At 68.0% G+C, this 57471-nt stretch carries 48 protein-coding genes, 1 tRNA gene and 1 pseudogene (2 of these 50 only partly in view); 17 read left to right on the top strand and 33 right to left on the bottom strand.

From position 1 onward, the window contains the following. Positions 1-651, bottom strand: the 5' portion of a protein-coding gene (locus IFR14_RS01320; RefSeq protein ID WP_191939979.1) for an IclR family transcriptional regulator domain-containing protein. It extends 132 nt beyond the left edge of the window; only the first 651 of its 783 coding nucleotides appear in the window; the start codon lies at positions 649-651; its stop codon lies beyond the left edge, outside the window. Positions 652-704: 53 nt separating this feature from the next. After that, complete coding sequence (locus IFR14_RS01315) at positions 705-3053, bottom strand: FAD-dependent oxidoreductase (protein WP_191939978.1); 2349 nt, start codon at positions 3051-3053, stop codon at positions 705-707. A gap of 162 nt (positions 3054-3215) precedes the next feature. Between IFR14_RS01315 and IFR14_RS21540 the strand changes: the two are divergent. Continuing rightward, positions 3216-4543: pseudogene (locus IFR14_RS21540) on the top strand (MFS transporter); the annotation flags it as partial. Between the two features lie 13 nt (positions 4544-4556). Here IFR14_RS21540 and IFR14_RS20680 read toward each other — a convergent pair. From IFR14_RS20680 to IFR14_RS01290, 4 genes are all read right to left on the bottom strand, one after another. Continuing rightward, the gene (locus IFR14_RS20680; RefSeq protein ID WP_241160979.1) at positions 4557-4931 is read right to left on the bottom strand and encodes a hypothetical protein; all 375 of its coding nucleotides are present in this window, start codon (positions 4929-4931) and stop codon (positions 4557-4559) included. Between the two features lie 86 nt (positions 4932-5017). Continuing rightward, positions 5018-5437 carry a DoxX family protein gene (locus IFR14_RS01300; RefSeq protein ID WP_191939976.1) on the bottom strand — a complete coding sequence of 140 codons (420 nt, stop codon included), beginning with the start codon at positions 5435-5437 and terminating at the stop codon, positions 5018-5020. Between the two features lies 1 nt (position 5438). Further along, positions 5439-5957, bottom strand: a complete 519-nt coding sequence (locus IFR14_RS01295; RefSeq protein ID WP_191939975.1) for a GNAT family N-acetyltransferase — start codon at positions 5955-5957, stop codon at positions 5439-5441. Between the two features lie 12 nt (positions 5958-5969). After that, complete coding sequence (locus tag IFR14_RS01290; protein ID WP_191939974.1) at positions 5970-6968, bottom strand: acetylxylan esterase; 999 nt, start codon at positions 6966-6968, stop codon at positions 5970-5972. A 95-nt stretch (positions 6969-7063) separates the two neighbouring features. Between IFR14_RS01290 and IFR14_RS01285 the strand changes: the two genes are divergently transcribed. After that, on the top strand, positions 7064-7885 hold the full coding sequence (locus IFR14_RS01285; protein WP_191939973.1) for a DeoR/GlpR family DNA-binding transcription regulator: 822 nt from the start codon (positions 7064-7066) through the stop codon (positions 7883-7885). 61 nt (positions 7886-7946) lie between these two features. On the opposite strand, the gene IFR14_RS01280 is transcribed toward IFR14_RS01285, so the two are convergent. The 5 genes from IFR14_RS01280 to IFR14_RS01260 all read right to left on the bottom strand — a co-directional run bounded on the left by IFR14_RS01280 (position 7947) and on the right by IFR14_RS01260 (position 14077). Then, positions 7947-8840, bottom strand: a complete 894-nt coding sequence (locus tag IFR14_RS01280) for a LacI family DNA-binding transcriptional regulator (protein WP_191939972.1) — start codon at positions 8838-8840, stop codon at positions 7947-7949. Positions 8841-8913: 73 nt separating this feature from the next. Further along, positions 8914-10818, bottom strand: a complete 1905-nt coding sequence (locus IFR14_RS01275; protein WP_191939971.1) for a BNR-4 repeat-containing protein — start codon at positions 10816-10818, stop codon at positions 8914-8916. Between the two features lie 46 nt (positions 10819-10864). Next, entirely contained in the window at positions 10865-12199 is a 1335-nt protein-coding gene (locus IFR14_RS01270; RefSeq protein ID WP_191939970.1) for an ABC transporter substrate-binding protein, read from the bottom strand. 94 nt (positions 12200-12293) lie between these two features. Next, positions 12294-13232 (bottom strand): carbohydrate ABC transporter permease, encoded by a 939-nt coding sequence (locus IFR14_RS01265; RefSeq protein ID WP_228501415.1) that lies wholly within the window; start codon positions 13230-13232, stop codon positions 12294-12296. Then, complete coding sequence (locus IFR14_RS01260) at positions 13229-14077, bottom strand: carbohydrate ABC transporter permease (protein ID WP_137242904.1); 849 nt, start codon at positions 14075-14077, stop codon at positions 13229-13231. Before IFR14_RS01260 ends, IFR14_RS01265 begins: the two co-directional genes overlap by 4 nt. A 272-nt stretch (positions 14078-14349) precedes the next feature. Here IFR14_RS01260 and IFR14_RS01255 point away from each other — a divergent pair, with 272 nt between their 5' ends. The 3 genes from IFR14_RS01255 to IFR14_RS01245 all read left to right on the top strand — a co-directional run bounded on the left by IFR14_RS01255 (position 14350) and on the right by IFR14_RS01245 (position 15928). After that, positions 14350-14889, top strand: coding sequence for a hypothetical protein (locus tag IFR14_RS01255; RefSeq protein WP_191939969.1), 540 nt, complete (start codon positions 14350-14352; stop codon positions 14887-14889). A 96-nt stretch (positions 14890-14985) separates the two neighbouring features. After that, entirely contained in the window at positions 14986-15426 is a 441-nt protein-coding gene (locus IFR14_RS01250; RefSeq protein WP_191939968.1) for a hypothetical protein, read from the top strand. A gap of 88 nt (positions 15427-15514) precedes the next feature. Then, a complete protein-coding gene (locus tag IFR14_RS01245) occupies positions 15515-15928 on the top strand; it encodes a peptidoglycan-binding domain-containing protein (protein ID WP_191939967.1) in 414 nt (137 codons plus the stop codon). A gap of 84 nt (positions 15929-16012) precedes the next feature. On the opposite strand, the gene IFR14_RS01240 is transcribed toward IFR14_RS01245, so the two are convergent. The 5 genes from IFR14_RS01240 to IFR14_RS01220 all read right to left on the bottom strand — a co-directional run bounded on the left by IFR14_RS01240 (position 16013) and on the right by IFR14_RS01220 (position 23339). Next, a complete protein-coding gene (locus IFR14_RS01240; protein WP_342365617.1) occupies positions 16013-18115 on the bottom strand; it encodes an alpha-galactosidase in 2103 nt (700 codons plus the stop codon). A gap of 7 nt (positions 18116-18122) precedes the next feature. After that, on the bottom strand, positions 18123-19445 hold the full coding sequence (locus IFR14_RS01235; protein ID WP_138945772.1) for an ABC transporter substrate-binding protein: 1323 nt from the start codon (positions 19443-19445) through the stop codon (positions 18123-18125). A gap of 77 nt (positions 19446-19522) precedes the next feature. After that, a complete protein-coding gene (locus IFR14_RS01230; RefSeq protein WP_079704354.1) occupies positions 19523-20392 on the bottom strand; it encodes a carbohydrate ABC transporter permease in 870 nt (289 codons plus the stop codon). Beyond that, positions 20389-21333: a carbohydrate ABC transporter permease gene (locus IFR14_RS01225; RefSeq protein ID WP_079704353.1), complete on the bottom strand. Its 945-nt coding sequence runs from the start codon at positions 21331-21333 to the stop codon at positions 20389-20391. The genes IFR14_RS01230 and IFR14_RS01225 overlap by 4 nt, the downstream gene beginning before the upstream one ends. Continuing rightward, positions 21330-23339 carry a beta-galactosidase gene (locus IFR14_RS01220; RefSeq protein ID WP_124767863.1) on the bottom strand — a complete coding sequence of 670 codons (2010 nt, stop codon included), beginning with the start codon at positions 23337-23339 and terminating at the stop codon, positions 21330-21332. Before IFR14_RS01220 ends, IFR14_RS01225 begins: the two co-directional genes overlap by 4 nt. 151 nt (positions 23340-23490) lie before the next feature. Here IFR14_RS01220 and IFR14_RS01215 point away from each other — a divergent pair, with 151 nt between their 5' ends. Continuing rightward, positions 23491-24513, top strand: coding sequence for a substrate-binding domain-containing protein (locus IFR14_RS01215; protein WP_191939965.1), 1023 nt, complete (start codon positions 23491-23493; stop codon positions 24511-24513). Between the two features lie 48 nt (positions 24514-24561). Here IFR14_RS01215 and IFR14_RS01210 read toward each other — a convergent pair whose 3' ends face one another. From IFR14_RS01210 to IFR14_RS01180, 7 genes are all read right to left on the bottom strand, one after another. Continuing rightward, the gene (locus tag IFR14_RS01210; protein WP_137242913.1) at positions 24562-24843 is read right to left on the bottom strand and encodes a hypothetical protein; all 282 of its coding nucleotides are present in this window, start codon (positions 24841-24843) and stop codon (positions 24562-24564) included. An 86-nt stretch (positions 24844-24929) separates the two neighbouring features. Beyond that, positions 24930-25835 carry an EamA family transporter RarD gene (gene rarD / locus IFR14_RS01205; RefSeq protein ID WP_137242914.1) on the bottom strand — a complete coding sequence of 302 codons (906 nt, stop codon included), beginning with the start codon at positions 25833-25835 and terminating at the stop codon, positions 24930-24932. Positions 25836-25970: 135 nt separating this feature from the next. Beyond that, entirely contained in the window at positions 25971-27059 is a 1089-nt protein-coding gene (locus IFR14_RS01200) for a hypothetical protein (protein ID WP_137242915.1), read from the bottom strand. 163 nt (positions 27060-27222) lie between these two features. Then, complete coding sequence (gene manD, locus IFR14_RS01195; protein ID WP_079704346.1) at positions 27223-28464, bottom strand: D-mannonate dehydratase ManD; 1242 nt, start codon at positions 28462-28464, stop codon at positions 27223-27225. Positions 28465-28494: 30 nt separating this feature from the next. Then, positions 28495-29883, bottom strand: a complete 1389-nt coding sequence (locus IFR14_RS01190; RefSeq protein WP_137242916.1) for an MFS transporter — start codon at positions 29881-29883, stop codon at positions 28495-28497. Between the two features lie 63 nt (positions 29884-29946). After that, a complete protein-coding gene (locus IFR14_RS01185) occupies positions 29947-30951 on the bottom strand; it encodes an L-idonate 5-dehydrogenase (RefSeq protein WP_137242917.1) in 1005 nt (334 codons plus the stop codon). After that, positions 30948-32465 carry a mannitol dehydrogenase family protein gene (locus IFR14_RS01180; protein WP_191939964.1) on the bottom strand — a complete coding sequence of 506 codons (1518 nt, stop codon included), beginning with the start codon at positions 32463-32465 and terminating at the stop codon, positions 30948-30950. The genes IFR14_RS01185 and IFR14_RS01180 overlap by 4 nt, the downstream gene beginning before the upstream one ends. Before the next feature lie 154 nt (positions 32466-32619). Here IFR14_RS01180 and IFR14_RS01175 point away from each other — a divergent pair, with 154 nt between their 5' ends. Continuing rightward, complete coding sequence (locus tag IFR14_RS01175; protein WP_191939963.1) at positions 32620-33585, top strand: substrate-binding domain-containing protein; 966 nt, start codon at positions 32620-32622, stop codon at positions 33583-33585. Positions 33586-33609: 24 nt separating this feature from the next. Here the strand turns inward: IFR14_RS01175 and IFR14_RS01170 are convergent, their stop codons facing one another. From IFR14_RS01170 to IFR14_RS01150, 5 genes are read right to left on the bottom strand one after another with little or no spacing between them, the layout of a single operon-like run. Beyond that, on the bottom strand, positions 33610-34383 hold the full coding sequence (locus tag IFR14_RS01170) for an ABC transporter permease (protein ID WP_191939962.1): 774 nt from the start codon (positions 34381-34383) through the stop codon (positions 33610-33612). Continuing rightward, positions 34380-35339, bottom strand: a complete 960-nt coding sequence (locus tag IFR14_RS01165; protein WP_191939961.1) for an ABC transporter ATP-binding protein — start codon at positions 35337-35339, stop codon at positions 34380-34382. The genes IFR14_RS01170 and IFR14_RS01165 overlap by 4 nt, the downstream gene beginning before the upstream one ends. After that, the gene (locus tag IFR14_RS01160) at positions 35336-35560 is read right to left on the bottom strand and encodes a helix-turn-helix transcriptional regulator (protein ID WP_079704339.1); all 225 of its coding nucleotides are present in this window, start codon (positions 35558-35560) and stop codon (positions 35336-35338) included. The genes IFR14_RS01165 and IFR14_RS01160 overlap by 4 nt, the downstream gene beginning before the upstream one ends. Next, on the bottom strand, positions 35557-35979 hold the full coding sequence (locus IFR14_RS01155; RefSeq protein WP_137242920.1) for a hypothetical protein: 423 nt from the start codon (positions 35977-35979) through the stop codon (positions 35557-35559). The genes IFR14_RS01160 and IFR14_RS01155 overlap by 4 nt, the downstream gene beginning before the upstream one ends. Continuing rightward, positions 35976-37049, bottom strand: coding sequence for an ABC transporter permease (locus IFR14_RS01150; protein ID WP_137242921.1), 1074 nt, complete (start codon positions 37047-37049; stop codon positions 35976-35978). Before IFR14_RS01150 ends, IFR14_RS01155 begins: the two co-directional genes overlap by 4 nt. 122 nt (positions 37050-37171) lie before the next feature. Here IFR14_RS01150 and IFR14_RS01145 point away from each other — a divergent pair, with 122 nt between their 5' ends. Then, complete coding sequence (locus IFR14_RS01145; RefSeq protein ID WP_342365616.1) at positions 37172-38341, top strand: low temperature requirement protein A; 1170 nt, start codon at positions 37172-37174, stop codon at positions 38339-38341. A gap of 521 nt (positions 38342-38862) precedes the next feature. On the opposite strand, the gene IFR14_RS01140 is transcribed toward IFR14_RS01145, so the two are convergent. The 4 genes from IFR14_RS01140 to lanKC all read right to left on the bottom strand — a co-directional run bounded on the left by IFR14_RS01140 (position 38863) and on the right by lanKC (position 45989). Further along, positions 38863-40530, bottom strand: coding sequence for an ABC transporter transmembrane domain-containing protein (locus tag IFR14_RS01140; RefSeq protein WP_191939960.1), 1668 nt, complete (start codon positions 40528-40530; stop codon positions 38863-38865). A 59-nt stretch (positions 40531-40589) separates the two neighbouring features. Further along, entirely contained in the window at positions 40590-42518 is a 1929-nt protein-coding gene (locus IFR14_RS01135) for an ABC transporter permease (RefSeq protein WP_191939959.1), read from the bottom strand. After that, positions 42515-43192 carry an ABC transporter ATP-binding protein gene (locus IFR14_RS01130; RefSeq protein ID WP_213014378.1) on the bottom strand — a complete coding sequence of 226 codons (678 nt, stop codon included), beginning with the start codon at positions 43190-43192 and terminating at the stop codon, positions 42515-42517. Before IFR14_RS01130 ends, IFR14_RS01135 begins: the two co-directional genes overlap by 4 nt. A gap of 190 nt (positions 43193-43382) precedes the next feature. Next, positions 43383-45989 (bottom strand): class III lanthionine synthetase LanKC, encoded by a 2607-nt coding sequence (lanKC, locus tag IFR14_RS01125; RefSeq protein ID WP_191939958.1) that lies wholly within the window; start codon positions 45987-45989, stop codon positions 43383-43385. Positions 45990-46281: 292 nt separating this feature from the next. Here lanKC and IFR14_RS01120 point away from each other — a divergent pair, with 292 nt between their 5' ends. Further along, positions 46282-47568 (top strand): sensor histidine kinase, encoded by a 1287-nt coding sequence (locus IFR14_RS01120; RefSeq protein ID WP_124767845.1) that lies wholly within the window; start codon positions 46282-46284, stop codon positions 47566-47568. Next, entirely contained in the window at positions 47549-48205 is a 657-nt protein-coding gene (locus tag IFR14_RS01115; RefSeq protein ID WP_124767844.1) for a response regulator transcription factor, read from the top strand. Before IFR14_RS01120 ends, IFR14_RS01115 begins: the two co-directional genes overlap by 20 nt. A 433-nt stretch (positions 48206-48638) precedes the next feature. Here the strand turns inward: IFR14_RS01115 and IFR14_RS01110 are convergent. Further along, a tRNA-Leu gene (locus IFR14_RS01110) sits at positions 48639-48725 on the bottom strand. Positions 48726-48963: 238 nt separating this feature from the next. On the opposite strand from IFR14_RS01110, the gene IFR14_RS01105 reads away from it, so the two are divergent. The 7 genes from IFR14_RS01105 to pknB all read left to right on the top strand — a co-directional run. Next, entirely contained in the window at positions 48964-49710 is a 747-nt protein-coding gene (locus tag IFR14_RS01105; protein ID WP_191939957.1) for an FhaA domain-containing protein, read from the top strand. After that, complete coding sequence (locus IFR14_RS01100) at positions 49707-50243, top strand: FHA domain-containing protein FhaB/FipA (RefSeq protein ID WP_079706131.1); 537 nt, start codon at positions 49707-49709, stop codon at positions 50241-50243. The genes IFR14_RS01105 and IFR14_RS01100 overlap by 4 nt, the downstream gene beginning before the upstream one ends. 4 nt (positions 50244-50247) lie before the next feature. Then, the gene (locus IFR14_RS01095; RefSeq protein ID WP_191939956.1) at positions 50248-51492 is read left to right on the top strand and encodes a Stp1/IreP family PP2C-type Ser/Thr phosphatase; all 1245 of its coding nucleotides are present in this window, start codon (positions 50248-50250) and stop codon (positions 51490-51492) included. Then, positions 51482-52879, top strand: a complete 1398-nt coding sequence (locus IFR14_RS01090; protein ID WP_085511489.1) for an FtsW/RodA/SpoVE family cell cycle protein — start codon at positions 51482-51484, stop codon at positions 52877-52879. Before IFR14_RS01095 ends, IFR14_RS01090 begins: the two co-directional genes overlap by 11 nt. Continuing rightward, positions 52876-54351, top strand: coding sequence for a peptidoglycan D,D-transpeptidase FtsI family protein (locus IFR14_RS01085; protein WP_071261991.1), 1476 nt, complete (start codon positions 52876-52878; stop codon positions 54349-54351). The genes IFR14_RS01090 and IFR14_RS01085 overlap by 4 nt, the downstream gene beginning before the upstream one ends. Next, positions 54348-56096, top strand: coding sequence for a serine/threonine-protein kinase (locus tag IFR14_RS01080; RefSeq protein ID WP_191939955.1), 1749 nt, complete (start codon positions 54348-54350; stop codon positions 56094-56096). Before IFR14_RS01085 ends, IFR14_RS01080 begins: the two co-directional genes overlap by 4 nt. A 99-nt stretch (positions 56097-56195) precedes the next feature. Further along, positions 56196-57471, top strand: partial view of a Stk1 family PASTA domain-containing Ser/Thr kinase gene (gene pknB / locus IFR14_RS01075; RefSeq protein WP_191939954.1) — the 5' portion only. 416 nt of this gene lie beyond the right edge of the window; only the first 1276 of its 1692 coding nucleotides appear in the window; it begins with the start codon at positions 56196-56198; its stop codon lies off the right edge, out of view.

Raw genomic sequence — 57471 nt, 5'->3', positions numbered from 1 at the left:
CGCTACGACTCTGGCGTTCGCGTCGCGGATCGGCGCCGCGATCCCGAGACGACCCAGCGCCAGCTCCTGGTCCTCCATGCAGACGCCGCGTTCCCGTGCCACCGCGAGCTCGGCGGCGAGGGCCGCGTGCTCCGTGACGGTGTTGGCCGTGTAGCGCGGGAGCGGCTCATCACCGAGCAGCGCACGGAGACCGTCCGCGTCGAGGTCGAGGAGCAGACACTTGCCGAGCGCGGACGCGTGCAGCGGCTGGCGCAGCCCGATCATCGAGTGCGACTTCGGGGCGAGGGCTCCCTCGAAGTGGCAGAGGTAGATGAGGCTCGAGCCGTCGAGGACACCGACGTTGACGCTGAGTCCGATCCGCTGCGCGAGCTCCTGGGCGGGAGCACGCGACTCCCGGTGCACCGGGTTCTGGTTGAGCCCCTCGCTTGCGAGCGCCAGAATGGTCGCGCCGATGGCGTAGGACGGACTGTCGGCCGCCTTCGTCACATACCCGAGCTCCTCGAGCGTGCCGAGGAGGCGTGCGGTCGTCGACGTGCCGAGACCGGTCGCACGGGCGATGTCGGAGGCCCGCAACGGCCCGGTGGTCGATGCGCCGAGAACGGCGAGCACGGATGCTGCACGGCCGATGCCCTGCTGGATCTCACCTGCCACGGGTCCTCCACGGTGTCGGTGTCGGTTCGGATGTCCGGCCTCGGAGGCCGTGTTCAGCGTAGCGGTCGGGCTCGGCGTGGCCGGGTGGTGCGCCCGCTCGGCTGCTCGAAGACCTTCACACTCGCGACACTCACGTAGGGCGACCCGTTCGTGGCCGTGACGACGACACGGAGGGCGTCGACCCGCACGGGTTCGACGTCGTGGATCCGGTGGCGGTGGCGGTTCCCCTCGACCTCGGCCAACACCGTCCACGTCCCCTCCGGCGCACCCGCCGGTCGCGCTTCGAGGCGGTACGCGGCGACGAGCTCCGGCACCGCCTCGAAGTCCGTGCGGTGGTGGTGCAGGTTGATGAGGTCCACGTCGACGTCGTCGTTGAACACGATCCGGACGGACGCGACATCGACCGGCTCATCCCAGTGCAGTGTGAGGACCTCGGGCTCGGCGACCAGATCGCGGTTGTCATCGAGTCGCTCCGAGGACCACAGGTGCGGTCCGCCGTAGGGACGTTGGTAGCCGTCGACGATCCGCTCCGGGCGGTACGCCGTGGTGTCTCCACCGACGGTCAGCGCGACGCTCCGGCCGCGGAGCTTCCGGGCGTTCCAGTCGAGGATCGCCTGGTCCTGCTCTTCGGGGATGTGGTCGTCGAACACCTCGTCGGACGCGTGCTTCGCGGTCAGGACGAGGAGCCCGTAGGGGTGGCCCTCGGTGAGGAGCAGGCTGACGTCCGGGTTGGCACGGACGACGAGCACCGCGTTCTGCTCGACATCCGGCGTCCATCCGAAGCGGACAGTGGCGGGCACGCCCAGCCCGGCGGCGATCTCCACAGCTCCGTCGAGGAGGTGCTCGACCGGGACGGCGTTCTGGCGCTTGCCGGTGCTCCACAGTTCGACGCGGAGGGTCGCGTCGCGTGCGGCATCGACGAGCAGGGTGATCTGGTCGAGTGACGGAGCGACGGGTACGAGGATCGCGACGTCGCGGTCGAGGGTGAACCGCTCGCCGGAGCCGAGGTGCTCCAGCGTGGAGATCGCGCTGAGCGCGCTCGAGGCGGAGACCGTCGCCCGCCCGGCCAGATCGTCGGGGTCGTCCGTGGTGATGCCGATGACCGGGGCGTCCTCGCGCAGGAGCGTGCGCTGCAGGAGCGGGAGCGCCTGCCCGGCGAGCTCCCGCGGCGTCAGTCCATGGCGGGCGATGAGCGCCGCAGCCGTCCCCACCGCCTGACCCTGCGTCGCGCAGGTCGCCATGACGCGGGTGGACCCGAACGCGACGTGGGAGGCGGAGATGTTGCGTCCGGCGAACAGCAGGTTGTCGACGTCGTGCGAGTACAGGCTGCGGAAGGGGATCCCGTAGGTGCCGTTGCTGAACCGCTGCTGCGCGCCGGCGGTCTCGGCGTAGACGCCCTCAACCGGGTGCAGGTCGATCGACCAGCCACCGAAGGCGACCGTGTCCTCGAAGTCGACCTGGTCGAGCAGGTCGTTCTGCGTGAGGGTGTGGTCACCCAGCAGCCGCCGGTACTCGCGCTTCCCCGGGATCGATCCGACCCACTCGAGCGTCAGGGTGTCGGCGTCGAACTCGCCGGAGTTCTTGATGTAGTCCCAGATCCCGAAGACGACGCTCCACAGCTCGTCGCGGATCTGCTCGTTCTCGGCGACGGTGTCGAGCTCGCCGCCCCACTCGATCCACCAGTAGTTGCAGCCGTTGTCGCCGGTGCGGATGATCCGGTTGGTGAGGATCGGGGTGTCGCGGATGTCTCGCGCGATGTCGGGGGCGACGAACCGCTCGGGGCGTCCCGTGTCCTTCGTGTAGAAGAAGATCGAACTGCCGAGGAGCTCGTCGTCCGCGACCTCGGGCGCCCACGGCTCGCCGAGCTCAGCGCGGCCCTCGCGCCCGATGCGGGAGGTCGCGCCCGCGAGATGCCCCACCAGCCCGTCTCCGGTGCAGTCGATGAAGACGGGTGCGACGAACTCCGTCTCGATCTCGCTGCCCATCGTCCATCCGGTGACGGACGCGATCCTCGGTGTCGGCGACGCCACGCCCTCAGCGCCCTCCGCCATCGTGACGATGCGGACGTCGGTGTTGAGGTGCAGCTGCAGGTTCGGCTCGGCCCGCACGAGGTCGAGGACCGTCTGGTCCCAGTAGAACGGGTTGCCCTCCGGGTTGCGGTACTGGTTCTCGAGGAAGAGCTCCCCCATGATGCCGGTCTCCCGCGCGAACCGCTGGTGCCCGTGCGCGGTCGCTCCGACGACCCACACCCGCACCTCGCTCGACGAGTTGCCACCGAGCACCGGCCGGTTCGTGACGAGCGAGACCCGGGAGCCGAGACGGGCGGCTGCGACGGCGGCCGAGACCCCCGCGAGACCACCACCGATGACGACGACGTCGGCGGACTGGGTGCGGTGCTGCATGGGAGACACTCCTTCGTGATGCGTGATCCTGGAAGCCGTCGGACACGTGTCGACCACCGGACGGTTGCCACGCTACCATTCAGCGGTACGACTTTCCCATTCAGTGGGTAAGATTCTTCGGCAGGTGAACCTCGAAGCACCCCGACAACGATGTGAGGACCGATGGACGAGAGCAGGACCCAGGCCGCAGCCCTGGCCGAAGCCGCCGCGCACAGTGCGCAGACCCCCTACGACGACGCTGAGCGATCACGCCGGATGCGGAAGGTCATCTGGGCCGCGGGGGCCGGACACTTCGTCGAATGGTTCGACTTCGGTCTGTACGGCACGCTCGCGACGGTCATCAGCCTCAACTTCTTCCAGCAGGGCAACACGCAGGCGGCCCTCCTGTCCGCGTTCGCGGTGTTCGGCGCCGGCTTCGTGATGCGCCCCCTCGGTGGCCTCTTCTGGGGCTCGCTCGGCGACCGCATCGGGCGCAAGACGGTCCTCGCGACGGTGATCCTCGTGACCTCCGGGGCGACGGTCGTGATGGGTCTGCTACCGACGTTCGACCTCATCGGCCTCTGGGCGCCGATCCTGCTCGTGATCGTGCGGCTCGTGCAGGGCTTCGCCGCCGGCGGCGAGAGCTCCGGCGCCACGACGCTCCTCGCCGAGTACGCCCCGTCCAACCGACGCGGCTTCGTGACGAGCTTCATCGACGTGTTCGGCTTCGCGGCCTTCGTCGTCGGTGCGGGCCTCGTGCTCCTCTTCACCTCCACACTCGGCACGGACGCCCTCAACGAGTGGGGTTGGCGCGCCCTCTTCTTCCTCGCCCTTCCACTCGGCCTCGCCGGCCTCTACCTGCGGAACAAGCTCGAGGACACCCCGGAGTTCCAAGCGATCCAAGCGAAGGGGGCCGTCTCGAAGTCACCGCTGCGCACATCGTTGCGGACCTCGTGGAAGGCGCTGCTCTTCTGCGTCGGCTTCGTCGTGATCAAGGCGGTCGGCCACTGGATCCTGCAGACCTTCATGCCGTCCTACCTGCAGACCGACCTCGGCTACTCGCAGCCGCTCAGCTACGGGGTCACGGTGCTCGGGCTGCTCGCGATCGCGATCCTCGTACCCTTCATGGGCCTGCTGAGCGACCGCATCGGACGGAAGCCCGTAATGATCGCCGGTTGCGTCGGGTTCCTGGTGTTGACGTATCCGACGCTCATGCTCATGAGTGCCGGCAACTTCGCCGCCGCTGCAGTCGCGATGGTCATCCTCGGGGTGTTCATGGCCGCCTACGACGGTGCGTCGAGTGCCGCGATGGCGGAGCTGTTCCCGACCAGTATCCGTTACGGCTCGATGGCGATCGCGTACAACCTGTCGGTCGCCGTGTTCGGTGGGATCACACCCTACTTCGCGACGTTCCTGATCGCCTCGACGGGCAACCGGTTCGCGCCCGCGTTCTACGTGATGGCGGCGGCGCTCATCACGTTGATCGTCGTGCTGCGGGCTCGCGAGACGGCNTTCAGGGACAACTCAGCGGGTGAAGTCGCGCAGGTCGAGGTCAGGGTCTTCGAGCACGTCCGTGGTCTCGATGGAGTCGCGCGGCTCGTAGGCCGTCGTTGACGGGCGGATGTCGTCGAGGTAGCCCTGCAGGCGGTCTCGTCCCTCACTGAAGTCGGGGACCTCGTCGGTCCAGCTGTGGGGCACCGAGAGGACGTCGTTGCCGAGGCCGATGACGAGCTGCGCGGACGCCGGCCCGTCCTCATCGCCGTCGGACTCGACCACGATCGGGATGGTGACGGCCTCGGCACGGCCGCGCTTGGCCAGTTCCGCCGTCAGTTCGACCAGGAGCTGCGCGACCTCGTCGGTCGTCACGACGTTCTCGCCGGCATAGGTAATGCATCGCATGGATCAACCCTGCCGGACGGATGCTGCGAACCAGGGCCCCTTGACAGGCACCCGGGCGAGATGACTAGGCGTCCTAGGGATCGCGCTCAGCGCATCGTGTTCCGGCGGCGCCGCGACCGCCACGCGCGCCAGGCACCGGTGGACCACAGGGCCCAGAGGACGAGGACGGGCTGGAAGACCAGGCGGACGGCACGGGCGATGTCGCTGTCCAACCCGAAGGCGTCGGTTCCGCGGACGAACTGCTCGAGGTTGCCGGGGAAGACGGCGACGAAGAAGGCGGCGACGATCCAGCCGACGGCGACGCGGTACCGGGCGAGCAGGATCAGCGAGAGGCCGAGCAGGATCTCGACGACTCCCGACGCAACGACGACCACGTCGACCGGCAGGGGCAACCACTGCGGCACCTGGGCGACGAACGACTGCCGCGCGAAGGTGAGGTGGCCGACGCCGGCGAAGGTGAGGACGGCTCCGAGGAGCCAGCGGGCGAATGTGCGGACGAACTCCATGTCAGCTCACGGCCGTCACGGCGTACTTGAAGCCGCGGTGCGAGCCGACGAAGCCGAGGCGTTCGTAGAAGCGGTGGGCGTCGACCCGGGCCTCGTCGGAGGTCAACTGCACGATCGACGAACCGGTCGCCGGAGCGGCGACGTCCGTCACCCAGCGCATCATGGCTGTTCCAACACCGCCGGATCGCAGGCTCGAGGACACACGCACCGCTTCGACCAGCAGCCGTGTCGAGCCGCGACGGGCCATCCCGGGGATGCGGGTCAGCTGCATCGTCGCGATGACGGCGTCCGCGTCGACGACCAGCAGGATCTCGTTCGCCGGGTCGTCGATGAGGTCCGCGAGCGCACGCTCGTAGGCAGGGAGGTCGCTCTCCTGGGCCTGGTCACCACGGGACGCGCTGATCGGGTCGTCTGCGAGGAGCGCCATCAGCGCATCGAGGTCGGCGAGGGTGGCCCGGCGCAGCAGTAGCTCCTGTCCTGGCGTGGTGAGGGTGGCGGGGAGCGTGAGCGCAGCGATCATCCGTCCACCCTCTCACCTCTCGATCGTCGATCCGTCCACCGCCCGCGCGACCGACCGGAGTGCGTGCGCCCTCGTCGCCGCGTACGACTCCTCCAGCACGGCTTCGAGCCCCGGGTACTCGGTGTGCCCGGCGGGGAGGACACTCAGCTCGAGGTCCTCGAGCGCGTTGGCGACGGCGAACTGCCCGGGTGGTGGCACGTGTCCGTCCCAGAGCGCGGCCTCCACCCGCACCGGCACGTGGACGAACCCCGCGGCCGTCGAGGCGTCGAAGAACCGCAGGACCTCGCGCACCTCCGGGTGCTCGGCGACGTGGTGTCGCACACGCTCCCCGCTCCCCTCGCACGGCAGGCGCAGGCGCACGTCGTACTGACCGAAGCTCGGCACCACGAGCGTCGCTCCGACGAAGCGGTCGTCCCACGGCAGGGCGAGCGCGCCGATCCCACCGCCGAAGCTCTCACCGACGAAGTAGAGCGGGAGCGGTCCGACGACGTCGAACAGCGCCGACGCCGCGTGCCAGAGGTCGACGGCACAGCGGCCGAGCGCGTACCGCTCGACGCTGTCGATGCCGAACAGGACGTGTCCGTCCTCCGGCGTCGGTGCCCCGAGTCCGGTGTTGAAGACGCCCTGACCGCGGGCGATCGGGAAGATGACGGCGGCGTCATCGGGGACGCGGGACCAGTCCGGTGCGTCGCGTCCGCCGTAGCCGTGCCCGTGCACCATCCCGAAGCGCGCCTGCCCGTCCGCCGGCGTGGCGAGCCATCCGCGGAGACGAAGGCCATCGGCGACCGTGTGCTCGACGACGAAGACCTCGTGGGCACCCTGTCGGCCGATCGGGGTCAAGACCGGATCTGGAGACACCTCACGTGCCGCCGCGTACCACCCGCGCCACAGCTCCTCGAATCCGGCCGGCGGCACGACCGGTTCGATCGCCAGGAGCGCCTCGAGGTCGTAGCCGTAGGTGCCGTCGCGAACCTCGTCGCCGAACCAGTCCCGATGTCGTACCTCACACATGCGTTGTCCGCCTCCGTCTCGTCGTCGTGGATCGCCGGTGCCGAGGTTCGCCGTGCGCGCGTGCCAGACTGGCAACCGGGTCGAAGGAGGACGCTGTGCTCGGTGCGGAACGCAGATCGCAGATCATGTCGGAGGTGCGCCGCAACGGTGCGGCGAGCGTCGTCGACCTCGCGACCGCACTCGGCGTCAGCGAGATGACCGTGCGACGCGACATCGAGCAACTCGCGACGGAAGGCCTCGTCGACCGCGTCCGTGGTGGCGCCACCACGCCCCGCCTGCCCGACCGTGCCGAGCTGGGCTTTCCCAACCAGGCACGCCGACTGCTGGCCGAGAAGCGCGCCATCGCCCGTCGCGCGGCCATCCTCGTCGAGCCCGGCATGTCGGTCGGCCTGTCCGGCGGGACCACCACCTGGACCCTCGCCCAGGAGCTGCGAGCCATCCCGGAGCTCACCATCGTCACGAACTCCCTCCCGGTGGCCGACGTGTTCGCACGGCCCGACCGCGCCGACGAGCCGTACACCCAGACGGTCGTGCTGACCGGCGGCGTCCGCACCCCCTCGGACGCCCTGGTCGGTCCGGTCGCCGTGCGCGCGATCGAGTCCCTGCACTGCGACGTCGTCTTCCTCGGCGTCCGCGGGATCGACCTGCAAGCGGGACTGACGACCTCGAACCTCCTCGAGGCCGAGACCAACCGGGCGTTCGTCGGGGCCGGGCGCCGCTCCGTCGTCCTCGCCGACCACTCGAAGTGGGGCGCCGTGGGGCTGACGACGATCGTCGACCTCCGCGAGGTGGACCACCTCGTCATGGACGACGACGTGTCCGAGGACGTCGAGACCACGCTGCGCGCGCAGTTCGGCGAGGTCTGGCTCGCCCCGGTCGCCTCCGCTTCGGTGGACGACGACCGTATGGACGCCTGACCGCGACACGTCCAGCACCCCGGCACAGCGGAGCGCCGGCCTGCCCTGCCGCTCATGGACCTCAGCGTGCCGTGCTGTCGCGCACGACGATCCGCGCGTCGACGACCACGTGCCGGACCGGGGTGTCGGCACCGGGCGGGGCGGCGATCTGGCGTTCGAGCTCGGTGAAGGCCGCGCGCACGATCGCGTCGTAGTCGGGAGCGACCGTCGTGAGTGACGGGGTCGAGAACTGGGCGGCGTGGACGTCGTCGATGCCGATCACCGCGACCTCCTCGGGCACCCGTCGGCCGGCTTCGTGGAGGCCCGCGAGCACGCCGAAGGCGATCGAGTCGTTGGAGCAGACGACGCCGTCGAGCTCGACGCCCTCGGCGGTCATCCGACGCATCACGCGGCGTCCCTCTTCGGGGGTGAACGCGTCGACGTGCCCGATGAGCGAGGGCTCCTGCGCGAGGCCGAACCGCGCGACAACGTCCCGATACCCGGCGTACCGCTGATCCGCCGCGTCGGACGGACGTTCGTCCCTGGGCCCGATGAACGCGATGCGGGAGCAGCCGACCTCGGCGAGGTGGGTCGTCGCGGCGTCGGCGGCCGCCCGGTTGTCGATCGAGATGTGCGTGAACGGGCTCACCTGGATGTGCTCGCCGAGGAGCACCAGCGGCCCCGGGGAGGTCCGCCGCGTGAGGTCGCCGACCGTCAGCGAGCGGGGGATGTGGATGAGCCCGTCCGTGAGCGGCAGGCCCACCCCGTTGGCGATGTCGACCTCGCGGTCGTGGTCGCCCTCGGTGTGCTGGATGAGGATCGACAGTCCACGCTCGTCGGCACCACGGACGAGGAGCGTGGTGAGCTCCGCGAAGTACGGTTCGTCGAGGTTCGGGACGGCGAGCGCCACCATGCCCGTGCGCGAACGGCGAGGCACCGGTGCCGACCGCTGAGAGCCGAAGGCGGCGTCCGACATGGTGCTGCTCCTCACTGCTGACCGGGTGGATCCCGGCCGCTCGGGACCGTTGCGGTCCCGACTGAGCACAACGCTATCCCGGGACATCGTCGTTCCTCGCGGATTCGGTGGCCGGTGCCGCGATCGCCTCGATCTCGAAGACCCGCGCGACGTCGGTCGCCGAGGCGGACGGGTCGGTGATGAGCAGGCGCACCGCGTCGACGACCAGTCCGTCCACGGGCGCGGTGACGGTGCCTGCGGTGTTGTCGTCGAACCGTCCGACCTCGACCCAGGCACCGCCCGTCCGGACCTCGATCGTGAAGTCACGGAGCACCGAATCGGTCGAGACTCCCCCGGCGTAGCCGCTCTTGACCCTGACCTCGGCGAGCGCCGTCGGGACCTGCCAGGCGGCCGTGATCGTGGGTGCCGTATCGCCGACCGCGGAGATCCAGCGACTCGCGTCCGTGCACACGCCGTCGACGGCGAGCGCCCCGCCGGTGTCGGCTCGCAGCGCGGAGGAGGCCGTCACCGTGGCTCCGAGCGCGACGTTCGTCCCGCCGAGGTCGCCTCGGAGTCCGGACACGATGTCGGCGAGCGTCGTGCCGCCGGTCTCCGCGGCCGTACCGCGGTGGATCGAGGCCCAGCGCAGGGTCCCGCGCGTGGTCTCGCTGACCGGTGCCGTCAGATACAGGACGTCGGTCCCGCTCGTGGTCTCTGCTCGCAGGCGCTGTGGGCCGGACTCCGGATCGCCCACGACACGAGCCGACCAGGTCGAGCCGGCTCCCCCTCGCTCCAGCCGGACCACCTGGCTGCGGTTCTCGCCGCAGACCTGCACGGCGAGGACCGCGTAGACGCGGTCGACCCCGCCGGCGCTCGTCGTGTCGATCGCGGCGACGGTCGAGACGCCGGAACCGAGCGCGGAGGCGTCGATGAGCGACTCGTCATTCCAGGCACCGCCGTCCCACGAGGTGTATCGCACGTCGTACGCGGTCTGATCGGCTTCGACGAACCGGTAGACGATCCCCGCGAGCTCCGTGCCGTCGAGGGCGAGCTTCGCGGTCTGCAGCGCCGGCGTGTAGCTGCCGATGGCCTCACCGGCACCGAAGGGGCGCCAGACGACGGATCCCGGGGTGGTCGGGGTGATCGGTCCGGTGAGCGCGGTCCCCGCGACGTCGGCGAAGGAACCGTCGGACGGGTCGTACGTCGCGTACGAGCCGAGGTGCCGCGCCGGGTCCGCCGGGAATGGGCCCCATTCCCACAGCACGTGGACGCGGCCGTCGGCGTCCACCTCGAGGTCGTCGGGGTAGAAGGAGTAGCCGGTCGCCGCGGCGACCACCGCCTCACGTTCCCAGACACCGCTGTCGAGGTCGTACCGGTAGAGCCGCCCCTCCCGCCGCCCCTGCGTGTCCGCCCCGACGCGCACGAGCACCCAGGCGTCGCCGTCCGGGCCGCGCGCCGTCACCGGATAGGTGATCGCCGCGTCGAGGTCGGGCATGGACGACGTCGACTCCACGAGCGAGGTGACGTCGCCGGGTGCACTGGATCGGAACACGTTCCACTGCTCGTTGTGCATCGACACGAAGGCGTGGATGATGCCTTCGCCGTCGACCACGATCGACGGCTGGTTGTGGCCGTTGTCGTCGGTGAAGGTCACGCAGGCACCGCCGGCCGTCGAGCGCAGGCACCCTTCGGTCCACGTCCCGTCCGCGCCCCGCGAGGCCAGGTGGACCTCGTGCTTGGACGCGGTGGACGCCGGCGCGTTGAAGGCGAAGTAGGAGACACCGTCGACGACGTCGAGCGGTCGCCACCAGCCGGCCTGGTTCGACGTGTCGACGGTGACGGGCACGGTCTCGACCGTGTCGGTCACCGCACTCCCGCCCTCGTCGCTCCGCACCGGTCCTCCGGGGGCGGCGACCGCCGGCGCCGTCACCCCCAGCGCGAGGATGGTGAGCGCGGCCGCGGCGAGCGCGCGGACGGTGTTCGATGAGCTGCGTCGCATGGTTCCCCCGGTGCCGGTCACAGTCGTCCGATCGTCGATCCGCGGCTCAGCCGACGAGCTTCTGCGCGGCCGCCCCGGCGGCCTTCATGGCTTCGGCCGGTTGCTCCTGGCCGACGAGGACCGCCTGCACCTTCTCCGCGATCTTCGTCTCGATCTGCGAGTACTGGACGAACTTCCAGAACGGGTTGGTCGAGCTCGTCTTGGTGATGCGGTCGCTGAAGTTCGTGGCGAACGAGTCGTTCTTCACGGCGTCGGAGTTGAGCGCGTCCTCGGTCGCCGGCGGCAGACCACGGGCGGCGAAGTCCTCGAGCACGGTCTCCGGGTCGGACGTCACCCACTGGGCGAAGTCCGCTGCGGTGCCGGCGGCCGGACCGTCGACGACGGCGAGCGCCCCGCCCCACACGAGCGCACGCGGCGTGTCACCCTGCTTGAGGACCGGCCGGGAGACCGGCTGCAGCTTGCTCGCGAAGTCGGGGTCGGGCGATTCGCCGGTCACGGCGCTCCGTCCGACGATCGCGTCGTCGTAGATCGCGGTGCGTCCCTGCGCGAACAGCGAGCGGGCGTCGAAGCGATCGACGTCTGCTGCGATGAGGCCCTGGTCGTACAGGCTCTTGTACCAGGTGACCGCCTCGATGCTGGCGTCATCGCCGATCGTCACGGTGTCCCCGTCGACCAGGGGGCTGCCGAAGGTCTGCATCCAGATGAGGATGTCCTTCAGCTGCGCGGCCTTCGTCGACGCCGCGTAGGGGATCATGCCGTTGCCGAGGCCCTTGAGCTGCTTGAGTGAGCCCTCGAACTCGTCGATCGTCGTGGGGAACTCGCCGATGCCGGCCTGGTCGAGGATCGCCTGGTTGGTGACGAGGCCGATCGCGCCGATCGTCCACGGGAGGCCGTACTGCACGCCGTCGAACGTCGCGGCCGTGAGTCCGGCCTTCGTGTATCCGCGTCCCTCGGTCAGCCCGGACACGTCCTGCAGCTTGCCGAGGCTCGCGAGGGAACCCAGCCACGCGACATCGACGTGGGCGACTCCTGAGAACTGACCGCCGCGGACCTGCAGCATGAGCTGGTTGATGTACTCGTTGTAGGGGAAGGACACCTCACCGACGTCGATCTTGGCCTTGCCCTCGTACTTCTGCAGGAGGCTCTGGATGGCGGGTGCCGAAGCCTTCTCGGTGAGCGACCAGCTCGCGAAGTCGAAGTCGGTCGCTGTGCCGCCGGCGGTCGCCTTCGGGATGGATCCCGCTCCGGGCGCGGCACCGGTGGGCGCACATCCGGCGAGGGTGGCTGCGGCGACGCCGATGCCGAGGAACTGCAGGGCACGGCGGCGGGTGATGACGGTCTGCTGTGCGGCGGTGGCGAAGGACGGGGTGGTGTGGGACATGGCTCCTCCTCGAGCGTGATCCTGGTGGGACGTGTCTGGGTTGGTGGAACGGATTGTGGGGAGACCGGCGGCGGGCCGGTTCGGTGTGCTGCGCTCAGCCCTTCACGGCACCGGCGGTCAGTCCGCCGACGAGGTGACGCTGCAGGGCCATGAACGCGATCGCCACGGGTAGGGAGACGACGAGGGACGCGGCCATGAGCTCGGGCCAAGCCGTGGCCGCCTCACCGACGAAGGTGTTCACGAGGCCGGGCGGGAGGGTCTGCTTGTCGGGTCCCGCCAGCGTGAGCGCGAAGATGAAGTCGTTCCACCCGCGGACGAAGGCGAACAGGCCCGCGGCGACCAGGCCGGGTGCGGACAGCGGCAGCACGATGGAGTGGATGATCCGCAGTCGGGACGCCCCGTCGACGCGAGCCGCCTCGATGAGTTCGTCCGGGATCGTGTCGAAGAACCCCTTCAGCATCCAGACGCACAGCGGCAGGGTGAACGTCGTGAACGAGAGCACCAGCGCCGCGTAGGTGTTGAGGAGCCCGTAGGCACTGAACACCGAGTACAGGGTGATCAGCAGCAGCGCCTGGGGGAACATCTGCGAGGCGAGCACGAAGTACATGAGTGATCGACGCCCGCGGTAGCGGAACTTCGAGAACGAGTAGCCCATGTAGGCCGAGACGATCACGGACAGCAGGGCGGTGATGACGGACACGATGATGCTGTTCCGCAGGTAACCGAACAGGTCCGGGTTCGATGCGAGCGCGGTGTAGGCCTCGAAGCTGATCTCCGTGGGGAAGAGCTTCGGTGGGTAGGAGAAGACCTGGGCTCGCGGGGTCAGCGAGGTGGCCAGCAACCAGTACACCGGCAGCAGCCCGAAGCCGCCGCAGACGATCACCGCGACCCAAGCGCTGATCCGGACCGCCCGGCTCTCCGAGCGGAAGAGCGACGGTCGGCGTCGCAGCGTGCCGAGTTCGGTCGCGACGAACGGCGGTTGCGGGTCCGGTGTGGTGTCCTGCGGTGCAAGCGGGGCGGTGGAGACGCTCATTTCTGCTCGCCTTTCTCCGAGAATCGGACGTAGACGACGACGAGCGCCATCAGGAGGATGAGCCAGAGCAGCCCGAGGGCGCCCGCGTGGCCGAGGTCGAAGCCGCGGAAGGCGGTCTCGTAGACGGCGGTGGCGAAGGTCTGGGTGCTCCCGGCCGGACCGCCGCCCGTCAGGACGTAGATGATGTCGAAGTGCTGGAAGTTCCAGATGAACTCGAGCAGCAGGACGAGGCCGATGATGCCCTTCAGCTGCGGGACGGTGATCGAGAAGAAGCGTCGGATGGTCCCGGCGCCGTCCATCTCGGCCGCCTCGTGGAGTTCCTGTGGCACGGTCTGCAGGCCGGCGAGCAGCATGACCATGATCCAGGGGAAGGACTGCCAGGTCTTCGCGACGATCACCGCGAACATGGCCGTCTGGGGTTGTGCCAGCCACGCCTGCGCGTCGATTCCGAACAGACCGAGGATGGCGTTCGCCACTCCGTAGTTCGCGTTGAAGATCCACATCCAGAGGAACGACACGACGACGCCGGGAACGAGCCAGGGGATCAGCATGAGTCCGCGCAGCATCTTGGCACCGCGGATGCGCGTGTTGAGCGCGAGGGCGAGCGCGAAGCCGATGATGAAGGGGGCGATGGTCGTCCCGAGGGTGAAGACCATGGTCTGCCCGAGCAGCTTGAGGAAGTCACCCTGGAGCACGTCGATGATGTTCTGGAATCCGACGAACTCGCGTCCGGGGACGACCAGGCTCTGCTTGAAGAACGCCGTGACGAGCGCGGTCAGCAGCGGATAGGCGACGACCGCCACCAGGAGCGCGAGCCCCGGGAGGACGAGGACGAACGCGAACATCCCGTCCGGCATCCGTCTTGGTTTGTTCGAAACTGTATCTAACTGTGAAGTCGTCATACTCACATCCTTGTGAGGAGCATTCCGCTGCATGCGGGGCTTCCTGGGGCGGCGGCGCTCTTATCAGCGGCCAAGTGTTGTTCAGCATGCCCGGTGTCCGCGTGACAGGTCAACGCGCGGTGGTCACGGTTCCATAACGGACTGTTCGTACTTGATTGAAACTGTCTCTTAAGAGCGTCCGTCCGCTGCCGGAGTGGACATGGGAGAGTTGATGGGTGAACTACGACCTCAGCGCTCCTGCTCGCCGCGACATCAAAGGCCTCACGGCCGCCATCGAGTCGGCCGAGGACGCTGCTTCACTGCAAGCGCGTCTGAGCGTGCCCCGCTACGGCGTGTTCGACCTCGTCGGCCGGGCCCGCCGCTCGCCGATCATCGGCGGACTCCTCCTGGCCGGCACGGCACTCGATCAGAACGGCAAGCCGACGAAGCCGTTGCAGGTGCTCGAGACGATCCCCGAGCTCGACCCCGTCGACCCCGACGCCGGTGCTGTCGCCGCTCAGCTCGCCGAGCTCTCACACGGCGACCTCGTCACGGTGCGGTTCTCCGATGGCGCTTACGGCGACTTCGGAGTGACCGGCATCGCCGTCTGGTCGGTCCCCGGCACCACCTTCCTCGTGGGCGGCTGGCTCATCGGTTCCGCGGGTGCGCCGGCGCCCCGGGTCACCGAGCTCGTCCGTCTCGCACCCGTCGGCGACCACCCGTGGCCCGTCCCGGCCCAGATCACCGTCGTCGGCGAGGACATCGGCATCGACTGACCGCGCTTCGTTCGCCCAAACATGGGCGAACGAGCACACATTCGCCCGAAGATGGGCGAACGAACCGACACACCGGAGGCGCTGGGGGGCGAACCGATGAGCAGGACCGTCCGCGAGGTCGTCTCGGCCGGGATGATGTGCCTCCCGCTGGCAGTGGGGATCGTCACTGCTTGGACCGTTCTCCCGACCGCGCCCTCGACGCTGGCCGTCCACGTCGACCGGAACGGAGTGGTCGACGGCACCGCGCCGACCTGGCTCATGGTCGCGGTCCCGCTCGCGCTGTCCGTGGTCGCCGCGGTCCTCGGCCTCGCCGGTCTCCGCGAGTCGTGGCAGGCGAACCGTCGGGTGCAGCGAGCACTCGCCGGAGGAGCGGCCGTGCTGGGTCTCGTCGTCTGGATGTGGTCGGTGGAGTTCACCCGGCTGGCCGGTACGGGAGCCGACCTGGTCGCGCTGCCGGTCGTCCTCTCGGTGTTCGGCGCGATGTTCTGGGGCGTCCTCTGCTTGGTCGTCACCCCGCCCGATCTCCTCGCGGACTGAACCCGGGCATGGGCACCACTGCCCATTCACCGCTCGAGACGCTCGACCTACGCTCGTGGGGTCCGAGCAGTCGAACGAGAGGAACATCATGACCACACGAACGATGCGCAGCAGGATCGCCCTCGCGGGGGCTGCCCTCGGCCTTGCCATCGCCGGCTCCGTCGGCGGCGTGGCGACCGCCGCACCGGCCCAAGCCGCCGGCCAATGCGTCGACTACCAGTACTCCGCCGGCGGCGACGGCGGGTGCGTCGCCAACATCCAGACCCTGCTCAACGCCTTCGGACCGAGGATCCCCGGTGGTGTGTCCAACCTGGAGGTCGACGGTCAGTTCGGCGAGCAGACCCGGGCAGCCGTCGTCGCCTTCCAGACGTACTGGGGCATGCAGGTCGACGGCGTGGTGGGCGCCGAAACCTGGAACATCCTCTGCGCGCCGCAGATGGGACCCGGTCCGGTCGACTGGTTCCCGTACGACGCGGCTCGCGCCTCCGGTTGCAACATCTGACCGGACCCGCACGACGACACTCCCTCGCCCGTGTTCGGGCGAGGGAGTTCTCGTTCACCCGGAACGGGCGGACGGACGCGGCGCCTACTCCGCGTCGAGGGTGAAGAGCTGCGCCTGCTCGGGAGCGAGGAGCGGCATCGCGATCCCGACCTCAGCGAGCGCGCGGCCGGTGAGCACGACCGAGCCCTCGGTCAGCCACACCGGCGGCACGTCCTGGATCGACCGGGCGGGCGCGCCGAGGTCGAGCGGGCGGACCCGATAGCGACGCTCGGGATCGAGGCCGGGCACGCGAAGTGGCGCGGGGATCGCCGTCAGCGGTGCGGCGAGCGCCACCTGCGCGACGATCGCGGACGAGCGGTCCTGGGCGATCACCCCGTGCGCATGCAGTGCCGGGTCGGCGCTGTCCATGCGGACGACCTCGCCCGTGTGCAGCAGCGGGCGGAGGCTCTTGTAGTGCGCGATCCATGCCGCGATCAGCTCGAGTTCCGACTCGCTCGCCTCGTTGAGGTTCCACTCGATGCCAGCGCTCCCGAAGAGGGCTGTGGCCAGGCGGAACGCGAGGTCCGAGGTGCGCCAGGTGGTGTGCGAGCGCGCCGCACCGAGGTGACCGCCGAGGTACTCCGGTGGGATCACGAGCCCCGTATAGCGCTGGATCGACTGCCGCTCGAGCGGGTCGTTCGTGTCGCTCGTCCACACCCGCTCGACCCGTTCGAGGATGCCGAGGTCGATGCGCGCGCCACCTGACGCGCACGACTCGATGTCGACACCGGGATGCAGGGCACGCACCTCGTCGAGCAGTCGGTAGAGCGCCGTCGTCTGCCGGTGCGCCGAGCCGCCGAGGAGGTCGCGGTTGTGGTCCCACTTGAGGAACGCGATGTCGTACTCGGTCAGCAACGCGTCGAGTCGGCCGAGGAGGTAGGCGAAGGCGTCCGGGTTGTCCAGGTCGAGCACCCGTTGGAAGCGCCAGCTCGGAGCGTCCGGATGCCCGAGGACCCAATCGGGATGCGTGCGCGCGAGCTCTGAGTCGGGGTTCACCATCTCCGGCTCGACCCACAGTCCGAAGTCCATGCCGGCACCGGTCACCGCCTCGATGAGTGGCGACAGCCCGCCTGCCCAGCGTTCCGGGTCGACGAACCAGTCGCCCAGTGCACGGCGGTCGTCCGTGCGACCGGTGAACCAGCCGTCGTCCAGGACGAACCGCTCGACACCGACGCGCTTCGCCTGCTCGACGAGGGTGAGCAGGGTCGGCAGGTCGTGGTCGAAGTACACGGCCTCCCAGGTGTTCAGCACCACCGGGCGGGGCTTCGTGATCGTGCTCCACGAGCGGATCCAGGGGTGCAGTCGCGCGGAGACGCCGTCGAGACCCGCGTCGGAGTAGACGGCGACCGTCCACGGCGACTCGTAGGTCTCTCCCGGCTCCAGCGTGACCTCGCCGGGCGCGAGGAGTTCACCGGAGCCGGTGACCACGGGACCGAGTGGCGAGCGCTCGCTCCAGATCACCTTGTCGCCGCTCCACGCGAGGTGGGTCGCCCACACCTCGCCGCTGCGGAAGTCGAAGCCGGGTGCGCCCGTGACGGACAGGAACGCGTCGTCGTGACCGGGTCGTCCGTGACGGTGCTCGCGCGTCCAGGCACCCTGCCCGAGGCGGTGGCGCTGCGGCGTGCGCTCGTGCGTCCAGAGACCGGTGAAGTCGAGGAGTTCGGTGGCGCGGTCGGGAACCGGGAGCACGACGGCGAGGGCGTCGACGGCGAGTGGTCGATCGACCTCGGCGTCGTTCCGCACGGTGTGCCGGACGCGGAGCACGCCCTGGGGGGTCAACTCGATCGTCGACACGATCGTCACCGCGGCGCGCTCGTCGGAGGTCGTGAGGATCAGCGAGGTGTCGGTGGACTGCTGGTCGATCAGCCGCAGCGCGAGCAGGTTCGACGCGTCGGGTCCGCCCGGCCGGTGCACGCCGATACCTGGGCGGCCGCTCCAGCCGTCGAACACGGTGGGCAGCAGGCTGAGGCGCGGCGGGGCATCGATGGAGGAGGGCGGGATCGCCGGCGTCAGCCCGTCGGCGAGGGCGGTGAGGGAGTCGGCGGCGAGTTCGCCGACATCGGCTCCCCAGTGGAGGATGGTGGGCACCTTCGTGCCGCGGGCGTCGACGATCAGGCTGACGCCCGCGGCACGAAGGTGGTGGATCACTGTTCTGTCACTCCTTGACGGGGATGGACTGCGCCTTGAGGGCGTCGATCGTCGCCGACTGGCCCTTGGTGAGGGCATCGAGCAGGGTTCCGTCGCCGGAGACCGCAGCCTTGAAACCGTCGGACACGTCGTTGTACGTCTGCGTCATCGTCGGACCCCAGGCGAAGTCCTCGGACACCTCGGAGGAAGCCTCCGCGAAGACATCGTAGATCGGCTGGCCGCCGTAGAAGTCGACGCCCTCCTTGAGGACGGGCAGGTTCAGGCCCTCCTTCGTCGCGGGGTAGATGTTGGCGCTCTTGTTGAGCATGGTGAGCGCCTCGTCGGAGGTGTTCAGCCACAGCGCGAACTTCGACGCCTCATAGGGGTGCTTGGAACCGGTGAAGACGGCGGTCGAGGAACCACCCCAGTTGCCTGCCGCGGAGTCGCCGGCCTCCCACTGCGGAGCCTTCGCGACGGCCCACTTGCCGGCGGTGTCGGGAGCACCCGATGCGATGGAGTTCGCGCCCCAGACGGCGGAGTTCCAGGTCCAGGCGGCGCTGGAGTTGTAGGCGTTGTCCCACTCGGTCGTCCAGGTGGGGACGGTCGAGACGAGGTCCTCGTCGATCAGGTCCTGCCAGTAGTCGGCGACCTTCTTGGAGGCGGGGTCGGTCAGGTCGACGGTCCAGTCGGAGCCGTCGTTGTCGAACCAGCTGCCGCCGGCCTGCCAGACGAAGCCGGCGAACTGGTTGATGTCACCCTGCGAGAAGTTGGTGATGTAGGCACCGGTGGCGCGGACCTTCTTGGCGGCCTCCTTGTACTCCGCCCACGTCGTCGGGATGGCGATCCCGTTCTGCTCGAACAGGTCGGCGCGGTAGAACATGGCCATCGGGCCGGAGTCCTGCGGGACGGCGTAGACCGAGTCGGACTCACCGAGCGAGACCTGACCCCAGGTCCAGTCGACGAAGTCGTCCTTGGCGGCCATGACGTCGTCGCACGCGCCGAGGTCCATGAGGCCGTTCTGCACGCGGAAGTTCGGGAGGGCGTCGTACTCGATCTGGCCGAGGTCGGGGGCGTTGCCGGCCTTCAGCTGGTTGAAGAAGTTCTGGTAGGTACCGCTGTTGCCGTTCGGGCCGGTCTGGACCTTGACCTGGATGTCGGGGTTCTCCTTGTTCCAGACGTCGACGACCTCTTCGATGCCGGGGATCCAGGAGGTGAAGCTGAGGTCGACCTTGCCCTCGGCCGGGGCGCAGGAGGCAGCAGCACTGCCGCCCTCCGACCCGGTGGAGGAGCAGCCGCTCAGGACGACGGCCGACAGCACCGCTGCGGCGACCGCTGTTCTCTTGAGGTTCATAGCGAATCCGTTCTTCTGTGAATGGTGCGGGATGGTGTTGGTGCGGGATGGAGAGGAGTGTCTGCTCGTCGGTCCGACTACTTCACGGCGCCGGCACCGAGGCCGGAGCGCCAGAACCGCTGGAGCAGGAGGAAGGTGATGACGAGCGGGATGATCGACAGGAATGCGCCGACGAGGACGTAGAGGCGCAGTTCGGGGATCTGGTTGACCTGCGAGTTCCAGGAGTAGAGCCCGAGGGTGACCGGGAACAGGGCTTCGTCGCGCAGCATGATGAGCGGCAGGAAAAAGTTGTTCCAGATGGCGACGAACTGGAAGAGGAACACGGTGACGAGCGCCGGGAACATGAGTCGCACGGAGATGGTGAAGAAGGTCCGGATCTCACCGGCGCCGTCGAGACGCGAGGCCTCGAGGAGTTCCTCGGGCACGCTCGACGCCGCGAAGATCCGCGTCAGGTAGACACCGAAGGGGCTCACCAGCGAGGGCAGGAAGACCGCCCAGAACGTGTTCGTGAGGCCCACCTGGCTGAAGATGAGGAACAGCGGGAGCGCGAGCGCGGTCGCGGGGACGAGCACACCGCCGAGGACGACGTTGAAGATCAGGTCGCGTCCCGGGAACCGGTACTTCGCGAGGGCGTAGCCGCACATGGCCGCGAAGAGCGTGCCGAGCAGTGCGCCGAGGCCGGCGTACAGGACCGAGTTCAGCATCCACTTGAGGTAGACGCCGTCGCGGTAGGCGACGAGCTGGCCGATGTTCTCGAACAGGTTGAAGTCCGCGAACCAGAGCGGAGCCGAGTTGCCGAACTGCGCTGACGACTTCGTCGAGGCGATGAACAGCCACCAGATGGGGATGAGGAAGTAGAGCGTGAAGACGAGCATCACGATGAGCGCGCCGGCGCGCGACAGGCGGCTCTCCTGCGGGCCGCGGCCGGTGGACAGGATGGCGGTCATTTGCCTTCCTTTCGCTGCGTGAACTTCAGGAACCCGAAGGAGAGGACGAAGGTCGCCAACGCGAGCACGACCGAGAAGGCGGCTGCGAGGTTCACGTTCGGGATGGACGAGGTGGTGTAGACGGTGAGGTTCGGGGTGAAGGTGCTGCTGACGGCCGAGCTGAAGGTGCGGAACACCTGCGGCTCGGCGAGGAGCTGCAGCGTGCCGATGATCGAGAAGATCGCCGTGAGTACGATCGCCGGCATCACGAGCGGGATCTTGATCGACCAGGCGATGCGCGCCTGACCGGCGCCGTCGAGCCGGGCGGCCTCGTAGATCTCGGTGGGGATGGAGAGCAACGAGGAGTAGATGATGAGCATGTTGTAGCCGACGAACACCCAGGTGACGACGTTCGCGATGGCCCAGAGCACGAGATCGGCCGAGAGGAAGTCCACGCTCTGCGTGACCGCGGTGAACGGCGACAGGTTCGGCGAGTAGAGGAAGCCCCACATGATGGCGGCGATCACGCCGGGCACCGCGTACGGGACGAAGAACGCGAGGCGGAAGAACCGTTTGCCCCGCAGGAGCGGCGAGTCGAGCAGCAGTGCGAAGAGGAGCGCGAGCCCGAGCATCACCGGCACCTGGACGACGCCGAACAGGAGCACCCGTCCGACGGACTGCCAGAACGGGCCGTTCTGGAAGACCTGCACGTACTGCGCCAGTCCGCCGAACACCTCCCGGGCCTGACCGAAGGTGCCGTCACGCTCGATCACGAGCAGCGACTGGTAGACCGCGTACCCGATCGGCACGAGGTAGAACAGCGCGAACAGCACGGCGAACGGGACGATGAAGATGGCGATCGCCCGCTTGTGCTGCACCACCGCCTTCGGCAGCTTGGCCGCCCTCGGCGGGCGGACGGGCCGTGGCGACGTCGCCTCGGCCGTCTCGATGTTGACGCTCATCGCGTGCGGTCCTCTCTGATGACGCGCACGGCGCCGGCTGGCACGCGTGCGATGGAGTCGACGGGTTCGCCGGTGACGAGCTCGCGCCCGCGGGCCGGCAGCTCGACGTCGTTCGTCGAGTGGTTGATGAGGAAGAGGTAGCTCCGTCCCTCATCGGCGCGGCGGACGACCTCGAGGCCCGGCTGGTCCGGATCACCCTGTGGCAGCGCCCCGGCCCCCGCGGCTGCGTCGCGGAGCACCTCGTCGAGTGCGCCGGCGTCCAGGTTCGTCGCGAGGTACCAGGCGTCGCCGCCGCCCGCGATGCGGTTGCGCGTGATGGCCGGGCGACCGGTCGACGGGCCGTCGGCGAAGGAGTCGACGACCTCGGCTCCTCGGGCGCGAGTCCGCTCGGACCATGCTGTCGCGCTCCGGCCCGACGCGAGCGTCAGCACCTGGCCGGGGAGGACGGGGGCGAACTCCTCGACGTTGACGCCGAGCAGCTCGCGGAACGCACCGGGGTAGCCGCCGGGGCGGACCCGGTCCTCCTCGTCGGCGATCCCGCTGAAGAAGGTGACGACGGCGTGCCCACCGGCTGCGACGAAGTCCGAGACGACCGCGGCCTCGCTGTCGCGCACCAGGTACAGGTTCGGGACGACGACGAGCCGGTAGGCGGAGAGGTCGGCGCCCGGACGCACGACGTCGACGGTGTGACCCAGACGACGCAGCGACGCGTGGACCGCGTGGACCTGCGAGAGGTGGTCGATCGCGTGGGTCGGGCGGCTCTCGCCGTCGGCGGCCCACCAGTTCTCCCAGGAGAAGAGGAGGGCGACATCGGCCTGGACGCGCGTGCCGGTGATCTCGTCGAGTCGGTCGAGCGTGCCACCCAGCTCGACGACCTCGCGCCACACGTCGGAGTCGGTGCCCGCGTGCGGCAGCAGGGCCGAGTGGAACTTCTCCGAGCCCTGCAGCGACGCACGCCACTGGAAGAAGCAGATCGCCTCCGCGCCCTTCGCGACGTGCGTGAGGGAGTTCCGGGTCATCTCGCCCGGTGCTTTCGCGAGGTTCTGCGGCTGCCAGTTGACCGCACCGGTGGACTGCTCCATGAGCAACCACGCACCGCCACTCGCGAGACCGCGCGTGAGGTCGCTTGCGAACGCGAGTTCGGCCGTGGGGTCCGCGAGGCGGTTGTCGAGGTAGTGGTCGTTGGCGACGACGTCCATCTCGGGCGCCCACTGCCAGTAGTCGAGGTTCCGGATGTGCGCGGTGACCATGAAGTTGGTCGTGACGGGTACGGAGCTGTGGCGGCGCAGGACCTCGAGCTCGGCCCGGTAGTAGCCGAGGAGCTCGTCGGAGGAGAAGCGGTGGAAGTCGATGACCTGGCTCGGGTTCCGGCTCGACAGGGTCAGGCGCGGCGGCAGGATCTCGGCGAAGTCGCTGTACTGCTGACTCCAGAACGACGTGCCCCACGCGGTGTTCAGACGCTCGATCGTCTCGTAGCGGGCGCGGAGCCAGCCCCGGAAGGCCTCGGCACTCTCGTCGTCGTAGCAGAGCGCGTTGTGGCAGCCGAGTTCGTTCGACACGTGCCAGAGCTCGACGGCGGGGTGCGCGCCGTAACGGACGGCGACGCGCTCGACGAGTTCGAGGGCGTAGCGACGGAAGACCGCGGACGACGGACACCAGGCCTGGCGACCGCCGGGGAAGCGCGTCGTCCCGTCCTCGGTCTCGGGGAGGATCTCCGGGTGCCGGAACGTCAGCCACGGTGGGGCCGACGCGGTGCCGGTCCCGAGGTTGACCCGGATGCCGGCTTCGTGGAGCAGGTCGAGGATCTCGTCGAGCCCGGCGAAGTCGAACTCCCCCGGCCGTGGCTCGAGGTGCGACCAGCCGAAGATGTTGAGGGCGACGAGGTCGACGCCCGCCTCCTGCATGAGCGCGACGTCTTCGCGCCAGACGGACCGATCCCACTGCTCGGGGTTGTAGTCGCAGCCGTAGGCGATGCCGTCGTGGCTGAACGTGGGGGTCGTGCTCATGGTGCCTTCCGCGATCTGTGAACGTGCACAGATCGAAGAGTGACAACTCCACGTTGAGAGTCTGTGAACGTACACAGAGTAGGCGTGCGTTTCTGAATCTGTCAACACGGAGCCCGCCGAAAGCCGCCCGGACCGGCGCTAGGGTGGAGCCGTGACCCCTCCGCCGACCCGACGCAAGCGAGCGACGGTGCACGATGTCGCCGTCGAAGCCGGCGTCTCCCGGGGCACGGTCAGCCGGGTCGTCAACGGCGAGCGCTACGTGTCGGCCGAAGCGCGCGAGGCGATCGAGGCCGCCATCGAGAAGGTCGGCTACGTGCCGAACACGGCCGCCCGGAACCTCGTCATGCAGCGCACCCAGGCCGTCGGATTCGTCGTCCACGAGCCGCACAGCCTGTTCGTCGACGATCCCAACATCGGCAACATCCTGCTCGGGGCGAACGAGGCCCTGTCACAGGCCGACCACCAGCTCGTCTGCCTGGTCGTCGACTCCGAGCGCGACACCGATCGCATCACCCGGTACCTCTCGGGCGGCTTCGTCGACGGGGTGATCATGGTGTCTGCGCGCCAGAACGACCCGATCACGCGTGTCATCGAGCGCCTCGGCCTCCCGGCGACCTTCGTCGGCCACCCGCCCGACCTCCGTGAGCTCCCCTTCGTCGGGATCGACAACCGGTCGGCATCGGTCGACATCACCGGTGAGCTGATCGGCGCCGGCCGACGGCACATCGGCATGATCGCGGCGGCCCTCGACCGGGATTCCGGCTCCGACCGACTCGCCGGATTCCGCGATGCGCTCGGCGACCGCTTCGACGAACGACTCGTCGTGGAGGTCCCGCTCTACTCGCACCAGGACGGCTTCGCCGGCATGTCGGAACTGCTGCGCCGGGAGCCGGCCGTCGACGGCGTGTTCGCGGCTTCGGACGCCGTCGCGGCCGGAGCGCTCGAAGCCCTCCGTGCGGCAGGGCGGAGTGTGCCGGAGGACGTGTCGGTTGTCGGCTTCGACGACTCGGCGTGGGCGCTCCGTTGCCACCCGCCGCTCACCACCGTGCACCAGCCGGCGGCGGCCGTCGGTCAGCGCGCGGCGGAGGTGCTCCTCGCGCAGCTCCGGGGCGAGACGATCTCGCCTGTCGGCTCGTTCGTCCCCACGTCGATCGTGCGTCGCGGGAGCGTCTGAACCCGTTCATCCGCCCGAATTCGCGCGAACGGACGCCGGTCGATCAGGTCAGACGGGTGGCGACGGCAGTCGGATCGCGGCGCGCTTGGCATCGTCGAAGGTGTCCACGTGGACCCACTCGGGTGGGCTCGGCGCCACGATGAGGACGTCGTAGCCGGAGCCCTGTGCCTCGACGTAGGCGAGACAGCAGTCTGGCGATGAGGGATCGGCGTCGTTCGAGATCCGCCATTGGCGGTTGCCGATCGGAACGACATGGTGTCGGTCGGTCGCGTCTCGCTGCGGGGCAAAGGGCGGCTCGAGCGACACTGCTGGAGCATGCTTCGTGACCATGACCTCAGGCTACGTCGGCGCACGGACCGGTCCACGAGGCTTGACTTCACAGGTTCACGGCGACGCGCCGTGCGGTGGGAGGACGGTCAGCGCGGTGGCCGGCGCGAGGTCTCGAGCCCGAGCAGGACGAGGGCGACCACGATCGGGCCGTAGACGAACCCGTCGGCGAGCGTCAGGGATTCGCCGAGGAGGAGGACCGCCACGAGGACCAGTAGCACCGGTTCCAGGTAGCTGAGCAGTCCGAAGACGCCGAACGACAGCAGGCGACTCGCGACGAGGTACAGCACGAGGGCGACGCCACCGATCACCCCGAGGAGCACGATCCCCCAGCCCAGCTGCGGGTGCGCGGCCAGGATGGCGAGTGAGGACGGTTGCAGCGCCAGCACGATCGCGGCGGGGACGAGGACCGCCAGCTCGAAGCAGAACGCACCGATCGAGTCGAGCCCGGCTCGGCGCCGGATCGCGAAGTACACCGGGTAGCCGACCGCGACCGCGATGGTCGCCCAGGACAGTCCACCGGCCACGACGATCGCGGCGGTGACGCCGATGGCGGCTGCGGCGACCGCAGCGATCCGGAGCGGTGCGAGTCGCTCCCGATGCAAGACGACGCCGACCACGACCATCGCCAGCGGCATCAGGAGGTAGCCGAGCGCGAGTTCGAGCCCGTGCCCCGTCTGCGGTGCCCAACCGAAGAGCCACAGCTGCAGGGACAACAGGAGCCCGTCGACCACGACCACGAGGACGAGGAGCGGACGACGCGCGAGACGGACCGCGATGTCGCGGACGTCCCGCCACCACCCGAACACGACGATGAGCGTCGCCAGCACCGGCACCGTCGCGATCACGCGCCAGGCGAAGATCTCGTTCGCTCCGAACGGCTCCAGCAGCGGTGGCAGGAAGAACAGCGCCGCGAACAGGAACGAGGCGACGACGGAGACGAGGACCCCGCGGGGCGTCGTCTCGCGATGCTCAGGGGGAAGGGCGGCCGTCACGGGTCCTCACCCTATCGTCGCGCGGGCAGCTCAGCTCGCGCCACACAGAGCATGAACACCTGCGCCTTCAGGCCGAACGCTGGAACGTACTTCACGCGTCCCCACCCCTCATCTGGTGCATGACATCGCCCACGCTCACCAGGTGTACGGGTCGAAGGTCCACGTGCCGTCGGTCGACAACACGACGGCACCGTCCACCCACACCTCGCAGTCCTCCGCGGTCACGATGCCGTATTCGCCCGACGCCGAGGCGAACGCGGCGAGGAAGTCGGCACTACCCCGACGGGTGGTGGTCACGAGGAACCCCGCCGTCGCGGAGTACTCCGAGAACTCGAACTCGGGACCACGGGTCAACAGCCAGGTGACGCCCGACATCTCGTCGCCCTCCGAATTGTCGATCGCGATGGAGCAGCCCTCGGGTTCATAGGACGTCGATGCGATGCAGGCGTCCACGTACGCGTGGACCGCAGCGGTCGCCCCCTCCTGCCCGAGCGCCGTCAGTGTCGGGTACAGATACGCCGTCGGCCTGCCGTCCCACTCGGCCTCCACGCTGGGCACCTCGAAGTCGAAGAAGCCGGTGGTCGAGTCGGCCGCGATGTCGTACTTCCCCGGTCCGACGACGTAGACCGTCGTCTCATCCACTGTGCCCACATGCTCGCCTCCGACGGAGAGGTCCAGCGCACCGAACCTGACCGTGGGCACCGTGATGGTCGGCAGGCTCGCCGGTTCGATGCGCCACGCGCTGAACCACAGGAAGCCGGACGGCTGTGAGCGCAGCGTGAACGCCGTGGTCTGTCGTTCACCGCCGCGCTCGAACGCGACGTCGACCGTAGCGACCCCGTTCTCGGTCCGGGTCGCTCCGACGCGATAAGCCGTCGGGCGGTTGGTCGCGAGCGCGTACCGCTCATCGGTCAGGAGGTCGGCGCTGTAGCCGAGTTCGGCGGCGGCGGCAGCGGTGCCGTCCATCGCGACCGCCCGTTCGAGGTGCCCGTCCTCCAGTGCGTCGAGGTACGGCTGCAGCATCACCGACGGTGCCGTGGCCGCCGTCAGCGACACCGACGCGCCGACCACCCAGGCCGCGGCGACGACGACCGTGGCGGCGATGACACCGCCGAAGGCGACCGGACGCAGTCGGTGCGACGGCGAAGCGACGGGGGCGACGCTGCCGCCTCGGGTGACTGGTTCAGCGGTGTCGGCCGCGCCGACGGTCGGGTCCTCGTGCACCGGGCATCCTTCGATTCCGGGTCGCAGGGAGGAGCTGCCGTCCCGGAACCCGCAGCGCCTCGCGCATCGGGACGGACGTGGCGGAGGACCGCACGCGTTCGAGGCAGCACCGCATCATCTCACCTCACAGCCGCGGAGCACCAGATGCCACCGCCGCCGCCGCTCACCAGTCGTGGACGGTGCCGTCCGTCAGCCGGTTCACCGGCAGGTACGCCTTCGTGTACTCGAACGCGGCGGCCGCGTCCTCGTCGAGTTCGACGCCGAGGCCGGGCTGCTCGCCGGGGTGCAGGAAGCCGTCGTCGAAGGTGAAGGAGGTCTGGAACACCTCGAGGGTCTGCTCGTTGTGCGGCATGTACTCCTGGATCCCGAAGTTGTGGATCGCGAGGTCGAGGTGCAACGCTGCGGCCATACCGATGGGCGAGATGTCGGTGGGGCCGTGGATGCCGGAACGGATCCCGTAGATCGCCGCGAAGTCGAGCAGTTTCTTCATCGCCGTGATGCCACCGGTGTGCGTCACCGCCGAGCGGACGTAGTCGATGAGGCGCTCGGTGATGAGGGTCTGGTAGTCGTACACCGAGTTGAAGACCTCGCCGATGGCCAGCGGCGTGGTCGAGTGCTGGCGGACGAGTCGCAGGGCGGTCTGGTCCTCCCCCGGTGTGCAGTCCTCGAGCCAGAAGAGCTTGTACGGCTCGATGTCCTTCGCGAACCGGGCAGCCTCGATCGGCGACATGCGGTGGTGTCCGTCATGCAGGATCCGGAGGCCCGTCCCGAAGTCCTCGCGGATCCGTTCGAAGACGCCCGGCATGTGCGCGAGGTAGCCGGCGGTGTCCCAGGACTCCTCGGTCGGTGCCGTGGCTGCCGAGCCGTCCGCCGCGCGCTTCGCCGGCTCGTAGTCGTAGCGGACACCGGGCCCTGAGGCGGACACCCCGTAGACCTGCCCGAGCCCCGGTACACCGGTCTGGACCCGCACCGCGGTGAACCCGAGCTCCTGGTACCCGGTGATCGCGTTGGCGAGCGCCTGGTAGTCCGTCCCCGAGGCGTGGGCGTACGCCCGGATCCCTGATCGGCTCGCCCCGCCGAGCAGCTGGTACAACGGCACCCCGGCCTTCTTGGCCTTGATATCCCAGAGCGCCATGTCCACCGCGGCGATGGCCGCCATCGTGACGGGGCCGCGCCGCCAGTACGGTCCGCGGTACAGGTACTGCCAGGTGTCCTCGATGCGGTCCTCGTCGCGACCGATCAGCATCGACGCGACGTGGTCGCCGAGGTACGAAGCGACGGCGAGTTCGCGCCCGTTGAGGGTCGCGTCGCCCCAGCCCACGACGCCGTCGCTGGTGGTGATCTTCAGGGTGACGAAGTTCCGGCCGGGACTCGTCACGATGACGTCCGCGCGTTCGATGCTCATGAGGTTCCTTTCGAGGAGGTCGGGTGCCGGTCAGATGGCGTCGCGCGGGTCGGTGAGGTCCCGACCGGCGACCTCGGGCATCCAGATGGACGCGACCAGGGCGCAGAGGGTGAAGACGCCGAGCATGATGATGATCGGGATGAAGGAGCCGGTGGCGGCGGACACCCAGGCGGCGGCGATGACGGGGCCAGCGCCGGTCGCGACGATCGCGGCGATCTCCCGGGCCATCGCGGTGTAGGTGTAGCGGTTCCGCGCGCCGAACAGCTCCGGCAGGGTCAGGTTCTCGAGCGACGCGAAGCTCATCACGGCCAGGTTGTGCAGGACGACGTAGCCGACGAACACCTGGACGGTGTCCTTGCTGTGGATCATGAGCATGGTCGGGACGATGATGATGAGCGCGATGATCGCCCACACCATGTACATGCGCTTCCGTCCGTACCGGTCACCGAGCCAACCGGAGAGCGGCACGGTGATGAAGGCGACGAGCGAGGAGACGATGACGGCGTTCACACCGATCGACCGGTCCAGCAGCAGGACGACGGTGATGTAGCTGATGAGGTAGGTCTGGACGAGTCCCGAGTTGCCGGCCTGACCGAACCGCAACAGGAGCGCGATGCTGAACGCCTTGATCGGCTTGCGGTTCATGGCCTCGAGGGTGCGGAGGTTGCCGGTCTCGGTCGCGAGGGCGATGGTCTCCTGCTTGGTGAGCGCCTTGCCGTCGACGACGTCGTCGCGCTCCTCGAAGACCGGGCTCTCCTTGAGGTTGAAGCGGACCCAGACCGCGAAGAGCATGATCACGACGCTGCCGATGAAGGGGATGCGCCAGGCCCAGGCGATGACCTCGTCTTCGCTGAACGCCAGGAGCAGACCGGCCCACAGCGCGGAGGCGAGCAGGGTGCCGCAGTTGGTCCCGAGCGCCACGAGCGACGCGATGATGCCGCGTCGCTTGGCCGGGGCGTACTCGGCGAGCATGACGCCAGCGCCCGAGATCTCAGCACCGGCTCCGAAGCCCTGCGCGATCCGCAGGAGGACCAGCAGGATCGGCGCGAGGAGGCCCACCTGCGAGTAGGTCGGCAGGAATCCGATGAGCGTCGTCGACAACCCCATGAGCAGGATCGTGTAGAAGAGGACCTTGGTCCGGCCGGTCTTGTCGCCGAGCCGGGCGAAGAAGAACGCGCCGACCGGACGGGCGACGTAGCCGACCCCGTACGTCGCCATCGCGGCGACGACGGCCATGGCCGGGTCCTCGTTGGAGAAGAAGAGGTCGGCGAACACGAGCGCGGCGGCCAGCGAGTAGAGCTGGTAGTCCATGAACTCGAGCGCGGTGCCGAGCCACCCGGAGATGGCGGCCCGGACGAGGTCGCGGACGGATCGGTTCGCGGTGGGGTCGCCGGTGGCGACGGACGTGGGTTCTGACATGAGGTACTCCTTCGGACCTACGGGATGCAGCGGAAGTGGGGGTGGGAGTGTGCGGTGGGTGGCTCAGAAGGCGAGGAGCACCTTCGCCGAGCGGGACGAGTCTCGAGCGACGGCGAAGGCGTCGACGGCCTCCTCGGCTGGGATGACCTGGGTCACGACGGCGTCGAGGAGATCGCCCTCGGCGAGGAACGCGATCGCGTCGTCGATCTCGGTGGAGAAGCGGAACGCACCGCGGATGGTGAGCTCCTTGGCGAGCATGGGGGCGAGGTTGATCGGGCTGTCGGCGTCGGGGAGCATGCCGACCTGGACGATCGACCCGCCTCGTTTCGCGGCACGAACCGCCTGGGTCAGGGCGACCGGTGAGCCGGAGCATTCGAAGACGACGTCGTAGGACTCGTCGGCGACAGCGTCGCGACCCACGATGAGGAGCTCACCGGCCCCGACGGTCGCGGCGCGTTCCAGTGCCTGTTCGCGCATGTCGCTCGCCGCGATCGTCGCTGCACCGGCCCGGCCGGCCGCGGCGATCACGAGCAGACCGATGGGCCCTGCACCGATGACGAGGACCCGCGCACCGCGCACGTCGCCGGCCAGCCCGACCGCGTGCATGGCGACCGCGAGGGGTTCGGCGAGCGCCGCCCGCTCGAGCGGGAGCCCGTCGGGCAGGACGCGCACCATCGAGTGTTCGACGATCAGGTACTCCGAGGCCCCACCCTGTCGGTGCGGGTCCGCCGCGGCGCTCCCGAGGTAGTCGCCGCCGGGTCGCAGGTGTGGGCGGTCCTCGAGCCCCTGCAGGCTCGGGCCGTATCGCGCCGGGTGCACGGTGACCCGGGTGCCGGGGGCGAGCCGCCCGGAGGGGTCCACGTCGACGACGGCCGAGAGCTCGTGGCCGGGGGTGAGCGGTTCGCGGATGACGTACTCGCCGTTCGCCCCGTTGAAGTAGTAGTGCAGGTCGGAGCCGCAGATACCGACGTACCGCACCCGGAGGCGGACCTCGCCGTCGCGTGGTTCCGGGGCGGGGGCGTCCTCCCAGCGGATGTCCTCCGCGCCGTGGATCGCGAGCGTCTTCATCGGTTGGCTCCTGTCCTGGTCATGGGTGCCTGCGAGGCGGCGATGCTGTCGCGGATGGCCGCGTCGACGCCGTGTCGACGGATGGTGTCGATCAGTTCACCGACCCGCGAGATGAAGGTCGGCTGCTCGGCGAGGTCCTGCCCGAAGAGGTGCAGCTCCGCGATCACCCGATGCGCGAGGTGCCGACCGTCCGTCGACGTGCCCGCCAGCCGGGCGAGCTCCTCGCGGGCCGGATCGACCATGGCGCGCGCGTGCGGACCGGGATCGAACCCCGGCATCGGGGCGATGCAGGACAGGTAGGCCGCGACCGTGAGGGCGATGAGGTGTGGAACGGATCCGGCCTCGAGCAGACGGAGGGCGGGCTCCGGGATGCGCTGTCGCAGCTTCACCGACCCGTCGGTGCCCACCTGCGCCGTGCGGTGCCCGAGGGCATGGTTCGCCCAGCGTTCGAAGAGCTGCCCCTCATACGTGCGGACGTCGACGCCGGACGGGAACCGCACCGACGGTTCATACTCGTCGCGGAGGATCGCCAGTGCGGCGGATTCGACGGCGGTGTCGGCGATCGACTCCGAGATCGTGGCCACCCCGCGGAGCGCACCGAGGTAGGCGATGAGCGAGTGCGTCCCGTTGAGGAGCCGCACCTTCATCTGCTCGTACGCCCCCACCTCGTCGGTGAACACGGCGCCTCCGGCCTCCCAGGCGGGACGCGCAGCGGCGAAGCGGTCCTCGATCGCCCACATCGTGAACGGTTCGGCGGAGACCGGCGCGTCGTCCCGGACGCCGAGCCGGGCTGCCACGAGCTCGCGCAGTCGCGGGGTCGTCGCCGGGACGATGCGGTCGACCATGCTGGACGGGAAGGCGACCGCGCTGTCGAGGTAGGCGAGCGCTTCCGCGCCCTCGGTGCCGCGCAGTTCGGAGAGGAAGGCCCGGACGAGCGCCTCCGTGCGTGCGCCGTTCTCGCTCAGGTTGTCGCAGCTCAGGATCGTGATCGGGGCGCCGCTGCCGGAGGCCCGCCGCTGGAGGCCGCGGGCGAGTTGGCCGATGGTCGTCTGTGGGGCACCTCCCCGGAGGTCGGCTGCGATCAGCGGGTCGTTCAGATCGAGGAGGCCGGTCGACGGCGAGGCGCTGTAGCCGTGCTCCGTCACGGTCAGCGTGACGACCCGGATGCGGTCGTCCGCGAGGGTACCGACCACACGCTCCGGATCCTCCGCCGCGACGAACACGTCGGTGTGCACCGCAGGCACGGAGAACGAGGCCCCGGCGGGTGAGATCTCGGCGACCGTGTAGCGGAGATCCTGCGCCCGCATGGCGTCGACGACCGCTCGGGACCGGGATGCGACACCGACGATGCCCCATTCATCGCCGTCCGCGCTGAGCGCAGCCGACGTGTAGACGGCCTGGTGCGCTCGGTGGAAGTTGCCGAGACCGAGGTGCAGGATGCCGGCGGCGGACGGTGCCGGGTGCTCCGGACGCGGGCCCGAGCCGGCGCCCAGTCGCGGCGGCAGGGCCGTCATCGCCGAGCCTCGGGGCACCGCGTCGTCGGCTGGAGGAGATCCACGTCGATCATCATGAAAGCGATTCTGAATGGTTTGTACAAAGTTTGTCAAGTAGTTTCATGGCAGCATGATGCCGCATCATGAGTACACCCGACCCCGCGGAGGATCAACCGTGACCGCCACCCTCACCGATGTCGCCCGTCACGCGGGCGTCTCCATCGCCACCGCGTCGCGGGCGTTCGGCGAGCCGGATCGCCTTGCGAACGCGACGCTCGAGCGGGTCCTCACGGCGGCGGCGGACCTCGGGTACTCGAACCCGAACGGTTCGACGGCGGAGAAGACGTTCGGCGTCATCGTCCCCGACATCGCCAGCCCGGTCTACGCGACCCTCCTGAAGGGCGTCCACGCCCAGGCCTGGCAGGGACGCCACCGCCCGGTGTTGTTCGACACCGATGAGGACCTGCATCGCGAGCACGAGCAGCTCGAACTGGCGCGGAAGCTCAACGGGATGCTCCTCTGCTCGCCACGCCTCCCCGACGACGAGATCCGCGCGCTCGTGGGCGACACCCCGGTCGTGGTGGTCAACCGCATCATCGACGGCCTCCCCTACGTCGTGATGGACACCGAGAGCGGGCCACGGCAGGCGGTCGAACACCTCGCCGCACTGGGTCACCGACACATCGCCTATGCGGCCGGTCCGAAGCACTCCTGGGCGGACCTCCGCCGTGGCGACGCGGTCGCGGCTGCATGCGAGCAGCTCGACATCGAGTTCACCCGCCTGGGCCACCAGGCGGCCTCGATCCAGGGCGGCCTCGCCGCAGCGGCCACGATCGTGGCGAGCGGTGCGACGGCGGTCATCGCCTACAACGACCTGGTCGCCCTCGGCATCGACGCCGGGATCACGTCGATGGGCAAGCGCTGCCCCGACGACCTCAGCATCATCGGCACCGACGACATCGAGATGGCGTCCATCCGCCAGCCCGGTCTCACCACCGTGCGGCTCGCGATCAACCGGTGCGGGTCGTTGGCGGTCGAGGTGCTGCTCCAGGCCATGGCCGGAGGGTCGCCCCGTTCGGTCGCGAGTCTCGACTCGCAGCTCATCGTGCGCGATTCGACGGCACCCCCGCGCCGGGCCTGAAGCGACGGACGGCAGCCTCGCCGATCAGCCGGCGTCCCATCGGTGGAGCCGGGCGGCCGCGAGACCCGACACGAGCGCGCACGCCGCCATCAGGCTCCAGACCACCGCGAGCGGCACGGGCTGAGGGCCCTGGGAGATGGTCGCCTCGAGCGCGCCGACGATCCAGGTCGTGGGCAGGAGCCGGAAGAGACCGGCGACCCACTCCGGAAGGAACGCGAGCGGGAAGAGGGCCCCGGACGTGGCCAGAGCGAGCATCGGCAGCAGGTACGCGAGTTGCATGGCGATGTCCGGGTTCGACAGCCGGGCGGCGAGGAGATAGCCGAAGCCGAGCAGCATCGCGCCGCCGAGCAGCATCGTGACGGCGACCGCGACGAGATCGGAGAGCGGACGGGTCGGCACCGTCCAAGCGGCCAGGGCGAGGATCACCGCGGCCTCGCCGACGACCATCCCCACACGGATCGGCAGGTGTCCGAGCAGGTACGCGTCGCGTCGGGCCGGCGAGGTCGACAGCGCCCGCAGCAGGCCGGTGCTGCGATGCCGGACCAGCGGGACCGTGGTGAGCATGAACGCGATCGCCATCAAGCCCGTGCTCGAAACGAGCGGGAGGCCTCGCTCCAGCACGCCGGCCGGGGTGCCGGACGCCGTCGCCACGAGGGCGTCCACACCCCAGAGCAGCCCGATCAAAGCCAGGAAACTCGCCACGAGTGCGATGATCGAGCGCGGGTCCCGGACGAGGTCGCGCGCGTGGGCCGCGGCGAAGCTCCGGACCTGAGCTGGGAACGTAGGCGTCGTGCTCATGGGCTGTGGGCCCGGTCGCCGTCGGCTGCGGACGTCGGCCGATTCGCGAGATCGATGAAGAGATCCTCGAGTGACCCGTGCGCCACTCGGAACCCCCGCGGTCTGAGACCGGTGGAGAAGGTGAGTCGGCGCAGCACGGCGTCAGGGTCGTCGGTCACGATCCCGACCAGGCTGACGGCGCCCTTCGCCGTCACGGTGATCTCGCCGGGGATGTCGTGCGAACGCAACTCGTCCGCGGTGGTCCGGCCGGGGACCTCGAAGGTCACCGTGGCCGTCGCGGCGTGTTCCCGGACCAGGGTCTCCGGCTCCCCCGAGGCGGCGATCGAGCCGTCCACGAGGACGGCGATCCGGTCGCAGACCTGGGTGGCCTCGTCCATGTGATGCGTCGAGAGCAGGATCGTGGTCCCGCGTTCCTGCTGGCGCCGGATGATGCCCCAGAGGTTCCGTCGGGCCTGCGGGTCGAGTCCGGCCGACGGCTCGTCGAGGACGACGATCTCCGGATTGCCGATCAACGCGATGGCGATCAGCAGGCGACGCTCCTGGCCGCCTGAGAGGTGCTTCACGCGCACGCGCCGTGCCTCCCCCAGATCGAGCTCGTCCAAGACCTCCTCGGGACGCCGCACATCCCGGTAGAACGACGCGAAGAGGTCGAGCGCCTCCGTGACCGTGAGCGTCGGGAACAGGGTGGCGGCCTGCGGCTGCACCGCCATCCGCTCGGTCACGTATCGGCGGTCGATCGACGGGTCTCGTCCAAGCACCCGGACGGTTCCGTCGGTGGGACGGCGGAGTCCGACGATGGTCTCGAGCGTGGTGGTCTTCCCGGCGCCGTTCGGTCCCAGCAGCCCGAACACCTCCCCCGCGTGGACTCGGAGGGAGACGTCGCGCAGGACGCTCCGGTCGCCGTAGCGCTTGCTGAGCCGGTCGACGGTGACGACCACTCGGTCCGATTCGTTCATCGTCGTCCTCCCGACGGCGGGGCATCGTGTTCACCCGGGAAGAAGATCTCCTCGATCGGGCGGGAGAGCAGTGCGGAGACCCGGAACGCCAACGGCAGGGACGGGTCGTAGCGCCCGGTCTCGAGCGCGTTCACCGTCTGCCTGGAGACGCCGAGTGCTTCAGCGAACTGGACCTGGGTCCACCCGCGTTCGGTGCGCAGGGCGCGGACGTCGTTCTTCATCGGGTGGCCCGGAAGGAGACGACACCGATGGTCACGCCCCACACCGCCATCCCGCCGATGAACACCCACCATTCCGGCTGGGCGACGACGACACCGGCGGTCGACAGGAACACGACCGCGAGGCTGATCAGCATCGCCGCACCGAACCCGATGGCGAGACTCAGCACGATCACTCCGCGCTGCAGTTCGTCGACGCGGCGCACGTGTCGGACGAGTGCGATCACGATCCACACCACCGGCACGAGTGGGACGAGTGCGACCGCGACGGCTGCGGGCGATCCCGGCTCGGTGGGGAACAGCTCCGGCAGGAAGAGGAACGTCACGAGGAACCCGACGGCACCGGCCGCGATCTCCCACATGTATCTACGGGACGCACGACGCTCCTGCGGTGTCGATCCCCGTGTCGTGTGCTCGTTCATGCAGCCACCTCTCGTTGCGTGTCGGACATCGTGGTCGCCCGCCCATCGCGCTCGGACTGATCCCACTCGAACCACCGCACGGCGAGCACGCCTGCTGCGACGGTGACGAGCGACATGAGCCCCCAGAGCGCGGGGACGGGGAGGAACGGTTCGGCCCCGGTCAGTGAGGCACTCGCGGCGGCGACGAACCAGGTGGTCGGCAGGCAGTTCATGGCGACCGGCACGGCGGCAGGAAGGATGGACTGCGGCAGGAGCCCACCCGACGCGAACACGAGCCCGATCGTCACCATCACCATCGTCTGTTGTGTCGCCTCGGCGTTCCGCGATCGCGCGGCGAACACGAGCGCCAGAGCGAACAGCATCGCCGCTCCGAGGAGGAACGAGACCCCCAGGGCCGGGAGGTCCACACCGTCGACGTACCTGCGCCAGACCGCGATCCCGGTCGTCAGCACCAGGATCCCCGCCGCCACCAGCGCGCGCAAGGGGAGCTGCGCGAGGAGGAAGGTCGACCGGCGGAGCGGCGTCACGCCGAGCAGCCGGAGCAGCCCGCGCTCCCGCATCGCCACGAGTGGGACGGTCGTGCCGATGAACGCCAGGCTCGCGACCCCGACCAGGACCACGATGCCGAGGTTCTCCTGGAGCGGGTCGATCTTCACGTCACCCTCGTCGTCCATCACCGTCACCCCGTGGGCCGGGACGCCTGCGTCGCGCAGCCCTCGCCAGATCGGGTCCCATGCAGCCTGGTCCGCAGCGTCGAGCACCACCAGGGCGCGCCCCTCGTGCACGGTCACCCGCGTGTTCCGATCGGGGTCGTCGGGGGCGACCACCTGCACACCGGCCCGCTCGAGCGCCGACGAGACTCCCGGTTCGTCCGTGTCCAGCGCTGCGACCGGAGCAGGGCCCAGGACGACGAACGCGAGCCACATGGAGACGTAGATCACGAGGATGATGCCGGTCATGAACCACATCGAGATCCCGGTGAGCGGGTTCCTGAGCACGTCGCGAGCGCTCATCGACGCCAGCCGCCGGAACGCGGTGCCGCCGCAGCGGGCCGACCTGTCGTTCGTCATCGTCGGCGCATCTGGAAGATCGAGTCCGAAATGACAAGGAAACCTGACATACGTCAAGCATGCTTGTCATCCGGCGACGTGTCAAGCTTCCTTGGCAACGACAGGCACGGCAGGATGGGATCGTGCTGAACCGACTGGGTCTCCTCCGTATGACCGGCCGCGACCCCGGCGAGGGGCACCGGGTGGCGAGCCCGTTGGAGCTGCTCTTCGACCTCGTGTTCGTCGTCGCCGTCTCCCAGGCCTCGCAGAACCTCCACCACGGGATCGTCGAGGGTCACGCGGCGGAGACGACCGTCTCCTACGCGATGATCTTCTTCGCCATCTGGTGGGCGTGGATGAACTTCACCTGGTTCGCGTCCGCGTTCGACACCGATGACTGGCTCTACCGCATGACCACCATCGTGCAGATGGGCGGGGTCCTCGTGCTCGCCGCCGGCGTGCACGACGCTATGGTCGACGGCGAGTGGGCGATCATCACCATCGGCTACGTCATCATGCGACTGGCGATGGTGGCGCAGTGGCTCCGACTCGCGTTGTCCGATCCGGAGCAACGCGCGGTGGCCCTCCGGTTCGCGATCGGGATCAGCCTCGTGCAGGTCCTCTGGGTCGCGCGACTGGCCCTTCCGGTGGAGGGGCAGTTCTGGACCTTCTGGCCCGCGATGCTGCTCGAGGTGCTCGTGCCCGTCTGGGCGGAACGGGTCCACCGCACGCCCTGGCACCCGCATCACGTCGCCGAGCGGTACGGCCTGTTCACGCTGATCCTGCTCGGCGAGAGCCTTCTCGGTTCGGCGAACGCCATCATCGACGCGGCGAACAGCGACGAGCGGATCGACGGGCTCGTCGGCTTGGCCGTGGCAGGCATCGTCCTCGCCGCCGGGATGTGGTGGATCTACTTCAGCCGGGAGCAAGGGGGTCGCCTGGCCTCGTCCCGCCAGGGGTTCGCCTTCGGGTATGCCCACTACGTCGTCTTCGCCGCCGCCGGTGCCGTCTCCGCGGGGATCGAGGTGGAACTCGACCTGCTGACCGAGGCCGGCGAGCATCTCCCAGCTGCCGACGCCTCGTTCTCACTCACAGTGCCGGTCGCCGTGTTCATGGTCGCGGTGTGGTTCGTCCTTCTCCGCGGGCGGATCTCCACCGGTGCCTCCGCGCTATTCCTCGGGGCGGCGGCGGTCGTCCTCGCCTCGGCGGCACTCCCGATCGTGACCGTGCTCGGGACGGCCACGGCGGTCGGTGTCGCGGTCGTCGTCCTCGAGGTGCAGCGCGTCCGTGAACGACGGGAACCGGCTCGCTGAACGACCCCGGAAACGACGAACGCCCCCGGTTCCTCGGGGGCCTTCGTGTCACATTCACTGGTGGGAGGGTTCATGAAAGCCGCGATCCCGGTCGGGAGCGGGGCTCGCAGAAGGGGGGTTTTTGGTGTTTTCCACGCTAAGCCCCCCGATTTTTCCGCGATGCCCCGGAAGCCCTTGAGATTCCGCGGATCTGAACTTGCCTGCACGCGCCGCCAAGAGCCCGGGCTCGCCACTGCGACAGAGCAACTTCACTACTGCCGGCACCCATCGAGCTACTTGCTCCGCAGGAATTACCCGGGAATCCCTCATCGACCAGGCTCGCGCGCCTCGAGGTTTGTTCGATATCGCCGCGGCACGCACCCCGCACGGGAGCGAGTACACGCCCACGGACGGGGAGCGGCCGCCGACCGTTATTCCGCTGCTGACGGGTACGCGATCCTAGGCCCATGGGAGCAACGCGGCTTCTCGGTCATGACGCTCATACCCTGGGTCGTGTGTTCATGCTGCCATGAGGGTTGCCTTCACGCAGGAACGTGTTGCTGCGCGCACAGCGTCCGATAGAGCTCGCATCTGTCGAGGAGATCGTCGTGCGCACCGACGTCCACGATGCGTCCGTGCTCCATCACGATGATCTTGTCGAAGTCGCGTACCTCCGCCAGACGGTGGGAGGCCAAAACGATGGTCTTCGCCTGCGCACGCTCCCGCAGCAGCGACGACAGTCCCTCGGCGGAGATGGCGTCAAGGCTCGATGTCGGTTCGTCAAGGAGCAGCATCTCTCGGTCAGAGAGCAACGCTCGGGCAACACCCAGCCGCTGCCGCTCACCCCCTGAGAGGTTGCTACCTGACACTGCGACAGGTCGGTCGAGGACGTCCCCGCCTATGCTGGCGAACAGGCCCACGTCCGCCAACGTCTGCAAGAGCGCACTGTCCGGAAGGCCGCGGTGCTCGATGTCGAGATTGTCTCGAAGGGTTCCTCCCACCGGCGGCGAGTTCTGCGGCACCCACGCCATACGAGCTCGGTAATCGCCGAGCGGACCGTCGTGAGCCGGCACTCCACGCATCCGTATGGTGCCACTGCTGGGTTCGTAGAACCTCTCGAGAAGAGCGAACACGGTGGACTTCCCAGACCCGGACGGGCCCACGAGAGCGACGTGCTCACCGTCACGGATCGTGACATCGAGCGGCCCGATGCGAGTCGCCGACCCGGCCGACGCTTGCGGATACTCGAAAGTGACGCTCTCGAGTTCGACGAGCACCTCACCCGCGCACCCCAAGTCGGCGTGAGTGCCATCCGACAGGAGATCGCTCTCTTGCGGCGCGGAGACAATTTCATCGACGCGGTCTATCGCCGCAAGTCCCGTCTGAATGCTCACGAACGTCGAACCGACCTGAGAGACCGGTCCGACCATCATCATGAGGTACATCATGAACGCGATGAGCCCTCCGAGTGACAGGCTGCCCTCAGCGACTCGGACGCCACCGAGAGCAAGTGTGACGATGAGGAGTGCTTGGGTGGCGAGGGTCATGACTGGTTGCATGTATGCACCCAACCGCGCCACCTTGATTGCGTTCGCCCTGACGTCACTAGCGTCGGCGGCGATGAGGGCAAGCTGCTGTCCGCCCACTCCGTAGGCTCGGATCAGCGGCAGCGCAGTCAGCGTGCGTTCGAAGCTGCCTGCGAGCGTCGCAGTCGCCGCCTGAGTTCTCCCGGACGCTGAGCGCACCAGTCGCCCCATGACGGTGGACAGCACCGTAGCAACAACGGTGATCACCAACGACAGAGCGAACAGAATCGGGTCGATGGTGGCCATGAGGACGGCCGCGACCGCGAAGGTGACGACCGCAGCGAGGAGTTTGAATACACCCGTCGTCAGAACGGATGATGAGGCGGCGGTGTCGGAGATCATTCGAGAGAGGAACTCACCCTGTGGCACCCGTTGCACGCGACTCATTGGCAACGACACGATGCGTGCCGACACGCGTGTCCGCAGTTCGAGGATGAGGTCGTGTGCGGTGCGAGCAAGAGCATACGACTCCACCCCGGCGAGTAGCGCCTGAGCGACAACCACCGTAGTCAGGATCAGCACCGCAGGAAGCGGCGCTGACCCGGAAGTCACGGCATCGAACATCTGTTGCAGCAGCAACGGTTGGGCAAGCCCCAGCCCCGCCCCCACGAGGGACAGCGCCACCAGTCCTCCGAGTCGCCAACGATGGCGTCGGATGAAGTCTCGGAGGGTGTTGCTTCGGATCATCGCTGGGTGTTCCTGGTCGCGACCACTGCGGCGATGAAGACTGTGGCGGTGAAAAGGAGACCCATACCCACAAACGTGAGAGCGATGTCGCCCCATGGAATGGCGCCGACAGCGGTGGTCATCTTCGTCGGGTCTTGCGCGAGATATCGCCATGCAATGAAGGCGAACGCGCCGGCAAGCAGCACACCGCTGGACACGATGAGAACGAGGGCTTCTGAGAGCAGTGTGCCTATCGTCCGAGCGCGGGATATCCCGAGCAGGCTCAGGAGTCGGAACTCGCCCCGGCGATTCATGACGGACGCGGTGAGGCCTTGGATCATGGCGACGATGGCGAGACCATAGATGGTGCCGAACAAGGCGATGTTTCCGGTGGCAGCGTTGCTCTGGCGAAGTTCGACACGCGTCTGGATGAACTCGTCCTTCGTCATCGTCGGGGCGAGGTCGTCGACGCGCGCGGTGATGTCGGAGACGGCGGCGGAGTCCGCACTCAGGAACACACGGATGTCCCACACCTCCGGGTCCAGGGTCTGCAGCATCTCCCAGTCGACGAGGAGTCCGGTGTAGATCCGGGAGGTGATGACGGCGGCGACGGTGAGGGTGGCCGTGGTTCCGCTCGGTGCCTCGACCGTGACGGTGTCTCCGACCTTGTCGCTCTCCCGTGTGGAGACGACGGCCGCGCCACCGGCGCTGTCGAAGTCGCCTGTTGTCACGTCCGTCTCGAAGACGTCCTGGTAAGCGTCGAGGTCTACGAAGTTGAAAACGGTGAGGAAGGTGCCGTCCGCGCGCCCCTGTTCGATGAGCCGGGTAGTTGCTGCGGAACGTACCACCGCGTTCACGCCCTGCATATTCCCGATGTCGCCGGTGACGGTGTCGGCATCCTTGACGGATGACGGCTCGACGATGAGGTCAGCATCCAGCTTGGAGTGATAGTCATCCTGCATGGTCGCCTGATCAGGCCCTGCACCGATGGCGAACCCGCCCATGACGCCCATCAGGATGAGCAGCGGGAGGACGTTGGATGCGAACCGTTGCGAGTCGCGGGAGGCGCGCTGCGCGACGAGGACACCCGAGCCGCCGATCAGGGGCCTGAGGAGCCAGCCCAACGCTCGCGCGACCACCGGAACGAGGACTGGTGCAAGTGCGCCGAGGGGGAAGATGATCAGCAGCGGGACGATGATTGAGGCGACAGGGTTCTCGCTCCCGGTGTCCGGCATGAAAATGAGGAATGCGGCGAGCCCGACGACGGACGCGGCTGCGATGACGATACGAATCGCGCTCATCTTCTTGCCCTGTGTGCCCGTCGCAGACGCCTCGAGAGCGGCGAGAACATCGTTGGTCTGCTTGGAGCGAAGGCTCAACCACGCGGCGACCATAGAGCAGAGGATCATCCCTCCCGCGACCAGGGCCAGAGTGAGGACCGGGAAACCGAAATCCACCCGCAGAGTCTTCCCGAACACGCCCACGGCCTGGAGCAGGAGATAGAAGGGGTGGGCGAGCAGCCCACCGATGAGGACACTCGGGATCACGACCAACGTGGCGAAGACGAACGCCTCACCGGTAACCATCACGCGAACGCGCAACACACTCGCTCCTGCGAGACGAAGCTGGCCGAGTTCTCTGCGCCGCAAGGCGAGCATGTTCCGGAAGCCCAAGTAGACCAGCACGAGTGCGATCACCACCGTGGTGAAGCACATGACCTGCAGGATGCCCTGCGATGCGCTGACAGCAGCCCGAACGACGCGGGCATCGAACTCCGACATCGAATCGATCCGGACCGCCTGCCCGCTTGCAAGGCCGGTGAACAAGACCATCTCCGCAGTCGCGGCGATGGTGGCGATACTGAGAAGGATGGCGACCCCGACATACGCCGCTCGATGGCGACGCACGAACCCCAGAGAGACGGGCAGCTGCTGAGCCACAGTCATCGCGCGGCGCTCTCCAGCCCCGTCATGCGAGAGCTGACGGCCTCCGCAGTCGGGGCGTCCATCGTGTCCACGAGTCGCCCGTCGACAAGGAACAGGACCCGGTCGGCGTATGCAGCGATCTGGGGATCATGAGTGACCATGACAACAGAAGTGCCGACGTCCCGGAACCGACGAAGCTGGTCCATCACCAGGAAACCGCTCTTGCGGTCCAGCGCTCCAGTCGGTTCATCGGCGAAGATCACGCGCCTGGTCTGAGCGAGGGCGCGTGCGATGGCCACGCGTTGCTGCTGCCCGCCGGAAAGCTCTGCCGGGTACGACTTGACCTTCTCAGAGAGCCCAACGTTGGCCAGGGCGTTCACGGCCTGCTCACGCGGTATCGCCGCTCCCCCAAAGAGGGAGGGCAGTGTGACGTTCTGCAACGCTGTCAGAGCATCGATGAGGTTGAAGCTCTGAAAAATGAAACCGAATTCGTCACGTCGGAGAAGATCGAGCTGACGTTGCTTCGCGGTGGTCAGTTCCGTGGCGTCGAAGGTGACGGAACCCGCTGACGCGCGGATGAGACCGGCGAGGCAGTAGAGGAGGGTGGACTTCCCGGAGCCAGACGGGCCCATGATGGCGGTGAACGAACCAGGCTCGAACGCGCAGCTGACACCGTCAAGCGCGAGCGTCTCCACCCGCCCGTTCGAGAACGTGTGCCCGAGTCCGGTTGCTGTGAGCATGTGCTGCCCTTTCGTAGAAGAAGCGTGGGACGCGCGTCGCCGCGCGCCCCACACGTCCGTGTATCAGTTCGGTCCGCAGGAGATGCTGATACCGCTGTTGTCGCCGTCACACCACATGCTGATGCCGGATCCGAAGACACCGACCTCAGGCCCGGACTCGTTCGACAGGCCCTGCAAAGAAAGCAATGCGCTCATTGTGTTCACCTCCTTCCACGTCATCGTCAAGTGGTCTGGGAAGAGTCACCGGGAACCAGTCGTCCGGGTTCTCTTCGAATAAGGCGAGGAGCGCGCCGACGTAGCCTGCAGCTCCCGTGGAGTAGTCCGCGGAGAGGTGGTATCCGTTGTCTCCGAGCATCACCAGCGCGTCAGGGTCGCTCCCACGGAAGAGGAAGTTCTCGGCGGTGAAGGACATCAACCGGACCCGTTCGCTGCCCCCATAAGAGAGCGGAGCGGACAGGAGCGCGCAGGCGATGCCAGCAGTCCCCCGAAACAGGCCGCCGTTCATGCTGATGATGCCGTCGACCGTCTGAGCGAGTCGTGCGATCTCGTCCCGGTAGTGGGTCGGCGCGCACTGTGCGAGAGTGAACGCGATCCCCGCGGCACCCTCCGACAGGTAGCCGTAGGAGACACGCGAGTAGTCCACACGAAGGGTCCCGTTGTCCGCTTCGGTGAGCTGCTGCAGCTCGCGCTGGAAGCAGAGGTGCATCAGGTGATCCCAGGAGGCGTCCCCGGTGACTTCCGCGAGCTGGCGGCAGACCATTCCGACACCCGACCACCCGTCGAACAACCCGATGGTGTTACCGGTTTCCGAGTGAGGGCTACGGAGGTCCCCTCCGCCTGTGACACGGGCGGCGAGCAACGAGGCGTATCGGTCGCGCATGTCGCGAGCGGAGTCTGTGTCCGCGAAGGCAGCATCGCACAGAGCGAGGATCGTGCCTGCCAAGCCACTCCGCACGGATAGGTCATGTCCGGGGTCGGCGCTTACCTCTCCAGCTGCGAGGATCACTTCGGCACTTGCGGTGTCGCCGAGCTGGGCGAGTGCGGCCGCGATGCCCACGGTTCCGCGGAGGAGACCGTGAAACGGAATGTCGTCCACTTCTCGAAGGCGCGCGCTCAACCACCTGTGGTCCTGCGTGACGTCGCGGCCGGCTCTTGCGAGCATGAGGATCACGCCTGCGGCTCCCGTCTCGATGTTCAGCAAGGCGCTGGCTCCGTCTGCGAACTGTGTCGCGTCCCCGGGGAATCGGCGGGGCCCGTCACGTCGGGTTCCTTCGATGCCCTTGCACACCTGCTCCAAGACTTGTCTACCTGGAGTCAGAGCAAGGCCTGTGGCGTGGCGGTACGGGTGCGACGTTGCCATCGCGTCCGGGGGCACAGCGTCGACCAAGGTGTTGACGACGTCCGCGACGTCTTCCGGGAATTGCTCCGCAACCTTCTGTGCCCGGTAGGTCAGCGCGGACGGGTCGAACGCCCCGGCCAGCGACGGCCAGAACAAGTGCAGGACAACGGCAGCGAGCGCGTACCTGTCGCGGTCACGGTTCGAAGTCTGCGCGTGGGGTATGAAGCCCGGGGTGCCGATACTGCCGACCGCCGAGGCATCCATCTCACGGGCGGCTTCGAGGTCGATGAGTCGGACACGGTCGCCGTCGACCAGGATGTTCTTCGGCTGCAGGTCGAGAATGCTCCAGCCTGCATCATGAATCTGATCGACCGCGGTGATCACCTGCCGGGCGAGTGGCAGAGCTCGTGCAGCGTAGTCGGCGAGGACAGTCTCCTCCGTGCTGAACGGATAGTTGCTGGCTGCCCAGGACTGGAGCGTGAGCCCGGGAATGTACTCCTCGACGAGAAACTCATGGTCGCCGATAACCCGGTACTCGATGGCATTGACGACGGCGCCCACGCTGGCGAGCTGCTTCAGAGCCCGGTGTTCACTCCGCAGCCGCGAGGTCGCGTCGGCGGAGTCCGAGCTGTACGCCGACCATCGCCGCGCCTCCTTCAAGACCACCTGACTCGATCCGGCGTCAGCAAGGTACACACCGCCGGCATTGCTGAAATGCAAGCTGGAGCGCACGACGTACGGATGCAGAAGTTCTTCCAACACCCCCGGCGTCGGACTGAGTCGCTCCTCGACAAGTTCACGAATCAGGGCCGGGGGATCAACGAAGCTCGGCAGCGTGAAGACGGCGGCGCGACTGTCGTGGACTTTCTCTCCGTCTGGGCTCTGAATGGCGTAGCCCGCCGAACCGTCCGCATGCTCGAGGCGGTCCAGGAAGAAGGCGCCGTAACGGAAGTAGACGGGACTCTCGCCGAACTTCACATCCGACAGAATGTATGGGCCGTCGAATCCGCGAAGAGCCTCATCGAACAGTGGCAGGAGTTCGCAAAACTCTTCATCGGTGCGGGGGAAGACAGTGATGAACTTGCCTGCCGACCCACGGTTGGCGTACTTCATGCTGGTTCGGCGCAGTTCGGTCTCGTCAGAGAGGTACTTGAAGGGGACACCACGCTCGACGCAGATGTCGCCGACGATGCGGAGCGCGTCTCGCGCCTGCTCCGGGCGAGTGCTGACGTGTACCTTCCACCCCTGGCGCGGGAGAACGCCACCATCGTCCGGGTGAAGCGTCGCCCATGGGCCGAACTTCGAGAGCGACCAGGTGGGGGGCGCGGGGTGTGAGAAGTGGCGACCCGATGCAGCGGTGGTCGACTGTTCGTAGTACGCCTCGCCGGGCGTGCAGTGCTGCAACCGCAGCATGGAGTGATTGCGGTACATCAGGCCTCACGTGGCTGACTGGTCCGGGCGACCCGCACCGGCTTTGTCGCTGCGGCCCCGAGCGTTGACGATGCCTGACATCGGCTGTCTGTCATGGCATCTCCTTCCGCTGCGTTCCTGGCTGACTCCTCCTGGCGGGTGGCGCCTGACGTCCATCGAATCTCAGCCCTGGGCACCCGCACGATGGGTCCTGCCCTACTCTTCGAGGTAGGGCTGGCTATACCTTTCGGTGCCGCTGGCGATGCCCGGCGTGGGGGATCCCTAGGCTGGACCCATGACGACGGCGAGTCACGTGTGGAAGGCGATGAGGTTGCCCCCGTGGCGCTTCGTTCTCAGCCGCTGGCCGTGGCGGGCACTCATCTACCTGATGCTGAGTGTGCTCGTTGGAGCAGCTCTCGTCCCGCTTGTGATCTTCACATTCCTACTGTTGCCGTTCTGGGGTCTCGTCCTCGGATCCATGGAGCGCCGACGCACACGCCTTCTCGGGTTCCCCGTGCAGATGAGCGACCACGCCACGGTCGATGCCAGCGAGCGTCACCACTGGATCAACATCCGCCTCACAGAACGTGCGACGTGGCGCGAGGCACTGGCGCTCATCTGGGACCTTGTCTGCGCTCTCCTCGCACTCATCGTGCTGTTTTTCGAGACCATCACACTTCTGGCGCTCGGCATGGTCGCTGCCGCCGGTATCACCGGACCCACACCGACCCAGTTCTTCGGAGACGCCGAAGGGGTCATGACCCCCACAAACTGGTGGCCAGTCGCGCTCATCACCCTCGTCGTGCTGATCCTGTTCGGCTACATCAACGCGTGTCTCGCAACTGGTCAAGCATGTGTGTTGCGACTCCTGTGCGGGCCGAAAGCACGCGGCGTCGACGCGAACATCCAGCGTCTCATCAACTCGCGCCGTGCTCTCGCCGAGTCGTCAGACGCGGAGCGCCGTCGCATCGAACGGGACCTGCACGACGGCGTACAGCAAGAACTCATCGCACTCGGCGCACGACTGGGAATGATCGGCCTCGAAGTGGACGAGCTCGCCGCGAGAGGCACTGACACCACTCAGCTATTGCGAGCGGTCGACGAAGCCCAGGTTCAGGCGGAGCATGCGATGACGACCCTCCGTGACACGGTCCGCGGGATCCACCCTTCAGTACTCACCGATTACGGACTCCGCGCGGCCCTCGAGGAGCTCGCTGAGCGCAGCGACATTCGAGTGACCGTCGAAGGGAACCCCAGAGTTCACCTCCCCGCCGCACACGAGACCACCGTCTACTATCTGGTCGCAGAGGCCCTCACGAACATCGCCAAGCACGCATCCGCCTCCTCCGCCGTGGTCGCCACCGGCACCGATGGCAAGACGTTCATCGTCACCGTGACCGACAACGGAACAGGCGGTGCCGACAAACGGAACGGAACCGGACTACGAGGACTCACCGAACGTGCAGAGGCTCTCAACGGTCATCTGAAAGTCACAAGCCCCGCCGGCGGACCCACCGTCCTGCGAATGGACCTCCCCCTACCCGAAGAAGGGAACGCCTTGCATGCGAATACTGATCGCTGAGGACTCAGCGCTACTGCGTGAAGCACTCATCGCTCTGCTCGAGCGGCTGGGCCACACGGTGGTGGGCGCCGCCGAGACGGCACCCCAGCTGGAGGAAGCGTACGCGCGACTGGACAGTGCTCCCGACATCATCATCACCGACGTCCGCATGCCACCCGGGAACAAGGACGACGGCCTGCGGGCCGCCCTTCGCATCCGGGAGCAGCACCCGCACCAGCCGATCCTCGTCCTTTCGCAGTACCTCGCGGACATGAACGCCCGCCGTCTCCTCACACTGCCCGAAGGGGCCGTCGGGTATCTGCTCAAGGACCGCATCAACCGGGTGCGTGACTTCGCCGGCGCACTGCAGAACATCGCCAGCGGGGGGACGACTATCGACCCTCATGTGGTCCAGCACCTCCTCAGCAGCGCACACCCCGGCCCGTTGGATACGCTCACGCCACGGGAGACCGAAGTCCTCATTCTCATGGCGGACGGCCAATCAAACGCCGCCATCGCCGAGAAGCTCGTGCTCAGCGACCCCGCGGTCGGCAAGCACGTCGGACGCATCTTCCAGAAGCTCGGCCTGAGCCCCGTAGATGAGAACCGGCGTGTGAAAGCAGTGCTCACGTACCTGCAAGCATCACGTACCCCCTGATCTCCCCGACAGCGCCGCAGAAAGAGGCGCGATGTTCCTGGAAAGACTCACGCCGTCATCTTCAGCGATACTCGTGGGGAACCGCTGAGTGGAAGAAGGCCTACGGTCAGCGCAACCAGGTCGAGTCTGTGAACAAGGGCATCAAGCACAGGAAGAAGTTCTCCGCCACGAACCTGGCTAATGTTCGGCCGGCAACAGTCGGCGCGCTCGCACCTCCCGCGTAGTCCGAACGACTCGCTTGAAATCGAAAAGCAAGACCGAACAGCCCCTCAAGAGGCTATTCGTCGTGGACACAGAACGCGGCGACCGCGGATCCGCGCTCACGAACCACGCTGAGGCCCGAAAATGAAGCGGCGGTTGCCTCGATTTTCACCGAGGCAACCGCCGAACTCGCATTTCATGAACTGATTCGCGTTTCTACGTGAACCCGCCCTGGTGCGCGAGGCGGGACTTGAACCCGCACGCCCTTTCGAGCACTGGCACCTGAAGCCAGCGCGTCTGCCAATTCCGCCACTCGCGCGAGACACCAGACGTCACCGCTCTCGCGGCAACTTATCGAGGATAGCACGCGGAACCCGCGCGGTAGAACACCGGAGATCCGCGCCAAGGCAGGAGGAAACGGGTCGGACGGCCATGCGCCGATGCTGATCTCCTGCTGCCGAGCGGGTGAACACCTGGCGTCGGCGCCCGCGTCGATTGGCCTCGTGTGCAGGCAAACCGTCTAACATTGCCTGGACACCGACACGAATCGAGAGACCGTGGGCATTCTGGACAACTTCGAGAAGGGACTCGAGCGCGCCGTCAACGGCGCCTTCGCGAAGACCTTCAAGTCCGGACTCCAGCCGGTCGAGATCACGAGCGCGCTCCGACGCGAGCTCGATACCAAGGCCGCCGTCGTCTCCCGCGACCGCATCCTCGTGCCGAACAAGTTCACCGTCCGCATGTCGCCCACCGACTTCGAGCGCATGGACGCCATCGGCCCCTCCCTCATCGACGAGCTCGGTTCGCTCGTCCAGAAGCACGCCAAGAGCCAGGGGTACTCCTTTCCGGGTGCCGTGACCATCAAGCTCTCCGGCGACCGCTCCCTCCCCGACGGCCTCGTGCAGATCGACAGCGTCAACCTCAAGGGCTCCGTCACCTGGGCACCCGTGCTCGACATCGGCGGCAAGCGCTACCCGATCACGCAGGCCCGCACGGTCATCGGCCGCGGTACCGAGGCCGACATCACGATCCCCGACACCGGCACCTCGCGGAAGCACGTCGAGATCCTCTGGGACGGCAACGCAGGTCAGGCGCGCGACCTCGGCTCGACGAACGGCTCGAAGCTCAACGGCCAGCCCTTCCGCCAGGCGGCCCTCTCCCCCGACTCCGTCATCGAGATCGGCCGCACCAGGATCGTGTTCCGGGTGGTCGCCAAGGCCGGCGGATCCGATCGCCAGATGAGCGACGCGACCCGACGTCACGATGTGTCGTCGTTCGGCGACTCGTGGGGGAACGGCGCGTGAGCGAACTGACCCTGCTGGTCCTCCGCATCGGCTTCCTGCTCCTGCTCTGGACGTTCGTCTTCGGCATCGTCTACGCCCTCCGCACCGACCTCTTCGGACCGCGCGTCCGGAAGCCGCAGCAGCAGTCGTCGAACGGAGCTCCGGCCACCCCACCGCAGCCGATGCGCGCCGCGACCGCCCCGGCCCCCAGTCGGCCCGCCACCGGCGGATCGAGCGGCACGCCTCCGCGCGCCACGGTCGACAACACCTCGCGCCTCGTCATCGTGTCCGGCCCCAAGCAGGGCACCGAGCTCCCGCTCGGCCGCGAGCCGATCACCATCGGTCGTTCAGCGGACTCCGGCCTCATCATCCGCGACGACTACACGTCCACGCATCACGCACGCCTCATGCTCTGGAACGACGAGTGGATGGTCCAGGACCTGGATTCCACCAACGGCACCTTCCTCGCAGGCAAGCGCGTGAGCGTCCCGACGCAGATCCCACTCGACACCCCCGTCAAGGTCGGCCAGACCAGTTTCGAGTTGCGGCGGTAACCCGGTGACGACCAGCGGCGCCGGCGCAGCGCTCTCCCACGTGGGTAAAGTGCGCTCAAACAACCAGGATTCCGGATACTCCGGGCACCACCTGTTCGTCGTCGCCGACGGCATGGGTGGCCACGCCGGCGGTGACGTCGCCTCGGCGATGGCACTCAACCGCATCATCGAAGCCGACGAACCGTACCCGTCCTCCGAAGCCGCCGAGGCGACGCTCCAGTCCGCGATCCTCGCGGCGAACTCCATCCTGGGCGACACGGTCTCGAAGCACCGCGAGCTGACGGGCATGGGCACCACGGTCTCCGCGCTCGCGGTCATCGGCAACGAGGTCGCCATCGCCCACATCGGCGACTCCCGCATCTACCTCTTCCGTGAGGGCGAGCTCAGCCAGATCACGGTCGACCACACCTTCGTCCAGCGCCTCGTGGACTCCGGCCGGATCACGGCCGAGGAAGCGATGGTCCATCCCCGCCGATCGGTGCTGATGCGCGTCCTCGGCGACGTCGACGCCTCCCCCGAGATCGACACGATGACGCTCGGGACGCAGCCGGGTGACCGCTGGATCCTCTGCTCGGACGGTCTGTCGGGCGTGGTCGACGAGACGCACATCACCGCGACCCTCACCGAGCAGCTGTCGGCGCAGCGCACTGCCGAGAAGCTCGTCCGGCAGAGCCTCGACCGCGGTGCACCGGACAACGTCACCGTCGTGGTCGTCGACATCGTCGACGAGCCGGTGAGTGACGGTGAGCCCGTCGTCGTCGGTTCGGCCTCGAAGCCGGTGGCCTTCGCGCTCACCCCGTCGGTGAAGAAGCCGTCACTCATCCCCAACAGCTGGCTGCACCCGGGGCGGGTCACCTCGCTCGGCAACTCGCACTTCGAGCCCGCCTCCGAGGACTACCTCGACGAGCTCATCGAGGAGGACGAGCGTCGCGCGAGACGTCGGCGCATCACCTGGCTCGTCGGCCTCATCGTGGTCATCGTCGCGATCGTCGGCGGTGTCGTGCTCGGGTACGCGTGGACCCAGACCCGCTACTTCGTGGGAGGCGACACGGACACCGTGGTCATCTACCAGGGCATCCAGCAGGACGTCGGCCCCATCAAGCTCTCGAACGTCAAGGAGGACACCGGCATCCCGCTCGGCTCGCTCTCCGACTTCGACCGCCAGGCCGTCGACCAGACCATCAGCGCGTCCTCGTTCACCGAGGCGCTCGACATCGTGAAGCGATTGCGGGTGACCGATGACCAGTGACGTCGCAGCCCCCATCCAAGCCGACACCGGTGTCATCAAGACGATGCGCCGGCTCCGGCTGCCGAAGAAGCTCCGTAACCTCGAGCTCGCGCTCCTCATCTTCGCGTTCGCCATCAACGCGGTCGCGGTGATGCTCGTGCAGCTCGGCGCCCTCGGACACCTCGATTTCGCCCTGATCACCTTCGGCTCGGGCCTGTCCCTCCTGGTCCTCGCCTTCCACATCGTGCTGCGCTACACCGCGGCGGAGGCCGACCCCTTCCTGCTGCCGATCGCCACCGTGCTCGGCGGCATCGGCATCGCCGAGATCTACCGGATCGATATCGCCCTCGGCGACTCCGGTTGGGCGAGCGCCGCGGTCCGACAGATGGTGTGGAGTGCGATCGCGATCGCCGGTGCCATCGCCGTGGTCCTGATCATCCGCAACCACCGCGTGCTCTTCAAGTACACGTACATCGCCGGCCTCTTCGCCTTCGTCCTCCTCCTGCTGCCCCTGCTGCCGGGCATCGGTCGCGAGGTCAACGGTGCCCGCGTCTGGATCGGCATCGGCGACGCGGTCACCTTCCAGCCCGGTGAGATCGCGAAGATCGCTCTCGCGGTGTTCTTCGCCGGCTATCTCGTGCGCACGCGGGACAGCCTCTCGATGGTCGGCAAGAAGTTCCTCGGGATCCAGTTCCCCCGTCTGCGCGACCTCGGCCCGATCCTCGTGGTGTGGGCGATGGCGATGGGCGTGATCGTCTTCCAGCGCGACCTCGGAACCGGTCTGCTCTACTTCGGCATGTTCCTCGTCATGCTGTACGTCGCGACGAGCCGTGCCAGCTGGATCATCATCGGCCTGACGATGTTCTTCGCCGGTGCGTTCATCGCCGGCCAGACCCTCTCCTACGTCGCCGGTCGGTTCCACAACTGGTGGGACGCCTTCAACCCCGAGGTCTTCGACCGCGACGGCGGCAGCTACCAGCTCGTGCAGGGCATCTTCGGCCTCGCGCACGGCGGACTGCTCGGCACCGGGCTGGGCCAGGGCATGCCCGAGATCACCCCCGTCCCGCAGAGCGACTACATCATCGCTAGCCTCGGTGAGGAGCTCGGCCTCGCAGGTCTCTTCGCGATCTTCGCGCTCTACCTCCTGCTCGTCTCGCGGGGCTTCCGAGTCGGCTACGCCGGCACCGACGACTTCGGCAAGCTCCTCTCGATCGGCCTGGCGTTCACCGTCGCGTTGCAGGTCTTCGTCGTCGTCGGCGGCGTGACCCGCATCATCCCGCTGACGGGGCTCACCACACCCTTCCTGGCGGCCGGCGGGTCGTCGCTCGTCGCGAACTGGATCATCATCGCCGTCCTGCTCCGCATCTCCGACACGGTCCGGACCCAACCCAAGGCGGTGGTCTCATGAATCGCGAACTCAAGCGGGTGAGCATCGTCGTCCTGGCGATGTTCCTGGCGCTCTTCGGGTCGACCACCATCATCCAGATGTTCCAGGCCGACACCCTCAACGCCGACGGTCGCAACACGCGGACGCTCTACGACAGCTACCGGACGGAGCGTGGTCCCATCCTGCTCACGGACGGCACCGCCATCGCCTCGTCGGTCGCGAGCGACGACGAGTACAAGTACCAGCGCGTCTATGCCAACGGCCCGCTGTACGCGCCCGTCACCGGCTACTTCTCGCCCACCCAGGGCTCGTCCGGTCTCGAACTCGCGACGAACGACCTCCTCAGCGGCACGTCGAACTCCCAGTTCCTCGACTCCATCAACCGGCTCATCTCCGGTCAGGCCCCGAAGGGTGCCGCGGTCGAGGTCACCTTGGACCCCGTCGTTCAGCAGGCCGCCTTCGACGCACTCGGCGACCAGGAGGGCGCGATCGTCGCCATCGAGCCGAAGACGGGCAAGATCCTCGCCTCGGTGTCGAGCCCCGGCTACGACCCGAACGTCCTGGCCAGCCACGACAACGCGGCCGTGCTCGACGCCTATCGGACCCTCGACGACGACGACCGCCAGCCGCTCCTCAACAAGGGCGTCGACGGCGACCTCGATCCGCCCGGTTCCACGTTCAAGCTCGTCACCGCGGCCGCGGCGTTCGCCTCGGGCGACTACACGCCGGAGTCGGAGTTCCCGAACCCCTCCACCTACACGCTGCCCGGGACGAGCACCGTCATCCGCAACTCCGAGGGCGGAAGCTGCGGCGGCGGGGCGACGGTGTCCATCGCGACGGCCGTCGAGCTCAGCTGCAACATCCCGCTCGCGGAGCTCGGCGTCGAACTCGGCTACGAGAAGATCCGCGACATGGCGCAGAGCTTCGGCTTCAACATGGACGTCAACATCACCGGAACGGGACTCAACCCCATGCCGATGCAGCCGAGCACCTTCCCGAACGCGCTGAGCGACGACCAGACCGCCATGGCCGCCTTCGGGCAGTACACCGTGCGGGCCTCGGCGCTCCAGATGGCCATGGTCTCGGCCGGTATCGCGAACGGTGGCATCGTCTGCAACCCGCAGCTGGTGAACCGCGTCGTGAACCCCGATCTGAGCGTCCTCAAGGAGTTCGAACCGGCGCAGCTGTCGCAGCCGATCTCGAGCTCGGTGGCCAAGGAGATCACGGACATCATGGTCCAGGGCGTCCAGAGCGGTGCTGCGACTAATGCAAGAATAGATGGGGTCGATGTGGCTGGAAAGACAGGCACGGCACAGAACGGATCCGACGATCCGTACACGCTGTGGTTCACCGGTTTCGCGCCTGCGGACGACCCGAAGGTCGCCGTGGCGGTCGTTGTTGAAGATGGCGGTGGACTCGGACAGGACGGTTACGGCAACCTCGTGGCCGCTCCGATCGCGAAGAAAGTACTAGAGGCGGTGCTGAACAAATGAGACCGACAGCCGGGCTGACCTTCGGAGGTCGCTACGAACTGCAATCTCGCATTGCGATCGGTGGCATGGGCGAGGTGTGGCAGGCCACTGACCTGGTCATCGGCCGGACCATCGCCATCAAGATCCTCAAGGACGAGTACATGGGGGACCCCGGGTTCCTCGAGCGGTTCCGTGCCGAGGCACGGCACGCCGCACTCGTGAACCACGAGGGCATCGCAAACGTCTTCGACTACGGCGAGGAGGACGGCAGCGCGTTCCTCGTCATGGAACTCGTGCCCGGTGAGGCCCTGTCCACCGTGCTCGAGCGGGAGCGTGTCCTGCCCACCGACAAGGTGCTCGACATCGTCGCGCAGACCTCGTCCGCGCTCCAGGCCGCGCACGCTGCAGGCCTCGTCCACCGCGACATCAAGCCGGGCAACCTGCTCATCACGCCGGACGGCCGCGTCAAGATCACCGACTTCGGCATCGCCCGGATCGCCGACCAGGTGCCGCTCACGGCCACCGGTCAGGTCATGGGCACCGTGCAGTACCTCTCGCCCGAGCAGGCGAGCGGACACCCCGCCTCGCCGTCGACGGACATCTACTCGCTCGGCATCGTCGCGTACGAATGCCTCGCCGGACGCCGTCCGTTCACGGGCGAGTCGCAGGTCGCCATCGCGATGGCGCAGATCAACGAACAGCCGCCGGAGCTCCCCGTCACGATCGCCGAGCCGGTCCGCCGGTTCGTCATGTCGATGATCGCGAAGAACCCGGTCGACCGTCCGGCATCGTCCGCCCACGTCGCGCGCGCCGCTCAGGCGCTCCGTCGAGGCGACCTCAACGCCGCGGCCGCAGCCGTGCCGATGATCCTCGGTGGGGCCGGCGACGCCGCGACCACCGTCATGGAACAGACCCGCCGGATGCCCGCAGCCGACGACGCGACCACGCAGTTGCTGTCCGCCGCCGAGGCGGACCAGCTCGAGGACGACGTCGAGGGCGAGGGCGAGAAGAAGAAGCGCAGCAAGTGGACCTGGCCGCTCATCGGTCTGGTCGCGTTGCTCGTCATCGTGCTGGTCGGTTCGCTGATCGCCGTGTTCGCCAACCAGGGCAACGATGCCGGGGGCACCACGCCCCCGCCGACGACGTCCGCGGCGCCGAAGCCGACGAAGACCCCGACGCCCACACCGACGCCCACACCCACGGTGTTCCCGATCAACCTGAGCGACCTCCAGGGCAGGTCCTTCGACGAACTCAACACGATCTTCAGCGCGCCGCCGTACAACTTCAGCGTGTCGAAGAACGTCGGCAATGCCGCGACCTCGCCGGAGCAGGTCAACACGGTGTACGACGTCAACCCGACGGGTAACGTGAAGACCGGGTCGGCTATCACCCTCACCGTGTACGGGGAGATCGCGGTCATCGACCCGCCCACGGAGGCGCCGAAGTTCGACCAGTCCGTCCTCAACGACGCTGGTCAGCTCGAGATCCCGAAGGATGCCGCGTCGACGACGATCCGTGTCGACTGGCTCGCGGTGCAGAACGCCTGCCCGAGCGGAACCGACTTCCTGGGCTACACCGTGACGGTCACCGGCGGAACCTTCCAGAACAACACCTCGGGTGAGTTCGACGCCAACACCACGTTCGGTACGGTCACCGTGGACACCCCCGGATCCCTGTCGGCGACGTACGCGGTACGGTGCAGTACAGGCACATCGTCGGGTTCCCCCGCACCGTCGCCCATCACCGTCGTCAAGGCGACTTCCTAGTACCGCTTCGAGTGCTCTCAGGGGCATCCCTGAGAGCACTCGAAGCGTGCCCGGGTAAGCTGTTAGTGTTTGTCCTCCAAGCGAATTCAGGGGTGGTACGTGGCTGACGATCAACGCCTGCTCGCAGGCCGATACGTCGTCGGCGACCTCATCGGTCGCGGGGGCATGTCCAACGTCTTCCGCGGCGTCGACACCAAGCTCGGTCGCACCGTCGCCATCAAGGTCCTGAAGTCCACGCTCGCCACCGACCCCGCATTCCGCTCCCGTTTCCGTCAGGAGGCGCAGGCCGCCTCACGGATGGCGCACCCCACGATCGTCCGGGTCTACGACGCCGGCGAGGAGCGGGTGAAGGACGGCTCCGGTCACGACCTCATCGAGCCCTTCATCGTCATGGAGTACGTCGAAGGGCGCATGCTGAAGGACCTCATCGCCGAGGGCCCCGTCGAGTCCGACGAGGCGGTGCGCATCGCGCACAGCATCCTCACCGCGCTGGAATACTCCCACCGAGCCGGCGTCGTGCACCGCGACATCAAGCCGGGCAACGTCATGATCACCACGGCCGGCGACGTCAAGGTCACCGACTTCGGCATCGCGCGCGCCGTCTCCGATTCGTCCACGACGGTCGCCCAGACGACCGCCATCCTCGGCACGGCCGCGTACTTCTCGCCCGAGCAGGCCAAGGGCGAGACGGTCGACGCCCGGACCGACCTCTACTCCACCGGCGTGGTCCTCTTCGAGATGCTGACGGGCAAGGCGCCCTTCCGCGGCGACACCGCCGTCGCCGTCGCGTACCAGCACGTGAGCGAGCGCCCGGTGAAACCGAGCTCGATCAACCCGAAGGTGTCGCCGGCACTCGATCAGGTCGTCCTCCGAGCCCTCGCGAAGGATCGCTTCGAGCGGTACCAGAGCGCCGTCGAGTTCCGAGAGGACCTCGACGAAGCCGGAGCCGGCCATGTCCCGGTCCGACGCGACGACCACGACTCGCTGTTCGGCCCATCTCCGACGGCGGCGTCCAGCACCGAGCAGGCGATCCGTCAGCTCACCTCTGACGACACCGTGACGCGTACTCAGCGCCGGCCACCGGTCGTGTGGATCTGGGCCGCCATCGCCGGTATCGCCGTCATCCTGTTCTCACTCGTGTTCTGGGTGGTGCAGCTCCCGCCCGCGACAAGCATCTCCACGGACTCCCGAGAGGTGCCGGATCTCGTCGACGCCACGTGGGAGAGCGCGAACAGCACGATCGAGCAGCTCGAGCTCGTCCCCACCAAGTTCGACGAAGCGAGCAGCGACTACGATGCCGGGCACGTCATCCGCACCGACCCGCCAGGCGGCACCACGGTCACGAAGAACACGCAGATCAAGGTCTACGTGTCGA

The organism is Plantibacter sp. CFBP 8775, from assembly GCF_014839505.1.
Taxonomy (GTDB): domain Bacteria; phylum Actinomycetota; class Actinomycetes; order Actinomycetales; family Microbacteriaceae; genus Plantibacter; species Plantibacter auratus.
The sequence above is the reverse complement of the archived record's forward strand: the minus strand, read 5'-3'. Positions and strand labels throughout refer to the sequence as shown.

What these genes read in the sequence shown, in the direction of transcription:
- IFR14_RS01250 (WP_191939968.1), top strand. Translation starts at nt 14,986, where the DNA reads ATGAGCAGGACCGTCCGCGAGGTCGTCTCGGCCGGGATGATGTGCCTC.
- IFR14_RS01265 (WP_228501415.1), bottom strand. Translation starts at nt 13,232, where the DNA reads ATGAGCGTCTCCACCGCCCCGCTTGCACCGCAGGACACCACACCGGAC.
- IFR14_RS01280 (WP_191939972.1), bottom strand. Translation starts at nt 8,840, where the DNA reads ATGTCGGACGCCGCCTTCGGCTCTCAGCGGTCGGCACCGGTGCCTCGC.
- manD (WP_079704346.1), bottom strand. Translation starts at nt 28,464, where the DNA reads ATGAGCATCGAACGCGCGGACGTCATCGTGACGAGTCCCGGCCGGAAC.
- IFR14_RS01235 (WP_138945772.1), bottom strand. Translation starts at nt 19,445, where the DNA reads ATGAACCTCAAGAGAACAGCGGTCGCCGCAGCGGTGCTGTCGGCCGTC.
- IFR14_RS01295 (WP_191939975.1), bottom strand. Translation starts at nt 5,957, where the DNA reads ATGATCGCTGCGCTCACGCTCCCCGCCACCCTCACCACGCCAGGACAG.
- IFR14_RS01170 (WP_191939962.1), bottom strand. Translation starts at nt 34,383, where the DNA reads ATGAGCACGACGCCTACGTTCCCAGCTCAGGTCCGGAGCTTCGCCGCG.
- IFR14_RS01120 (WP_124767845.1), top strand. Translation starts at nt 46,282, where the DNA reads ATGACGACGGCGAGTCACGTGTGGAAGGCGATGAGGTTGCCCCCGTGG.
- IFR14_RS01270 (WP_191939970.1), bottom strand. Translation starts at nt 12,199, where the DNA reads ATGTCCCACACCACCCCGTCCTTCGCCACCGCCGCACAGCAGACCGTC.
- lanKC (WP_191939958.1), bottom strand. Translation starts at nt 45,989, where the DNA reads ATGCTGCGGTTGCAGCACTGCACGCCCGGCGAGGCGTACTACGAACAG.
- IFR14_RS01160 (WP_079704339.1), bottom strand. Translation starts at nt 35,560, where the DNA reads ATGAAGAACGACGTCCGCGCCCTGCGCACCGAACGCGGGTGGACCCAG.
- IFR14_RS01090 (WP_085511489.1), top strand. Translation starts at nt 51,482, where the DNA reads ATGACCAGTGACGTCGCAGCCCCCATCCAAGCCGACACCGGTGTCATC.
- IFR14_RS01275 (WP_191939971.1), bottom strand. Translation starts at nt 10,818, where the DNA reads ATGCGACGCAGCTCATCGAACACCGTCCGCGCGCTCGCCGCGGCCGCG.
- IFR14_RS01150 (WP_137242921.1), bottom strand. Translation starts at nt 37,049, where the DNA reads ATGACGAACGACAGGTCGGCCCGCTGCGGCGGCACCGCGTTCCGGCGG.
- IFR14_RS01190 (WP_137242916.1), bottom strand. Translation starts at nt 29,883, where the DNA reads ATGTCAGAACCCACGTCCGTCGCCACCGGCGACCCCACCGCGAACCGA.
- IFR14_RS01080 (WP_191939955.1), top strand. Translation starts at nt 54,348, where the DNA reads ATGAGACCGACAGCCGGGCTGACCTTCGGAGGTCGCTACGAACTGCAA.
- IFR14_RS01135 (WP_191939959.1), bottom strand. Translation starts at nt 42,518, where the DNA reads ATGACTGTGGCTCAGCAGCTGCCCGTCTCTCTGGGGTTCGTGCGTCGC.
- IFR14_RS20680 (WP_241160979.1), bottom strand. Translation starts at nt 4,931, where the DNA reads ATGCGATGCATTACCTATGCCGGCGAGAACGTCGTGACGACCGACGAG.
- IFR14_RS01210 (WP_137242913.1), bottom strand. Translation starts at nt 24,843, where the DNA reads ATGGTCACGAAGCATGCTCCAGCAGTGTCGCTCGAGCCGCCCTTTGCC.
- IFR14_RS01290 (WP_191939974.1), bottom strand. Translation starts at nt 6,968, where the DNA reads ATGTGTGAGGTACGACATCGGGACTGGTTCGGCGACGAGGTTCGCGAC.
- IFR14_RS01180 (WP_191939964.1), bottom strand. Translation starts at nt 32,465, where the DNA reads ATGACGGCCCTGCCGCCGCGACTGGGCGCCGGCTCGGGCCCGCGTCCG.
- IFR14_RS01230 (WP_079704354.1), bottom strand. Translation starts at nt 20,392, where the DNA reads ATGACCGCCATCCTGTCCACCGGCCGCGGCCCGCAGGAGAGCCGCCTG.
- IFR14_RS01260 (WP_137242904.1), bottom strand. Translation starts at nt 14,077, where the DNA reads ATGTTCGCGTTCGTCCTCGTCCTCCCGGGGCTCGCGCTCCTGGTGGCG.
- IFR14_RS01245 (WP_191939967.1), top strand. Translation starts at nt 15,515, where the DNA reads ATGACCACACGAACGATGCGCAGCAGGATCGCCCTCGCGGGGGCTGCC.
- IFR14_RS01300 (WP_191939976.1), bottom strand. Translation starts at nt 5,437, where the DNA reads ATGGAGTTCGTCCGCACATTCGCCCGCTGGCTCCTCGGAGCCGTCCTC.
- IFR14_RS01315 (WP_191939978.1), bottom strand. Translation starts at nt 3,053, where the DNA reads ATGCAGCACCGCACCCAGTCCGCCGACGTCGTCGTCATCGGTGGTGGT.
- IFR14_RS01155 (WP_137242920.1), bottom strand. Translation starts at nt 35,979, where the DNA reads ATGAACGAGCACACGACACGGGGATCGACACCGCAGGAGCGTCGTGCG.
- IFR14_RS01085 (WP_071261991.1), top strand. Translation starts at nt 52,876, where the DNA reads ATGAATCGCGAACTCAAGCGGGTGAGCATCGTCGTCCTGGCGATGTTC.
- IFR14_RS01185 (WP_137242917.1), bottom strand. Translation starts at nt 30,951, where the DNA reads ATGAAGACGCTCGCGATCCACGGCGCGGAGGACATCCGCTGGGAGGAC.
- IFR14_RS01165 (WP_191939961.1), bottom strand. Translation starts at nt 35,339, where the DNA reads ATGAACGAATCGGACCGAGTGGTCGTCACCGTCGACCGGCTCAGCAAG.
- IFR14_RS01220 (WP_124767863.1), bottom strand. Translation starts at nt 23,339, where the DNA reads ATGAGCACGACCCCCACGTTCAGCCACGACGGCATCGCCTACGGCTGC.
- IFR14_RS01115 (WP_124767844.1), top strand. Translation starts at nt 47,549, where the DNA reads ATGCGAATACTGATCGCTGAGGACTCAGCGCTACTGCGTGAAGCACTC.
- IFR14_RS01225 (WP_079704353.1), bottom strand. Translation starts at nt 21,333, where the DNA reads ATGAGCGTCAACATCGAGACGGCCGAGGCGACGTCGCCACGGCCCGTC.